The organism is Paractinoplanes toevensis, from assembly GCF_018332695.1.
Classification (GTDB): Bacteria; Actinomycetota; Actinomycetes; order Mycobacteriales; family Micromonosporaceae; genus Actinoplanes; species Actinoplanes toevensis.
This window is the reverse complement of record NZ_BOQN01000084.1, coordinates 1-54,408: the sequence shown is the minus strand read 5'-3', so window position 1 is coordinate 54,408 and position 54,408 is coordinate 1. Positions and strand designations below refer to the sequence as shown.

The 54,408-nt window shown below is 70.1% G+C and carries 57 protein-coding genes and 1 tRNA gene (1 of these 58 only partly in view); 25 read left to right on the top strand and 33 right to left on the bottom strand.

The annotated features are described in order from the left end of the window. Positions 1–1,093, bottom strand: the 5' portion of a protein-coding gene (locus Ato02nite_RS32005; RefSeq protein ID WP_246607672.1) for a bifunctional polysaccharide deacetylase/glycosyltransferase family 2 protein. 1,016 nt of this gene lie to the left of the window's left edge; the window shows 1,093 of its 2,109 coding nt (coding positions 1–1,093); its start codon is at positions 1,091–1,093; its stop codon lies off the left edge, out of view. A gap of 157 nt (positions 1,094–1,250) precedes the next feature. On the opposite strand from Ato02nite_RS32005, the gene Ato02nite_RS32000 reads away from it, so the two are divergent. Next, the gene (locus Ato02nite_RS32000) at positions 1,251–2,249 is read left to right on the top strand and encodes a glycoside hydrolase family 18 protein (protein ID WP_213010397.1); all 999 of its coding nucleotides are present in this window, start codon (positions 1,251–1,253) and stop codon (positions 2,247–2,249) included. On the opposite strand, the gene Ato02nite_RS31995 is transcribed toward Ato02nite_RS32000, so the two are convergent. Beyond that, positions 2,246–2,494, bottom strand: a complete 249-nt coding sequence (locus Ato02nite_RS31995) for a hypothetical protein (RefSeq protein ID WP_213010396.1) — start codon at positions 2,492–2,494, stop codon at positions 2,246–2,248. The two genes, Ato02nite_RS32000 and Ato02nite_RS31995, sit on opposite strands and share 4 nt — an antisense overlap. A gap of 268 nt (positions 2,495–2,762) precedes the next feature. Here Ato02nite_RS31995 and Ato02nite_RS31990 point away from each other — a divergent pair, with 268 nt between their 5' ends. Continuing rightward, entirely contained in the window at positions 2,763–3,953 is a 1,191-nt protein-coding gene (locus Ato02nite_RS31990; protein ID WP_246607671.1) for a putative acyl-CoA thioester hydrolase, read from the top strand. On the opposite strand, the gene Ato02nite_RS31985 is transcribed toward Ato02nite_RS31990, so the two are convergent. After that, complete coding sequence (locus tag Ato02nite_RS31985; protein WP_213010394.1) at positions 3,913–4,887, bottom strand: ABC transporter substrate-binding protein; 975 nt, start codon at positions 4,885–4,887, stop codon at positions 3,913–3,915. The genes Ato02nite_RS31990 and Ato02nite_RS31985 overlap by 41 nt on opposite strands. A 12-nt stretch (positions 4,888–4,899) precedes the next feature. Between Ato02nite_RS31985 and Ato02nite_RS31980 the strand changes: the two genes are divergently transcribed. Next, entirely contained in the window at positions 4,900–5,547 is a 648-nt protein-coding gene (locus Ato02nite_RS31980; RefSeq protein ID WP_246607669.1) for a UbiD family decarboxylase, read from the top strand. Then, entirely contained in the window at positions 5,544–5,837 is a 294-nt protein-coding gene (locus Ato02nite_RS51950; protein WP_246607667.1) for a UbiD family decarboxylase domain-containing protein, read from the top strand. Before Ato02nite_RS31980 ends, Ato02nite_RS51950 begins: the two co-directional genes overlap by 4 nt. On the opposite strand, the gene Ato02nite_RS31975 is transcribed toward Ato02nite_RS51950, so the two are convergent. The 7 genes from Ato02nite_RS31975 to Ato02nite_RS31945 form a co-directional block, all read right to left on the bottom strand. Further along, positions 5,792–6,874: a VWA domain-containing protein gene (locus Ato02nite_RS31975; protein ID WP_213010393.1), complete on the bottom strand. Its 1,083-nt coding sequence runs from the start codon at positions 6,872–6,874 to the stop codon at positions 5,792–5,794. The genes Ato02nite_RS51950 and Ato02nite_RS31975 overlap by 46 nt on opposite strands. Then, positions 6,874–7,833 carry a VWA domain-containing protein gene (locus Ato02nite_RS31970; protein WP_246607665.1) on the bottom strand — a complete coding sequence of 320 codons (960 nt, stop codon included), beginning with the start codon at positions 7,831–7,833 and terminating at the stop codon, positions 6,874–6,876. The genes Ato02nite_RS31975 and Ato02nite_RS31970 overlap by 1 nt, the downstream gene beginning before the upstream one ends. 14 nt (positions 7,834–7,847) lie before the next feature. Beyond that, positions 7,848–8,735: a DUF58 domain-containing protein gene (locus Ato02nite_RS31965; protein WP_213010391.1), complete on the bottom strand. Its 888-nt coding sequence runs from the start codon at positions 8,733–8,735 to the stop codon at positions 7,848–7,850. A gap of 1 nt (position 8,736) precedes the next feature. Next, entirely contained in the window at positions 8,737–9,735 is a 999-nt protein-coding gene (locus tag Ato02nite_RS31960; RefSeq protein WP_213010390.1) for an AAA family ATPase, read from the bottom strand. Between the two features lie 17 nt (positions 9,736–9,752). Beyond that, positions 9,753–10,628 (bottom strand): S1C family serine protease, encoded by an 876-nt coding sequence (locus Ato02nite_RS31955; protein ID WP_213010389.1) that lies wholly within the window; start codon positions 10,626–10,628, stop codon positions 9,753–9,755. 67 nt (positions 10,629–10,695) lie between these two features. Next, entirely contained in the window at positions 10,696–11,454 is a 759-nt protein-coding gene (locus Ato02nite_RS31950; RefSeq protein ID WP_213010388.1) for an ABC transporter permease, read from the bottom strand. Then, positions 11,451–12,374: an ATP-binding cassette domain-containing protein gene (locus tag Ato02nite_RS31945; protein WP_213010387.1), complete on the bottom strand. Its 924-nt coding sequence runs from the start codon at positions 12,372–12,374 to the stop codon at positions 11,451–11,453. Before Ato02nite_RS31945 ends, Ato02nite_RS31950 begins: the two co-directional genes overlap by 4 nt. Positions 12,375–12,455: 81 nt before the next feature. Here Ato02nite_RS31945 and Ato02nite_RS31940 point away from each other — a divergent pair, with 81 nt between their 5' ends. Next, positions 12,456–13,238 carry a TetR/AcrR family transcriptional regulator gene (locus Ato02nite_RS31940; protein WP_213010386.1) on the top strand — a complete coding sequence of 261 codons (783 nt, stop codon included), beginning with the start codon at positions 12,456–12,458 and terminating at the stop codon, positions 13,236–13,238. Here Ato02nite_RS31940 and Ato02nite_RS31935 read toward each other — a convergent pair. Then, positions 13,201–14,475: a DUF1479 domain-containing protein gene (locus tag Ato02nite_RS31935; RefSeq protein ID WP_246607663.1), complete on the bottom strand. Its 1,275-nt coding sequence runs from the start codon at positions 14,473–14,475 to the stop codon at positions 13,201–13,203. The genes Ato02nite_RS31940 and Ato02nite_RS31935 overlap by 38 nt on opposite strands. Positions 14,476–14,558: 83 nt before the next feature. Between Ato02nite_RS31935 and Ato02nite_RS31930 the strand changes: the two genes are divergently transcribed. The 5 genes from Ato02nite_RS31930 to Ato02nite_RS31910 all read left to right on the top strand — a co-directional run bounded on the left by Ato02nite_RS31930 (position 14,559) and on the right by Ato02nite_RS31910 (position 19,777). Next, positions 14,559–15,617 (top strand): ROK family transcriptional regulator, encoded by a 1,059-nt coding sequence (locus tag Ato02nite_RS31930; protein WP_246607661.1) that lies wholly within the window; start codon positions 14,559–14,561, stop codon positions 15,615–15,617. 68 nt (positions 15,618–15,685) lie between these two features. Continuing rightward, positions 15,686–17,413: a YncE family protein gene (locus tag Ato02nite_RS31925; RefSeq protein ID WP_213010385.1), complete on the top strand. Its 1,728-nt coding sequence runs from the start codon at positions 15,686–15,688 to the stop codon at positions 17,411–17,413. Beyond that, entirely contained in the window at positions 17,410–17,826 is a 417-nt protein-coding gene (locus tag Ato02nite_RS31920) for a sigma factor-like helix-turn-helix DNA-binding protein (protein WP_246607659.1), read from the top strand. Before Ato02nite_RS31925 ends, Ato02nite_RS31920 begins: the two co-directional genes overlap by 4 nt. Beyond that, positions 17,823–18,488, top strand: a complete 666-nt coding sequence (locus Ato02nite_RS31915) for an anti-sigma factor (protein ID WP_213010384.1) — start codon at positions 17,823–17,825, stop codon at positions 18,486–18,488. Before Ato02nite_RS31920 ends, Ato02nite_RS31915 begins: the two co-directional genes overlap by 4 nt. Before the next feature lie 83 nt (positions 18,489–18,571). After that, positions 18,572–19,777 carry a DMT family protein gene (locus tag Ato02nite_RS31910; RefSeq protein ID WP_213010383.1) on the top strand — a complete coding sequence of 402 codons (1,206 nt, stop codon included), beginning with the start codon at positions 18,572–18,574 and terminating at the stop codon, positions 19,775–19,777. Positions 19,778–19,878: 101 nt separating this feature from the next. On the opposite strand, the gene Ato02nite_RS31905 is transcribed toward Ato02nite_RS31910, so the two are convergent. The 8 genes from Ato02nite_RS31905 to Ato02nite_RS31870 form a co-directional block, all read right to left on the bottom strand. After that, positions 19,879–20,871, bottom strand: a complete 993-nt coding sequence (locus tag Ato02nite_RS31905) for a polysaccharide deacetylase family protein (RefSeq protein WP_213010382.1) — start codon at positions 20,869–20,871, stop codon at positions 19,879–19,881. 5 nt (positions 20,872–20,876) lie between these two features. Then, on the bottom strand, positions 20,877–21,866 hold the full coding sequence (xynA, locus tag Ato02nite_RS31900; RefSeq protein ID WP_213010381.1) for an endo-1,4-beta-xylanase XynA: 990 nt from the start codon (positions 21,864–21,866) through the stop codon (positions 20,877–20,879). Positions 21,867–22,151: 285 nt separating this feature from the next. After that, positions 22,152–23,396, bottom strand: a complete 1,245-nt coding sequence (locus tag Ato02nite_RS31895; RefSeq protein WP_213010380.1) for a pilus assembly protein TadG-related protein — start codon at positions 23,394–23,396, stop codon at positions 22,152–22,154. 42 nt (positions 23,397–23,438) lie between these two features. Then, positions 23,439–24,275 (bottom strand): SGNH/GDSL hydrolase family protein, encoded by an 837-nt coding sequence (locus tag Ato02nite_RS31890; RefSeq protein ID WP_213010379.1) that lies wholly within the window; start codon positions 24,273–24,275, stop codon positions 23,439–23,441. A gap of 42 nt (positions 24,276–24,317) precedes the next feature. Next, complete coding sequence (locus tag Ato02nite_RS31885; RefSeq protein ID WP_213010378.1) at positions 24,318–24,971, bottom strand: response regulator; 654 nt, start codon at positions 24,969–24,971, stop codon at positions 24,318–24,320. Next, complete coding sequence (locus Ato02nite_RS31880; protein WP_213010377.1) at positions 24,968–26,065, bottom strand: sensor histidine kinase; 1,098 nt, start codon at positions 26,063–26,065, stop codon at positions 24,968–24,970. The genes Ato02nite_RS31885 and Ato02nite_RS31880 overlap by 4 nt, the downstream gene beginning before the upstream one ends. Beyond that, positions 26,062–26,874, bottom strand: coding sequence for a CPBP family intramembrane glutamic endopeptidase (locus Ato02nite_RS31875; protein WP_213010376.1), 813 nt, complete (start codon positions 26,872–26,874; stop codon positions 26,062–26,064). Before Ato02nite_RS31875 ends, Ato02nite_RS31880 begins: the two co-directional genes overlap by 4 nt. Before the next feature lie 159 nt (positions 26,875–27,033). After that, positions 27,034–28,098 (bottom strand): glycoside hydrolase family 11 protein, encoded by a 1,065-nt coding sequence (locus tag Ato02nite_RS31870; protein ID WP_213010439.1) that lies wholly within the window; start codon positions 28,096–28,098, stop codon positions 27,034–27,036. A 427-nt stretch (positions 28,099–28,525) separates the two neighbouring features. Between Ato02nite_RS31870 and Ato02nite_RS31865 the strand changes: the two genes are divergently transcribed. Continuing rightward, positions 28,526–28,807 (top strand): hypothetical protein, encoded by a 282-nt coding sequence (locus tag Ato02nite_RS31865; RefSeq protein WP_213010375.1) that lies wholly within the window; start codon positions 28,526–28,528, stop codon positions 28,805–28,807. On the opposite strand, the gene Ato02nite_RS31860 is transcribed toward Ato02nite_RS31865, so the two are convergent. Beyond that, a complete protein-coding gene (locus Ato02nite_RS31860) occupies positions 28,804–29,358 on the bottom strand; it encodes a TetR/AcrR family transcriptional regulator (RefSeq protein ID WP_213010374.1) in 555 nt (184 codons plus the stop codon). The two genes, Ato02nite_RS31865 and Ato02nite_RS31860, sit on opposite strands and share 4 nt — an antisense overlap. Positions 29,359–29,443: 85 nt before the next feature. On the opposite strand from Ato02nite_RS31860, the gene Ato02nite_RS31855 reads away from it, so the two are divergent. Further along, the gene (locus Ato02nite_RS31855; protein WP_213010373.1) at positions 29,444–30,379 is read left to right on the top strand and encodes an SDR family oxidoreductase; all 936 of its coding nucleotides are present in this window, start codon (positions 29,444–29,446) and stop codon (positions 30,377–30,379) included. A gap of 1 nt (position 30,380) precedes the next feature. On the opposite strand, the gene Ato02nite_RS31850 is transcribed toward Ato02nite_RS31855, so the two are convergent. Beyond that, entirely contained in the window at positions 30,381–31,715 is a 1,335-nt protein-coding gene (locus Ato02nite_RS31850; protein WP_213010372.1) for a serine hydrolase domain-containing protein, read from the bottom strand. A 165-nt stretch (positions 31,716–31,880) separates the two neighbouring features. Between Ato02nite_RS31850 and Ato02nite_RS31845 the strand changes: the two genes are divergently transcribed. Further along, positions 31,881–32,711 (top strand): hypothetical protein, encoded by an 831-nt coding sequence (locus tag Ato02nite_RS31845; RefSeq protein ID WP_213010371.1) that lies wholly within the window; start codon positions 31,881–31,883, stop codon positions 32,709–32,711. On the opposite strand, the gene Ato02nite_RS31840 is transcribed toward Ato02nite_RS31845, so the two are convergent. Then, positions 32,708–33,013: a hypothetical protein gene (locus Ato02nite_RS31840; RefSeq protein ID WP_213010370.1), complete on the bottom strand. Its 306-nt coding sequence runs from the start codon at positions 33,011–33,013 to the stop codon at positions 32,708–32,710. The genes Ato02nite_RS31845 and Ato02nite_RS31840 overlap by 4 nt on opposite strands. Before the next feature lie 188 nt (positions 33,014–33,201). Between Ato02nite_RS31840 and Ato02nite_RS31835 the strand changes: the two genes are divergently transcribed. After that, the gene (locus Ato02nite_RS31835) at positions 33,202–33,918 is read left to right on the top strand and encodes a spermidine synthase (protein WP_213010369.1); all 717 of its coding nucleotides are present in this window, start codon (positions 33,202–33,204) and stop codon (positions 33,916–33,918) included. Positions 33,919–34,036: 118 nt separating this feature from the next. Continuing rightward, positions 34,037–35,545, top strand: coding sequence for a GGDEF domain-containing protein (locus Ato02nite_RS31830; protein ID WP_213010368.1), 1,509 nt, complete (start codon positions 34,037–34,039; stop codon positions 35,543–35,545). Positions 35,546–35,553: 8 nt separating this feature from the next. Here Ato02nite_RS31830 and Ato02nite_RS31825 read toward each other — a convergent pair whose 3' ends face one another. From Ato02nite_RS31825 to Ato02nite_RS31800, 6 genes are all read right to left on the bottom strand, one after another. Further along, positions 35,554–36,138 (bottom strand): GTP-binding protein, encoded by a 585-nt coding sequence (locus Ato02nite_RS31825; protein WP_213010367.1) that lies wholly within the window; start codon positions 36,136–36,138, stop codon positions 35,554–35,556. Next, positions 36,122–36,454 carry a DUF742 domain-containing protein gene (locus tag Ato02nite_RS31820; protein WP_213010366.1) on the bottom strand — a complete coding sequence of 111 codons (333 nt, stop codon included), beginning with the start codon at positions 36,452–36,454 and terminating at the stop codon, positions 36,122–36,124. The genes Ato02nite_RS31825 and Ato02nite_RS31820 overlap by 17 nt, the downstream gene beginning before the upstream one ends. Next, positions 36,451–36,879, bottom strand: a complete 429-nt coding sequence (locus Ato02nite_RS31815) for a roadblock/LC7 domain-containing protein (RefSeq protein WP_246607657.1) — start codon at positions 36,877–36,879, stop codon at positions 36,451–36,453. The genes Ato02nite_RS31820 and Ato02nite_RS31815 overlap by 4 nt, the downstream gene beginning before the upstream one ends. A gap of 44 nt (positions 36,880–36,923) precedes the next feature. After that, positions 36,924–39,140, bottom strand: a complete 2,217-nt coding sequence (locus tag Ato02nite_RS31810; protein ID WP_213010364.1) for a sensor histidine kinase — start codon at positions 39,138–39,140, stop codon at positions 36,924–36,926. 447 nt (positions 39,141–39,587) lie between these two features. After that, the gene (locus tag Ato02nite_RS31805; protein WP_213010438.1) at positions 39,588–40,283 is read right to left on the bottom strand and encodes a response regulator transcription factor; all 696 of its coding nucleotides are present in this window, start codon (positions 40,281–40,283) and stop codon (positions 39,588–39,590) included. After that, on the bottom strand, positions 40,274–41,743 hold the full coding sequence (locus Ato02nite_RS31800) for a sensor histidine kinase (protein WP_213010363.1): 1,470 nt from the start codon (positions 41,741–41,743) through the stop codon (positions 40,274–40,276). The genes Ato02nite_RS31805 and Ato02nite_RS31800 overlap by 10 nt, the downstream gene beginning before the upstream one ends. A gap of 109 nt (positions 41,744–41,852) precedes the next feature. On the opposite strand from Ato02nite_RS31800, the gene Ato02nite_RS31795 reads away from it, so the two are divergent. The 3 genes from Ato02nite_RS31795 to Ato02nite_RS31785 are packed head-to-tail and all read left to right on the top strand — an operon-like array spanning position 41,853 to position 45,042. Continuing rightward, complete coding sequence (locus Ato02nite_RS31795) at positions 41,853–42,578, top strand: hypothetical protein (protein ID WP_213010362.1); 726 nt, start codon at positions 41,853–41,855, stop codon at positions 42,576–42,578. After that, entirely contained in the window at positions 42,578–43,456 is an 879-nt protein-coding gene (locus Ato02nite_RS31790) for an ABC transporter ATP-binding protein (RefSeq protein WP_213010361.1), read from the top strand. The genes Ato02nite_RS31795 and Ato02nite_RS31790 overlap by 1 nt, the downstream gene beginning before the upstream one ends. Continuing rightward, positions 43,453–45,042, top strand: a complete 1,590-nt coding sequence (locus Ato02nite_RS31785; RefSeq protein WP_213010360.1) for an ABC transporter permease — start codon at positions 43,453–43,455, stop codon at positions 45,040–45,042. The genes Ato02nite_RS31790 and Ato02nite_RS31785 overlap by 4 nt, the downstream gene beginning before the upstream one ends. A 167-nt stretch (positions 45,043–45,209) precedes the next feature. On the opposite strand, the gene Ato02nite_RS31780 is transcribed toward Ato02nite_RS31785, so the two are convergent. After that, positions 45,210–46,118 (bottom strand): oxidoreductase, encoded by a 909-nt coding sequence (locus tag Ato02nite_RS31780; RefSeq protein ID WP_213010359.1) that lies wholly within the window; start codon positions 46,116–46,118, stop codon positions 45,210–45,212. 97 nt (positions 46,119–46,215) lie between these two features. Between Ato02nite_RS31780 and Ato02nite_RS31775 the strand changes: the two genes are divergently transcribed. Further along, positions 46,216–46,788, top strand: coding sequence for a TetR/AcrR family transcriptional regulator (locus tag Ato02nite_RS31775; protein ID WP_246607654.1), 573 nt, complete (start codon positions 46,216–46,218; stop codon positions 46,786–46,788). A gap of 64 nt (positions 46,789–46,852) precedes the next feature. Here Ato02nite_RS31775 and Ato02nite_RS31770 read toward each other — a convergent pair. Then, a tRNA-Lys gene (locus tag Ato02nite_RS31770) sits at positions 46,853–46,928 on the bottom strand. 158 nt (positions 46,929–47,086) lie between these two features. Here Ato02nite_RS31770 and Ato02nite_RS31765 point away from each other — a divergent pair. The 5 genes from Ato02nite_RS31765 to Ato02nite_RS31745 all read left to right on the top strand — a co-directional run bounded on the left by Ato02nite_RS31765 (position 47,087) and on the right by Ato02nite_RS31745 (position 52,266). After that, the gene (locus Ato02nite_RS31765) at positions 47,087–48,355 is read left to right on the top strand and encodes a L,D-transpeptidase (protein ID WP_213010357.1); all 1,269 of its coding nucleotides are present in this window, start codon (positions 47,087–47,089) and stop codon (positions 48,353–48,355) included. Between the two features lie 166 nt (positions 48,356–48,521). Then, the gene (locus Ato02nite_RS31760; RefSeq protein WP_213010356.1) at positions 48,522–49,748 is read left to right on the top strand and encodes a L,D-transpeptidase; all 1,227 of its coding nucleotides are present in this window, start codon (positions 48,522–48,524) and stop codon (positions 49,746–49,748) included. 15 nt (positions 49,749–49,763) lie between these two features. Beyond that, positions 49,764–50,150, top strand: a complete 387-nt coding sequence (locus tag Ato02nite_RS31755) for a hypothetical protein (protein ID WP_213010355.1) — start codon at positions 49,764–49,766, stop codon at positions 50,148–50,150. A gap of 174 nt (positions 50,151–50,324) precedes the next feature. Continuing rightward, a complete protein-coding gene (locus Ato02nite_RS31750) occupies positions 50,325–51,209 on the top strand; it encodes an MHYT domain-containing protein (RefSeq protein WP_213010354.1) in 885 nt (294 codons plus the stop codon). 37 nt (positions 51,210–51,246) lie between these two features. Continuing rightward, positions 51,247–52,266 carry a 3-oxoacyl-ACP synthase III family protein gene (locus Ato02nite_RS31745; RefSeq protein ID WP_213010353.1) on the top strand — a complete coding sequence of 340 codons (1,020 nt, stop codon included), beginning with the start codon at positions 51,247–51,249 and terminating at the stop codon, positions 52,264–52,266. Here the strand turns inward: Ato02nite_RS31745 and Ato02nite_RS31740 are convergent. From Ato02nite_RS31740 to Ato02nite_RS31730, 3 genes are read right to left on the bottom strand one after another with little or no spacing between them, the layout of a single operon-like run. Then, positions 52,229–52,582, bottom strand: a complete 354-nt coding sequence (locus Ato02nite_RS31740) for a PRC-barrel domain-containing protein (protein ID WP_213010352.1) — start codon at positions 52,580–52,582, stop codon at positions 52,229–52,231. The genes Ato02nite_RS31745 and Ato02nite_RS31740 overlap by 38 nt on opposite strands. Positions 52,583–52,611: 29 nt before the next feature. Then, a complete protein-coding gene (locus Ato02nite_RS31735; protein WP_246607652.1) occupies positions 52,612–53,046 on the bottom strand; it encodes a response regulator in 435 nt (144 codons plus the stop codon). Positions 53,047–53,100: 54 nt separating this feature from the next. Beyond that, complete coding sequence (locus Ato02nite_RS31730) at positions 53,101–53,508, bottom strand: DUF2750 domain-containing protein (RefSeq protein ID WP_213010350.1); 408 nt, start codon at positions 53,506–53,508, stop codon at positions 53,101–53,103. A 225-nt stretch (positions 53,509–53,733) separates the two neighbouring features. Here Ato02nite_RS31730 and Ato02nite_RS31725 point away from each other — a divergent pair. Further along, the coding region (locus Ato02nite_RS31725) for a hypothetical protein (RefSeq protein WP_213010349.1) at positions 53,734–54,408 on the top strand (675 nt) is incomplete at its 3' end.

Genomic DNA, 54,408 nt, shown 5'->3' with positions numbered 1-54,408 from the left:
TCGCCACCAGCGACCGCAGGGTGTCGGCGATGATCTCCTTCTCGTTGTACGCGGGCACCAGCACGGTCACCGGTTTCGTGTACGGCTCGCCCCACGCCCCCGTCTTCTTCCGCCGGGCGTGTTTGCGGCCGAGCACGATCACCAGGATGAGCCGGGCCACGGTGAGCACGCCGAGCAGCAGCAACAACCACGAGAAGAACACCGTGGTGTGGATGGCCACCTGCACAGCGCCGACCAGGCCGAGGCCGAGTGCCCGGTCCTTGCCGGAGGCGGTCGGGTTGACCGTCGTCATCCCGGTGAGCGCCGAGACCGTGGTGAAGGTGTAGCCCGCGTTCTTCAGCGTCGGGATGACGGTCTCCAGCGCGGTGGCGGTCTTCGATCGGTTGCCGCCGCCGTCGTGGAACAGCACGATCGCGCCGGCGTCGTCGTCCGGGGTGGTCGCCGTGAGGATGTCGTCGATGGTGGTCGCGGACTCCCAGTCCCGGCTGTCCAGGTCGTTCACAACGGTCAGGTAGCCGCGTTTGCCCATGTCGGTCATCACCGACCAGACGTTGTTGTCGATCGCCTTCACCGTCGACGAGTACGGCGGGCGGAAGATCACGCTGGTGACGCCGGCCGCCCCGGCCAAGGCGAACTGGGTCTCCTGCATCTCCACCTCGCGCCGCCACTCGTTCTTGGTGGACAGGTCGGGGTGGGTGAACGTGTGGATGCCGATCTCGTGCCCGGCGTCCTGTACGTCCTGCACCAGGTCCGGATAGCGGCTGACCTCGGAACCGATCATGAAGAACGTGGCCGGGACGTCGTACTTGGCCAGGACGTCCAGGATCTCCGGGGTGTACTTCGGGCTCGGCCCGTCGTCGAAGGTCAGCACGATCTGGTTGTCCGGCACGCTGACCGTGGTCGTGGTGCTGCCGTCGGTCTGGATGATCGGTCCGCCGCCGTCAAGTACGTCGCTCGGCACGTCGGACGTCTGCGCGGTCGCCTCGGCCGCGCCGTCCTGGGTGAACTCGCCCTCCACCAGGCCGTTGACCGCGAGGATCGCCGCGAACAGAACGAGTACGACGGTCAGGACGATCCAGCGCGGGCGCGGCACCGGTATGCGCCGCCGTACTGGCGCGGACGTCTCGACGGACACAGAGTTTCCAATCCCCCAGAGGGCAGACGCTGGCTCATCGCCCTGATCGGCCGGGCCGAGACGTTTCTGAGTCGTTCGCGGCGATTGCCGGGTAGGGGAGTGGGATAGTTCGAGGGTGCGCCTGACGTGCGGCCTGGCCGCGGCAGCCCTGCTCGTGACCGTCGCGGGCTGTTCCGGCGACTCGGATTCCGATTCCGGTAGCGGCACGTCAGCGACCGCGACGGCGAGCGCCACCGTCACGACCGCGCCGGTCGTCGCGCCCTATGTCGACATCGTGAGCGGCACCGCCGACATCACCGCGATTCACACGGCGACCGGACAGGCCGATTTCACGGCGGCCTTCGTGCTGGCGGACAGCGCCAAGACGTGCACGCCGACCTGGGGCGGCACGGCGGCGATCGACGACAGCACGATTGCCGCGGCGATCGCCAAGATCACGGCGATCAGCGGCGACGTCATCGTGTCCACCGGCGGCGAGACCGGCACCTATCTGGAGAACGTCTGCTCGGCCGACGAGCTGGCCGCCGCGTACGAGAAGGCGCTGGACGTCGCGGGGAGCAACTACCTCGATGTCGACATCGAACAGACGGTGACCGCCGCGACGATCATGACGGCGCTGTCCACCGTGCAGAAGGCGCGCGGCACCGCGATCACCCTGACCCTGCCGGTCGGCGGCGAGTCGGTCGGTCTGACCGACACCGCGATCGCGCTGCTGCAGAGCGCGGAGGACGCCGGCCTGGACGTCACGGTCAACGCGATGATCATGAACTTCACCGGGACCGGCAGCGACTGGGGCGCCGCGCTGACCACGGCGACCGAGTCGGTGAAGGCGGATGTGGCGGGTGTCTGGTCCGATCTCACCGACACCGAGGTGTACGCCATGCTCGGCGTCACCCCGATGATCGGGGCCAACGGCCTCGGCGGCCCGACCACGGTGGCGAACGCGAAGACGCTGCTCACCTACGCCAAGGAGAAGGGGCTGGGGTTCGTCCGGTTCTGGTCGGTGAACCGCGACAACGGCGACTGCACCGACGGCTCGGTGAGCAGCAAGTGCAGCGGCATCAGCCAGACCGACTACGCCTTCACCGATCTGTTCGCCGACTACACGGGCTAACTGGAGGACGAAGCCGAGGCCGACGCCGTCGCGCTGGTGGTGGCCAGGGTCGAGACGGTGGCCTTGGTGGTCAGGCCGGCATCGGAGGCCTGGACCACGCTGGTGCCGACCACCGCGATGTAGAAGGCCGCGAAGATCGCCACGAAGAAGCCGAAGATCGCTAAGAGGCGCTTCCGGCGACCCGTGGAGTCGACGAAAACCTGTGGGGCGGCCTCGGTGGCGGGCATGACGGCCGTACGAATCATGGTTATTTTTCCTTTCCGGGTGTTATGCGTCCTTGGCAACACTAGGAAGGAATTCTTTGAGTCCCCTTTGCCGTTCCTCCGCACTCTCTGTGATCGGACAGCCGGTAACTCTTAGTAATACACATCTGACGGCATCAGGATCTGGTCACGAAAAGACTGCGGAGAGTAGTTGTCGCATTTGGGAGAAAAGAGCGGGCTGCTATTGACTGATCTCGATCGTATGATTCGACAAAGTCCCTGAGGTAAGCGCATTCCTGAGGAGATGGCGATGATGCTGATGATGGCGGCCGCAGCGGCGATGGCGCTCGCGGTGCCGGGCGGTGGCGCACCGGGCACCACGACCCGCCCGGTCCTCTCCCACACCGAGGCCCGGCCGTTCACGCCGGAGAACTACTTCCGCTATTCCGGCCTCTACGCCGCGCCGGTCGCCGATCCGTGGCGCCCCAGACCGATCGCCACCGGCCGCCCCGACTACCTGGTCGGCGGCCACGGCTTCACGACCGTGCAGGAGGCGGTCAACGCCGCCTACCGGGACGGCGGCGCCGCCCGCCGCTGGATCGGCATCCTGCCCGGCACCTACACCGGCACGGTCCTCATCCCGGCCGGCTCGCCGCCGCTGACCATCTTCGGCCTCGGCCGCCCGGCCGACGTGCGCCTCGAGTTCACCGTCGACGCCACCATCACGCCGGCCGCCTGGGCCGCCCTGGTCAACGCCGACGGCCGGTACGCCGAGGGAGACCCGGCCTGGCCGATGTTCCAGTCCTGCGCCACCAAGACCAGCGCCACCGCCGGCCTGTGCGCCACCGTGGTCTGGGCGCAGAGCACCGATCTCCAGCTCCGCGGCCTGACCATCACGAACACCCTGCTCGACACCGTCGACCGCGGCACGCACCAGGCGCTCGCCCTGCGCACCGACGCCGACCGCACGCAGCTGGAGAACATGCGGCTGATCTCCCGGCAGGACACCTTCCTGGCCAACGCCGACGACGTCACGAGAATCGCCCGGGTGTCGGTGCGGGACAGCTACATCGAGGGCGACACCGACTTCGTGTTCGGCCGGGCCGCCACCGTCTTCAGCGACACCCACTTCCACCTGGTCTCGTCGCGCAAGGCCTCGGGCGGCGTCGTCTTCGCACCGAACACCGCCCCGAACTATCCGTATGGTTTCCTGGTCATCCACTCGCGGATCACCGCCGACGCGGCCTACCAGGCGGCACCGACCGGTTTCCTCGGGCGGGCCTGGGACCAGGGTGCGAGCGCCACCGGTTACCTGCCCGGCATCACTCCGAACGGCCAGCTGGTGATCCGGGACAGCCTGATCGGCGCGGGCTACAACACGGTCACCCCGTGGGCGCCGGCCGCCACCACGGCCCGCCCGTTCGCGGCCCGCATCGACGAGGGCCGCGACCTGAACGACGTCAACTACAACCGGCTGTGGGAGTACCGGAACAGAAGCTGAAGTCGGCCACCTGGTCCGCGGACAGCCCACCGGCCTGCAACTCGGCGAGGCCGTCGGTGACCCGCTTCTGGTCGAGGCGCCCGAGTGGCTCGGCGTACGGCTTCATCGCCTCGATCTCGCCGACGGCCGCGGGAATCGCGGCCGTCGGTTCGGCCCGGTTGAGGATCTCGGCGGCCTCCTGCGGATGGTCCAGGGTGTACCGCAGGCCCTTCGGGGCGGCGGTGGTGAACCGCTGGACCAGGTCGCGATCGCTACCGATCAGGCCGGCCTGGGTGACGATGACGTTGCCGTAGAGGTTCTTCAGGTAGTCGCTGTACGGCAGGACGGTGACCGACTTCTTCGACGTGGTCTCCAGCGCCTTGCGGCTGAGCAGGAACGTGCTGATCGCGTCGACCCTCCGCTGGGCCATCAGCCCGTTCAGAGCGGTGGGCTGGGTCCCCTGGATCGTGACCGAGGCGGGATCGAGGCCGGCCAGTTTCGCGTAGGCCGGGAAGAGCACCTCGCTGACCGAGCCGGTGGCGGTCGCGACCGTCCGGCCCTTCAGATCGGTGGGCTTGGTGATGCCGGTGTCCGCGGTCGTCATGATCGAGACGAGGGTCTGCTGGTGGATGGCCGCGACCGCCCGCCAGTCGGTGAACTTCCGCTGACCGGCCAGCAGCTCGGCGCCGGCGAAGTCCATGGCCGCGAACTGCGCCTCGTTCGCCTTGAGCATGGTGAGGTTGGGAACGTTGCCGGTGCCCTTCTGGATGTCGACCTCGATCCGGGCCTCGGCGAAGTAGCCCTTGTCCCGGGCCACCCAGATGAAGGCGTCCCGCCCGACCGCCCCGAACCCGGTCGCATAGGCAACCTTGTCCGGCGCCGCGTCCGGTTTGTCGGTGCAGCCGGCGGTGGTCGTCAACAGGGCGAGCGCGACCGCGGCAGCCTTGAACCTCATGGCTGTTACCGGATGGAGGTGCAGGACGAGGGCCGGGCGGTCACCGTCGCCGCGGTTCCCGGCAAGCACGGTGCCCAGCACATCGCCGCCTGGTTCGCCCGGCCCGGCCGGGCGCCCGTCACGGTGTCCTTCGGACACGACCCGCTGCTGCTCGCGCTGGGCGGGACGGAGGTTCCGCTGGGCGTTTCCGAGTTGGAGTACGCCGGTGCCGTCGCCGGCGAACGGGTGCCGGTCGTCCTCGCCCCGGACACCGGACTGCCCATCCCGGCCGGCAGCGAGCTGGCCGTCGAGGGCTGGCTGCGCCCCGGGCAGACCCGCGAGGAGGGCCCGTTCGGCGAGTGGACCGGCTACTACTCGGGTGCCCGCCGTCCCGATCTGTGCCTGGAGATCACCCGGCTCTACCACCGCGACGATCCGATCCTGCTCGGCGCCCCGCCCGGCCGCCCGCCGCACGACTACTCGTACATGCGGACCGTGCTCAAGTCGGCGATGATCCACGACGAACTGGTGGCGACCGGCGTACCCGGCGTCGCCAAGGCCTGGGCGCACGAGGCCGGCGGCGGCCGGCTCTTCGTCGGTGTCGCCATCGAGCATAAGTACGCCGGGCACGCCGCCAGGTCGGCCACCTCACCGCGCAGCTCCCGGCGGCGGCCTACATGAACCGGTACGTCGTCGTGGTCGACGACGACATCGACCCGGCCGACCTGGACCAGCTGATCTGGGCGATCTCGACCCGCACCGACCCGGCCGAGGACATCGAGCTGCAGCGCCGCACCCGGGGCAGCCGGCTCGACCCGATGCTGCCGGCAGGCGCGGCCCCGTTCAACAGTCGCGCGGTGATCGACGCCTGCCGCCCGTGGGAGCGGCTGGCGTCGTTCCCCCGGGTCGCCGAGAGCGACCCGGCCTACTTGGCCGAGGTGCGGGCCCGCTGGGCCGGCGTTCTCGGTTGAGACCACCACATCGACAGGAACACGCCGGTGAACACCAGCAGCGCGGCGGCCAGCACGAACCAGACGGTGATCTCCACCTTCTGCTGGTGCAGGCCGATCTCCCGGGGCAGGTCGTCGAGGACGTCGACGAGCTGGTCGGAGTCCTCGGCCCGGAAGTAGCGGCCGCCGGTGGTGTCCGCGACGTTCTGCAGAGCGTCCTCGTCGATCTGCTGGTTGCGGCCACCACCGCCGCGGCCGCCGCCGAAGCCGCCACCGCCCATGAACGAGTCGCCGCTGACCTGGTCGGCCGTGCACACCATCGGGGCCGGCGTGGTGGTGCCGAAGCCGATCGTGAAGACCCGCACCTTGCGGGCCGCCGCCTGTTCGGCCGCGGTCTCCGGGTCGACGCCGGTGGTGTTGGAACCGTCGGTGAGCACCACGATGGTGTCCGGCTGGTAGTCACCGAGCGTGCCCGGGTCGGCGTCACCGAGGTCGACCCCGGTCTTCGCGACGTTGGGGTTGTGCTCGGCGATCGCGTCGATCGAGGTGAGGATGGCCTGGCCGATCGCCGTACCCCGGGCGGTCTTCAGGGTGTCGATCGCGTCGAGCAGCGAGTCCTTGTCGGTGGTCGGCGCGACCAGCAGGCCGGCGATGCCGGAGAAGGCGACCAGCCCGATCTGGGTGCCGTCGCTCTGCTTCTTGATGAAGTTGCGGGCCGCCTCGGTGGCCACGGTCAGCCGGTTGGGGCTGATGTCGGTGCTGCACATCGAGCCGGAGACGTCGATGGCCAGCAGGATCGAGGTGTTATTGGACGGCACCGACACCGTCGCCTGCGGCCGGGCCAGACCACCGGCCAGCACGATCAGGCCGCCCAGGAACAGCCAGACCGGCACCCGCCGGCGCCACGAACTGCGCCCGGGGACGGCGGCCCGGATCAGGGCGACGCTGGAGACGACCACCGCCGAGCGTTTCCGCCGCCGGTTCATCCACCACCGCACCGCGAGAAGCAGCGGCACGGTCAGGAGCGCGAGCAGCGCCCACGGCCAGCTGAGCGACATCAGACGATCCTCCCGTGCCAGCGGGTGCCGAGCAGCGCGCCGAGCGCGAGCAGCAGCAGGGCGGCGCCGGCGAACGGCGCGGTCAACTCGAGCGGCTCTTTCTTGCTGGTCAGGCGCAGGTCGATGGACTTGGTGGTGTCGGCCAGTGCACCGGCGTCGCCGGCCTGATGGTACGACCCGCCGGTGACCTGGGCGATCGACGTCAGCGCGGCCTCGTCCATGGTGGCGGCGAGTTGGAAGCCGTCCACCTCGACGGTGCCGCCCTTGGCGGTACCCACGCCGACGGTCTGGATGCGCACCCCGGCCGCCGCGGCGAGTTCGGCCGCGGCCTCGGCGTCCGGCCCGCCGGTGTCCGCCCCATCGGAGAAGACCACGATGGTCGCCGACGGCCAGTAACCGAGGTTGGGGGCCGCGGCTCCGTCCTGCGGGAGCGTCACCGGTTTGCCGGTGATCGTGCCGAGGCCGACCAGAATGGCCTGGCCGAGCGAGGTGCCGCCGCTGGCGGCGGCCCGGTTGATCGCGGCCAGTGCGAGCGTGTGGTCATCGGTCGGTGCCTGGGTGAGCAGGGCCTGCTCGCCGAAGACCACGACGCCGACGTCGACCGAGTCGGGCTGCTCCTCGACGAAGCCGACCGCCGCCTGCTGGGCCGCGGCGAGCCGGGAGGGCTGCACGTCGGTGGCTTTCATGCTGTTGGAGATGTCGAAGGCGAGCAGCACGGTGCCGGACACCCGCGGCACGGCCACCTCGGCCTGCGGGCGGGCCAGGCCGATGAGCAGGATCGGCAGGGCGGCGAGCAGCAGGGCGTAGGGCAGGTGGCGGCGGATGGTGGCGCGCCGGGTGGTCCCGCCGGCCAGCGCTCCGAACCCGGCCGCGGTGAGGACGGCGGTGCGGCGGCGCTGCAACATCACGTACGCCGTGATCGCGCCCGCCGTGACCAGGACGGCCACTGCGATGATCATGGGGTAGAGAAAGGTCACCGGCGCACCCGCCCCGAGCGCCGGACCATGGTCACCAGCGAGGCGAGCAGGTCCTGGTCGGTGGTGATGCGGTGGGCGTCGACGCCGGCCTGTCGCATTCCCTCGGCCAGTTCCGTCTCGCGGGCGTCGACCTGGGCGGACAGTCGGCCGCGTAGCAGCGGGTCACTGGTGTCGACCAGGAGCTGTTCGCCGGTTTCGGCGTCCTCCACCAGGATCACGCCGAGGTCGGGCAGGTCGAGCTCGGCCGGGTCGACGACCCGGATCACCACGACCTCGTGGCGGTGGGTGAGCCGGGCGAGTGGTTTGTGCCAGCCGGGGTCGCCGATGAAGTCGGACATGACGAAGATCAGGCTGCGCCGCCGCGCGGTGGTGGCCGCCGCCAGGTGCAGCATTTTGGACAGATCTGTGGTCTTGCCCCGTTTCGCCGGGGCGGACGGCCGCAGCAGCTCGTGGGTGAGGCGCAGGATCTGGTCGCGGCCGGTGCGGGGCGGGATGACCAGGTGGTGGTCGTTGTCGAAGAGGATGGCGCCGACCCGGTTGCCGCCCTGGGAGACGACCCGGCCGAGGCTGACGGCGAGTTCGGTGGCGGTGGATTCCTTGCCGGCGGCCTGGCCGAATTTCATCGAGGCGGAGCGGTCGATGACCAGCCAGGCGGTCATCTCCCGGTCCTCGGTGTAGAGCCGGACGTACGGTTCGTCGGCGCGGGCGGTGACGTTCCAGTCGATGTGCCGGACGTCGTCCTCGGGGGTGTAGTGGCGCAGGTCGGTGAAGTCGAGGCCGGTGCCGTGCCAGACCGTGCGGTAGGCACCCTGCAGCCGGCCGTCGAGGCGGCGGCCGAGTCGCCATTCCAGGCGTCGTAGCAGGCGGTCCGGGGTGGTGGTCACCTCAGCGGCCCCGGCCGGCCGGCTCGGGGATGGCCAGGTTCGCCATGATCTTCGACAGGATGACGTCGGGGGTGATGTCGTCGGACAGCGCCTCGTAGGACAGCACGAGCCGGTGCCGCAGCACGTCGGGGGCGAGGTCGGTGATGTCGTCGGGCACGACGTATTCGCGGCCGCGGATGAAGGCGAGCGCGCGGGCGGCGAGGACGAGGCTGATCGAGGAGCGGGGCGAGGCACCGAAGGTGACGTAGCGGGCCAGGTCGGTCAGCCCGATCCGGGCGGGTTCGCGGGTGGCGTGGGCGACCTGCACGGCGTACTCGATCAGGGACGGGTCGACGTAGACCTGGTCGGCCTGCTGTTGCAGGCTGATCAGGGTGGCCGGGTCGATGATCCGCTGGATGACCGCGGCGGGGGCGAGGGCCCGCTCGACGACGACGAATTCCTCGGTGACGCTGGGGTAGCCGACCAGGACTTTCATCATGAACCGGTCGACCTGGGCCTCGGGCAGCGGGTAGACGCCCTCGTTCTCGATCGGGTTCTGCGTCGCCATCACCAGGAACGGGTTGGGCAGCTTGTGGGTCTCGCGGCCGATGGTGACCTGCCGCTCCTGCATCGTCTCGAGCAGTGCGGACTGGACCTTGGCGGGGGCCCGGTTGATCTCGTCGGCGAGCAGCAGGTTGGTGAAGACCGGACCCAACTGCACCTGGAACTCGCCGGTCGGCTGGTGGTAGACGCGGGTGCCGACGATGTCGGCCGGCACCAGGTCGGGAGTGAACTGGACCCGGTGGAAGTCGCCGCCGATCGCCGTCGCGAGGGATTTCACCGCGAGCGTCTTGGCCACGCCGGGCACACCCTCGACCAGGATGTGGCCGCGGGCGAGCAGGGCCACGATGAGTCGTTCCAGCAGCACGTCCTGGCCCACGATGGTCTTCTTGACCTCGTAGAGCACCTTCTCGATCGGGCCGGCGGACGCGGTCGGAACCGCGGCGTCGTTCCAGTTCACGTGCTTCTCCTCAGGGTTCACAGGGGCGGGGTCTGGCCGTCGCCCTGGCCGGTCGCGCCGAGCGCGGCGCCGATCGGGACGGCGAAGCCGATGCCGATGAAGGTGCCGGCGTCGGTCGGGTTGGCCAGCGCCACCACGATGCCGGCGACCTGGCCGCGGTCGTTGATCAGCGGGCCGCCGGAACTGCCCGGGTTGACCGCCGCGTCGAACTGGATGAGCCCGGCGATGTCGCCGTCCTCCTCGCGGGACATCACCCGGTCGAGGCCGGAGACGACGCCGCTGGTGGTGCTGAAGGTCAGCCCGAGCGGGTTGCCGATGGCCACCACGTCGTCGCCGACCTGGAGGCCACCGCCGAGGGTGGCCGGAACCAGGGTCTCCGGCAGTTGGGCCGGGGTGAGGGTGGCGATGTCCTGCTTGACGTCGGCACTGGCCACCTCGGCCGCCGAGGTGGTGCCGTCGGCATAAGTGATCTTGATGGCGACCGCGCCGTCGACGACGTGGGCGGCGGTGAGGATCGTGCCGTCGGCGTTGGCGATCACGCCGGTGCCGGTGGACGACTCCGCCATGCTCTTGGCGTTGGCCGAGGTGCCGGCCTTACCGGTCGAGGTGATCCGGACGACCGAGGGCAGCACGGTCTGGTAGGTCTCGGCCACCGTGAGCGGTGCGTCCGATGCGGAGGGTGACGCCTGCGGGCGGGCGGCCGGTTGTTCCGGCGAGGAGTCCTCGCCGCGGAAGACGACCAGGCCGGTGATCACCACGGCCCAGACGGCGAGCGCCCCGATCAGCAGCTTTCGCCGCGTGGCGGGGCCGGGCGCAGTCCATCGGCGCGGCGGCGGGTCCGGCTCGGGCGACGGCGGTGAGCCGTCGCCCTGCACCGTAATCACGGGCTGCATTTCTCGACTGTAGGAGCGATTTCTCAAAGTTGGTTGAGAGTCGCCTACGAATTCCTGACCCGCCAGATCAGGTCAAACGCCGATAACGTCGCACCGCGAGCGGTACGAATACCGTGAGTAACAGAACCGGCCACGCGATCGCCGGCCAGAGCGCACCGCCCTGTCCCGGATTGCCGAACAGCTCCCGGGTCGCCGCGGCGGTGGCCGACAGCGGGTTCCACTCGGCGACGATGCCGAGCCAGTCCGGCATCGTCTCGGGCGCGGCGAAGATGCTGGACAGGAACGCCAGCGGCCAGACCAGGATCTGCACCGCCATCAGCATCTCCGGTTTGCCGGCCACCAGGGCCAGCCAGATGCCGAACCAGAGCAACGAATACCGCAGCAGGAGCAGCAGACCCACCGCGAGCACCGCGTCGACCGGCCCGTCGTGCCAGCGCCAGCCGACCGCGAGGCCGCAGGCGATCAACACGGCCAGGCCGGCCGCGGCGTACAGCATGTCGGCCACGCTGCGCCCGGTCAGCACGGCGGCCGACGAGATCGGCATGGTGCGGAACCGGTCGGTGACACCGCGCCCGACGTCGGTGGTCACCGCCTGGAACGTGCTCTCCAGCCCGAACGCCATGGTCAGCACGAACATCCCGGGCAGCAGGAACTCCCGGTAGTCGCCGCCGCCCGGCACCGACATCGCTCCGCCGAACAGGTAGGCGAACATCAACAGGATCATCACCGGGAAGAACAGACCCAGCGCCAGCTGGGCCGGTTGGTTGCGCCAGTGCAGCAGTGTCCGCCGGGTGAGGGTCCAGCTGTCATTGACGTACGCCGTCATCGCACGCTCCTTTCGGTGAGCTCGAGGAACGCCTCGTCGAGGGTCGGCCGGCGTAGCGCGATGTCCTCCACGTCGCCCAGTTCGCGGGCGGCCCGGGTCAGCGCCGTCATCCGGTCGCCGACCGGCACGCTGATCTGCCGCCGGTCCCGGTCGAGCTGAGGTTCGCCGGTGCCGATCCCGGCCAGCAGTTCCGCGGTCCGCTCCAGGGAGCCGGCGTCGCGCACCACCACATCGAGGTGGTCGGCACCCTTCAACTCGTCGGGGGTGCCGGTCGCGATCACCCGGCCGCGGTCGACCACGGTGAGCGCGTCGGCCAGCTGGTCGGCTTCCTCCAGGTACTGCGTGGTCAGCAGGACCGTGGTGCCCTCGGTGACCAACGACCGGATCTCCCGCCACACCTCGTTGCGGGCCCGCGGGTCGAGCCCGGTGGTCGGCTCGTCGAGGAAGAGCACGGCCGGCCCGATCAGCAGCCCGACCGCGAGGTCGAGCCGCCGGCGCATGCCGCCCGAATACTTCGCCGCGGGTCGGTCGGCGGCCTCGGTGAGCCCGAACCGGTCGAGCAGTTCGCCGGCCCGGCCGCGGGCGACCGCCGCACCCAGGTGGTGCAGCCGGCCGAACATCTCCAGGTTCTGCCGGCCGCTGAGCTGCTCGTCGACGCCGGCCTGCTGGCCGACCAGCCCGATCCGGGTGCGCACCCGGTCGGCCTCCCGGACGACGTCGTGCCCGGCCACCCGGGCCTGCCCGGCGTCCGGCCGCAGGAGCGTGGTGAGGATCCGCACCGCGGTGGTCTTGCCGGCGCCGTTGGGGCCGAGCAGGCCGTGCACGGTGCCGGTCGGAACGGTGAGATCGAACTCCACGAGAGCGGTGGTTTCGCCGAATCGCCTGGTCAGGCCCTCGGCTTCGATTGCTGGGTCGCGCATCGTGCTCCTATCACTTTACAGCGTACGGAGTTCGTGGCGTCGCCAGTATAACCACACTCCGTACGCCGTACAGTGTTCGCGGTGACGACCGATTTCAGCGGGGGCGGCGATCCGCGGCGCAGCATCGAACTGCTCTGGGGTCTGCGGCCCGGCTCCCGCCCCGGGCCCAAGCCGCGCTTCACCGTGGCCGAGATCGCCGCGTCGGCCATCGCGATCGCCGACACCGAGGGCCTGGGCGCGCTGACCATGCGCAAGGTCGCCGACGGGCTGGGGGTCAGCGCGATGTCGCTCTACACCTACGTCCCGGGCAAGGGCGAGCTGATCGACCTGATGCTGGACACCGTGCTGGCCGAGGTGTCCCTCGCGTTCGACAGCGCGGCCGGCTGGCGCGAGCGCCTCGACCGGGTGGCCCGCGAGAACTGGCAGCTCTACCTGCGGCACCCCTGGCTGTTGCAGGTCGCGACCAGCCGCCCGCCGCTGGGTCCGCACGTGATCGCCAAGTACGACCACGAGCTGCGGGCGATCGACGGGATCGGCCTCACCGACATCCAGATGGACCTGGTGGTGCAGCTGGTCGGCGACTACGTGCACGGCGCCGCCCGCACCGCGGTGGCCGCCACCCTGGTCGCCCAGCGCACCGGCCTCACCGACGAGCAGTGGTGGGAGCAGGCCGCCCCGGTTCTCGAGCAGGTCCTCGACCCGGCCGCCACGCCCACCGCGACCCGGGTCGGCGCGGCCGCCGGCGAGGAGTACAACGCGGCGAGCGACCCGGCCCGCGCCTTCGACTTCGGACTGAGCTGCCTGCTCGACGGGGTGGCCGCGCGGATCAGTCGAAACCCAGACCCCGGCGACCGGTCTCGTTGAGGTCGGCCGGCCGGAAACGGCCGACCCAGTCCCGCTCGTAGTGCTCGGCCGGGAAGTCGCTGGGGCTCTCGCCCTTGACGAAGGCCTCGCGCACCGAAACCGCGTACTCCTCGTTGCGCGGGCACCACGGCGCGGCCGGGATGTACATGACGTTGCCCCAGCCCTTCTGGGCCTCCACCGGCGCGACGCTGTGGATCATGTCGCAGTGCCACCAGACCGAGTCGCCGGCCCGCACGTCGGGGATGCCGGACAGCGCCTCCATGAGCGGGGCGTGCCACTTGTGCCCGGCCGGGAAGACCTGGTTGACGGTGACCCCGCACATGTCGTCGTCGGGGACATCGCTCAGCAGCGGGCGCAGCATCAGGTAGGCCATCGCCTCGGGGATCGGCACGGTGTGCAGGACGCCCTGGTCGTGGTCCATGTCGGACAGTGCGGTCCAGCCCTGGAAGGTGCGGAACGCCGAGCACATGGTGGTGCCCGGGTATTGCGGGCCGGCGGTGCGGTGGGCGGCGTCCCACGGGTCGTACTGCTCGACGCTGCCGTCGAACAGGTGCCGGAACGCCTGCTGGTAGGCGCTCGTCATCCAGAGGTCGAGGGTGCCGGGGTCGAGATGGGTGCCGAGGCCGGCCGAGTCGGCGCCCTCGGGCCGGCGGCGGATGCGGTCGGGGTAGAGCGAGTCGCGGCCGGGGTCGAACCACTGCACGCCCTCGGACTCGTGCTTCCACTGCGCGTTGAGGAAGGCCTGCACCTTCGCCATCCGGTCGCTCTGCCGGGCCTGCATCTGGGCCGGTGACCAGTAGATCGGGTAGATCTCGGGCTTGGAGCCGACGCTGCCGAAGAAGTCGTCGCCGGGGCCGCGGTAGTTCTCGAAGAAGTGATTGCTCTCGACGTAGTCGACGATGTCGGAATCCCACGTCAGGGCCTGGTCGCGCTCGAAGTGGCCGCGCACCACCAGACAGCCGCGGCGGTGCAGCTTCCGGATCGACGAGGGCGGGACGGTGCCGGCCGCGATGTCGGCGTAGTCGATCTCCGGCCAGATGCTCTCGCCGGCCCGGCGATCGGCGTCGATCTCGTCGACCGCGGCCTGGACCCGGCGCTCGACGACGGCGAACACCTCGTCGACCGTGCGGCCGGAGGCGGCGATGCGCTCCCGCAGCGCGGCCTTGATCTCACGAGTCGCGGCGGCCAGGTCGGCGGGGGTCGACTCCCAATGCGGCAGGGCGGTCACGGCGGTCACGGCGTCTCCTTCTAGTCAGGTCTCCTTACTTGAAGCTACGGCCGCTCGGCTTTCCAGGCAAGTGCCTTTACTAGGATTGGCACGTGGATACCCGGCCCTCGCTCGACCTCGTCCGGTCGCTCACCGACGAGCACGTGCTCCGCGCGCTCATGCGGCACCGCCGGCTCACCCGCGCCGAGCTGGCCGCCGAGACCGGCATCTCCAAGCCGACCGCGGGCGAGAGCGTCCGCCGGCTGACCGAGCGTGGCCTGGTCGCCGACACCGGTGAGCGCACCCCGGGCGGCCGAGGCCGCGGCCGGGTCGGTTCCTACTACTCGCTCGCGGCCGGAGTCGGCACCGCGCTCGCGGTCAGCATCGCGCCGGAGGGCGTGGTGGCCGAGTGCCTCGACGCGTACGGCGACACCGTGCGCCGGGCCGAGCGACCGGCCCGGCCCGAGCACGTCGCGGAGGCGCTGCGCGAGGTCGCGGCCGAGGTCGGCGGGCAGCCGCGGCTGGCCGTGGTCAGCGCGGCCGACCCGGTCGACCGGGCCACCGGCCGGCTCGTCCACCTGCCCGACTCGCCGTTCCTGGTGGGAGAACTCGACCCGGCCACGATCCTGGGCGGGCCGGTGCTGGTCGACAACGACGTCAACTGGGCCGCCCGGGCCGAGCGGGTCAGTCAGGGCGACGACTTCGCCTACCTCTTCCTCGGTGCCGGCCTCGGCTGCGCGATCGTCGGCGACGGCGAGATCCGGCGCGGCCGTTCCGGCCTGGCCGGCGAGATCGCCCACCTGCTCACCGCCGGGCCGGACGGCCGCGCCACCCCGTTCATCGAGGTCTTCGCCCAGCTCGGGCTGCGCCGGCCCGGCAGCACCGCGATCGACGTCGAACGCCTGCTCGCGGCGGCGGAGTCCACTCGGGACGCGATCGGCCGGGCGGTGGCCGGGGTGGTCGCGGCGGCGGTCACGCTCGCCGACCCGGGCCGGGTGATCGTCGGCGGCTCCTGGGGGCCGGGCCTGCTGCCGGACATCCGCGCGGCGGTCGGCGAGCTGCCCCGGGGCGCGCCGGTCGAGCCGGCCACCGTCACCGACCAGCCGTCGATGGCCGGCGCCCGGGCCGAGGCGGTCTCGCGGCTGCGCGCATTGATCGCGCAAACGGGATAGATACGAATCATGGTTCCCGGGTTACTCTGATCCTCACCATCACTACACGATGCGATCGCGGGGACACTATGAGTGACCTGACGCTCCCGACGCATGTGCTGACCGGGATCGATAGCCCGAACCGGGAGACTCGTCTGACCGGTGTGGACGAGTTGAGCCGGATCGCCGGCGGCAACGATCTCGCCATGGCGGCTGCCGCCCGCAGCGCGCTCGAACGGCTCACCTCCGACGACAGCCGCGCCGTCTCGGCCGCCGCGGCCAGTGCCCTCGAGCGCACCGCCATCCGGGTGCGCCCCGAGCGGGTCGACTTCGGCCAGATCGCGCCGGGCACCCCGCGGGTGGTCGCCGACGTTCTCCTCGACGGTCCGCCGCTCGCCCTGGCCAGTGCCACCGTCACGGTCGCCGGCCCCGGCCTGCGCGCCATGCTCACCGGCCGTCAGCTGCGCATCCTCTGGCAACCGCGCTCCGAGTGGCTGGACGGCTCGGTCACCGTGCGCGGCCCGGCCGGCTGGGCCGAGGTGCGGGTCACCGGCCAGGTGCCGGCCGCCGGCCCGGTGTCCCGCTCGGCGGTCGAGGCCCAGCTGCGGACCGTGAACACCACGGTCAACAGCGCCGCCTACGGCCCGTCCCGGGTGACCGTGCTGCCGGCGCCGCCGCCACGGCGCCGGCTCGGCGGATTCGTGCTGATCGCCGTCGTGACCGCGCTGGTGGTGCTGGGCGGCGCCGGCGTCGCGTGGGCGCTGATCGGCCGCTCCGGCAACGAGCGGCCGGCCGCGGTCGCCGGGCCGTTGCCGACCTCGGCACCGGTCCAGGAGGCGACGACCACCGTTGAGACGGCCCCGGCCCCCGCCGTGACCATCTCGAAGGAGCCGCTCGCCGCCCGCCGGATCGCCAGCGTCGACAAGCCCACGGTGATCGCCACGATCGGGGTGGGCAACGAGCCCGAGGGGGTCGCGGTCGCACCCGACGGCCGCACGGTCTACGTCGCCAACCAGAATTCGAAGGTGCTGTCCATCGTCGACACCACCACCCGAAAGGTCACCCCGTTGACGCTGCGCAACACCCCCCGCTTCGTGGCCGTCTCCCGCGACGGCAAGCAGGTCTTCGTCTCGATGTACGACACCGTGCTGCGGGGGAGCGGGGTGGCCGTGATCGACGCGGTCGGCCGCAAGGTCGTGCGCTACCTGTCCACCGGCAACATGCCGTACGCGCTGTCGGTCGGCCCGGACGGCAACGTCTGGGTGCCGATCCACGGCGAGGGCCGGGTGGAGGTCTTCTCGGCCGGCGACCAGAAACCCGAGGCCGGCATCACCGTGCCGCGCAACCCGCACGCGGTCGGCTTCTCCGGCGACCTGATGCGGGCGTTCACCGCCAATCACGAGTCCAACCTGGTCTCGGTCATCGACATGCGCACCGACAAGCTGCTCGACACGGTGCCGGTGAGCCGGGCGCCGCACAGCATCGCGGTGTCACCGGACGGCCGCCGCGCCATGGTGGTCAGCTACCAGACCAACACCGTCGACCTGATCGACACGGTGACGCTGAAGCGGACCGGGCCGCTGCCGGTGGGCAAGGGCGCGCAGTGCGTGGCGTTCGCGGCCGACGGCGAGCACGCCTACACGGTCGACGAGGCGGCCGGCACCATCTCGGTCGTCGACGGGCAGACCGGCAAGGTCACCTCGACGGTGAAGGTCGGCCGCAGCCCCCGCACGATCGGTGTCTCGGCCGACGGCCGCTTCGCCTACGTCGCCAACGGCGAGGACAACACGATCTCCGTGCTGCGGGTGGGGGAGTGAGCCGGCGCGACGGTGCCGCCGACGAGCTGCTGGTCCGGCGGATCTTCGCGGAGCACGGTGCGGCACTGCTCGCGTACGCCTGCCGGCTGACCGGTGATCGGGCCCGCGGCGAGGCCGTGGTGCAGGATGTCCTGCTGCGTGCCTGGCGGCACCCCGAGATCCTCGGCGGCCTGGCCCGGGCCAGTCTGTTCGCCACCGTCCGGGACATCGTCGGCGGGGCCCCGGCCGCCGACTTCGCTCTGCTCGGCGCGGTCGAGACGCTGCCGCCCGAACAGCGTGACGTGCTCAACGCACTGTATTTCCAGGGCCGGGACGTCGCCGAGACGTCCGCGTCGCTGGGCGTCCCGGCCGGAGCCGTCAAGGAACGCAGCTACCAGGCTCTGCGGCGGCTGCGGGAGGTGATGGCCGGATGAGCGGGCACGAGACCGCCCAGTTGGGGGCGTACGTCCTCGGGGTTCTCGATCGTGCCGACCAGGGTGCGGTGCAGGACCACCTGGCCGGTTGCGCGGCCTGCCGCCGCGAGGTCGAAGACCTCCGCGAGATGGAGGTCGCGCTGGGTGAGATTCCCCCGGAGGCCTTTCTGGACGGACCGCCGCCGGGCGGCGATCCGCTGCTGCGCCGCACGCTTGATGAGGTACGCCGTGAGCGTCACCGCCAGACCCGGCGCAACCGTTCCCTCCTGGCCGCCGCGGCCGCTCTCGCGGTGATCGTGGCTCTCGGCGCCGGCGCCCTGATCGGCCGGGCCGCCGAGGCCCCGCCCCGCACCGTCGCCACCGGGCCCACCCGCGCCGCCACCGCGACCGACCCGGCGACCGGCGTGACCATGACGGCCGAGGTGCGGCCGGCGGCCGGTTGGGTGCGGGTGCGGGCCACGGTGGCCGGGGTGCCGGCGGGCGAGGAGTGCCGCCTGGTCGTGGTCGCCCCGGACGGTTCCCGGGCACCGGCCGGCAGCTGGCGGGCGGCGGATTCCGGTCCCACCACGGTGGACGGTGCGGCCCTGATGGCGCCGGCCGACGTGGCCGCCGTGCAGGCCGAGACCTATGCGGGGCAGATCCTTGTGACAGTCCCCGTGTGACCCCTCGCTATATCGATGGGCAGCACATATCATCAGGCTGTGACGACTCAATACACGCAGCGTCATCATGGCAGGTGGGGGCAATGACCACCATGGGGTGGATCGCGCTGGCCCTCACGATCTTCGGCGCGTTCGCCTTCGCCGCTGCCTCGATCTTCCAGGCCATCGGGGCCCGCCGCAGCACCGGCATGGCCAACACGCTCCGCCACCCGCTCTACCTTCTGGGCACCTTCCTCGACCTGCTGGCCTGGGGCTGCTCGATGGTCGCGCTCAGCGAACTGGCCGTCTACCTGGTCGAATCGGTGCTGGCCGGCTCGCTCGCGGTCACCGTCGTCGCCGCCCGGGTCATCCTCAAGTCGCGCCTGCGCGGCATCGACGTGGTGGCCGTCGCCGTCTCGGTGGTCGCGCTGACCGTGCTGGCCATGTCGGCCGGCCCACAGGAGACGGTGGAGACCTCGACGATGCTGCGGCTGGCCTTCTGCGGCGCCGCGGTCACGATCGCGCTGCTCGGCTGGGCCGCCACCAAGTTCGCCCCGCCAGGCGTGGTCGCCGGGCTGGCCGGCCTCTGCCTCGGCGGTGCCGCCCTGGTCGGCCGGGCGCTGACCTTCCCCGAGGGCGCTTTCGACAGCCTCGGGTCGGGCGTGCTCACCGTCCTCACCTCACCGCTGATCGGCGCCCTGCTGGTCTTCGGCGTCGCCGGCATGGTGCTCTACGCCGACGCACTGCAGCGCGGCTCGGTCGGCCCGGTCACCGCCGTGCTGTGGATCGCCGAGGTGATCGCGCCCTCGGCGGTGGCCGTGACGTTCCTCGGCGACACCGTGCGTCCCGGCTGGGAAATGCTCTCGATGGGGGCCGGCCTGGTCGTGGTCATCATGGCCGTCGTGCTGGCGACCGCCCCCGCGACCACGGCCACCGTGATGGCCGCCGACACCAGTCGCCCCGCGCTCGAGCCCGCACCGGCCCGGCCCGCGCTGCCGGCGGCTCCGGCTCCGGCCGCTCCCGCCCCAGCGGCGGTCCGCCCGCGCTCCGAGCGGATCATCTGGTGGGGCGCGCCGCCGATCTGGGTGCCGCCCGAGCGCCGGCGCCCGGCCCTGTCCGGCCAATCCGCGCCCGCGCTGTCCTGGGCGCCGCCCGAGCGGCAGCCGGTCTGGGCGCAGCCACAACCGTCCGACGCCGACTCCACCGAGATCCCCCGCCCGGCCGCCCCCGACTTCCCGGCGTACCCGGACGTTCCCCGCTTCCCCGAGCCGGATCGCCTCCGCCCCTGGCACGACCTGCCCACCACCTGACGGTCGCGCCTCCAGTCAGAGCTTTCAGGTCGCCAAGTAACGAAGGGGGGCCGCCGGCACGGGACAGGCGTGCCGGCGGCCCCCCTCGGGCTCGACGCTGGTCAGGCGGTCGAGCAGGAAACGGTGGGCCAGGTCCAGTTGTTGTTGTGCTGGATGGTCACGCCCCAGTTGTTGCCGCTGCCGTTCGGCTTGGCCACCAGAACCTGGGCGCTCGGGAAGCTGGCGGTGATGTTCCAGGTGGACAGGACCTTCTCCGGGGAGGGGAGGGTCATCGTCACGGTCCACGTGCTGGAGCCGGAGACCGCGACGTTGAGGTTGTAGCGGTCGCTCCACGAGGAACCGGCCGACAGCGTTGCCGTGCAGTTGCCGCCACCGCCGCCGGTGGGCGGCGTGGTGGTGGGCCCGGTGGTCGGGGTGCCGCCGCCGCTGCCGTCGGGGGCCACCGCGCGGCCGGTGGAGGTGGAGATCTGGCCGGCGCACAGGTTCTTGCTGGCCAGGGTTTGCGCGATGCGCGGGATGGCGGCCAGGGTGTTGGCCGGCCAGTCGTGCATCAGGATGATCTGGCCGTTGGTGAGCCGGCCGTTGGCGGCCACGATCGCGTCGACGCTCGCGTTGTTCCAGTCCTGCGAGTCGACATCCCAGATGATTTCGCGCAGGCCGTACTTCGCCTCGACCGTCTTCAGCGTCGCGTTGGTCTCGCCGTAGGGCGGCCGGAACAGCTTGGGCGTGCCGCCGCCGGCATTGGCGATGGCGGTCTGGGTACGCGAGATCTCCGAGTCGATCTGAGCCTGGCTCTGCTGGATCAGGTGCGGGTGGGTGTAGCTGTGGTTACCCACCCACATACCCGCGTTGACCTGCGCCGCGACCTGTGACGGGTACTGCGCGGCGTACTGGCCCTCGTTGAACATCGTCGCCCGCAGGCCGTTCTGCCGGAGGGCGTTGAGCAGCGACGAGGTCTGGCCGGACGGGCCGTCGTCGAAGGTGAGCCCGACGTACCCGTTGCAGGTGGCGGCCTGCGCCGGCAGGGTGACGCCGACGATGCCCCCGGCGGTCAGCGCGGCCACGGCCAGCGCGGTGATCAGTTTCTTCCGCATCGCGATCACGCTCCCGCACAGGACACGGTGGGCCAGGTCCACGTGCCGTTGGTCTGGATGGTCACGCCGAAGTTGTTGCCGCTGCCGTTCGGCTTGGCGACCATGGTCTGCGCGCTGGGATAGCTGGCGCTGACGTTCCAGGTGGAGAGCACCTTCTCCGGCGACGGGATGTTCATGGTGACCGTCCAGTTGGTGGAGCCGGTGACCGCGACGTTGAGGTTGTAGCGGTCGCTCCACTGTTGCCCGGCCGACAGCGTCGCCGTGCAGCCGCTGCTGCCGCCACCGCCGGTGGGCGGCGGGGTGGTGGATCCGCCGCCGGTCGAGCTGTCCACCGTGATGTTGGAGTTTCCGCTGCTCTGGTAGCCCTCGGTGGCCAGGATCTGGTAGTCGTGGGTGCCCAGGTTCATGCCCTTGCTCGCCCACGCGTCGAAGTGGTTGCCGGCCGTGATGGTGCCGCCGGTCTTCTTCGACTGCCGGACACTCCAGTACTGGTAGAAGGTCGCGGTGCCGTCGATCGACGGCTGGTTGACCCGCTGGGTGCGGTAGATGTCGTAGGTTCCGCCGTCGCTGTTGACCGTGCCCATGAAGGTGCCGGTCGGCCGGTAGGTGCCCCAGTTGTCGACGATGTAGTACTCGATCAGCGGGCTCCGGGTCCAGCCGTAGAGCGTCAGGTAGGCGTTGCCGGACGGGTTGAAGCTGCCGGAGTAGGTGACCGCCCGGCGGGTGCCGGGCTTCCAGCCCTTGCCGGCCACGAAGTTGCCGGTGTTGCTCCAGCTCGTCGAGTAGTTGCCGCCGGAGCCCAGGTTCATCGAGACGGTGCCCTGGCTGTCGGTCCAGAACGAGTAGAAGTAGCCGTTGTTGGTGCCGGTCTGGTTGGTGGTGACGGCGGCGCTCGCGATGCCGGGGAGCAGCACCGTGGACGCGACCAGGGCCAGGGCGCTGATCACGCCGAGGAGCAGCCGGCGGCGTTTTCGGGGGACGGAGATGTCAGTCATGCGCGCTTCCTCCGCGGGGACGGGCAGCGTCGGACGACCCGGCGGTGGACCGGGTTCGTCGTGCGCGTTTGGACGGGGAGAGGGCCTCGGGGCTGACCCTTATCGAGCTGAGTCGATGGCGACAGTATTGGACCGACTTCGTCACAGTGTCAACAAGTTACGGAAAGATAGCGGTAACTGTGGATGCCACAAACGGACCTGAGCACCGGAAACAGGAATTCGGCGCTCACGGCGTACGCAATCAGGTTGGATCTTTGGTGTGGACTTTCCGAAAGTTACGGAGCCCTAGCCGGTTCGGGCAATCACCGTGGCGCCGAAGTCCTGGCCGGTGCCGAAGCCGGTCGGGCGGGACGCCGGCGCCAGGATCTTGGTGAAATAGCCGGTGATGCAGGCCGAGGTGATGCACAGGACGTCGTTCAGGCCGGCCGCCAGGCTGCCGCTGAGGATGCTGTTGATGCCGCTGAACAGGCCGCCCAGCAGGGTGTAGTAGCCAGTCGGGACAAACGGGGCGAAACCAACGATGTGGTACTGCGGGGCGATGGAGAGGATCGGCAACAACGACGGCACCAGCGTGTCGTAGATCGGCACCATGATCGGTCGGCCGGTGCTGACGTAGCCCTGCAACTTCGGGATGCAAACGGCGTTGGTGATGGCGAGCAGCGAGGCCCGGGGCAGATCGTCGACCTTGAGGTTCAGCTCGCAATTGCTGTCCGGCGGGGTGAGATCGGCCTTCGTCAGCCAGCCATACCCCCGGGGAACGGTGTTGTTCGCCGGCGTCGTGCAGAACGGCAGGACCGAGCCGAGCAGGACGGTCGATCCCGACTTGACGATGGCGCTGTCGATGCCGGGGGCCGGACTCGGCAGGCCGATAGTGGTGTAGAGGCCGAGGGTGCTGAGCAGCGAGCCGATCGGGCCGTAGAAGACCGTGCCGTTGCCGGTCATCCGTTTCCAGTCGCACAGCGAGATGCCGAGCGCGAACACCTTGGTGGTGATCGGCGGCCCCCAGTTGACCCGGGCGCACGTGCCGACCTTCTTGCCCTGGTAGTTCAGGCCGACCAGGGTGCCCGCGAAGGTCGGCGGGAGCAGGGTCGATCCGCTCCCGGTCAGCGTCGTGGTGCGCACCTCGACGTACTTGCCGATCGACTGCCCGGCCGGCGGGGTGAACATCGGCGGGCAGGTGATCGCGGTGTTCCAGGTCGGACAGCCGTTGTTGTTGAGGCAGATCTGGGCGTCGGCCAACTGGTCGCCGCCGGCGTTCAGCTTGGCGTACTTGACCGCGTTCGGGGTCTGCGCCGCGTTCGTGCAGGTGTCGCCCTTGATGCAGCTGAGCGCGACCTTCATCGAGGCGGCGTCGGCACCGGTCTGGAGCTGTTCGCGTTCGACGTACAGCTGGCCGATGTCGATGACCACGGCACCCATGCCCATGATCACGCCGCTCGCGAGCAGCGCCGCGAGCATCGTGGCCACGGCTCCCCGGTCGGAGTTCCGGCGCTTACGCCCCCAGAGTCCGATTCCCCTGATCGAGAACATCAAGCCGACCATACGCTGGGATATGTACGCTTTTCGGCGTTTTCACCATCGCGCGCGGTAGGTCACGTCGGCCAGCTCGTTCTGCCCCTTGGCGTTCGGGTGGAAGTAGTCGACCGAGCTGACCAGGTCGAGGCCGAACCGGACGCCGTGCACCCGGCCGTTGTCCCAGCGGCAGCGGTCGCCGTAGTCGCGGCAGGCATCCCGCAGCTCGTCGTCGTAGTCGTCGATGCGGTCCCGGACCCGCTCGCGGCGTTCCTCGTCGGTCTTCTCGGTGGACGTGGGGTTCGCGAACATCGACGGGCAGATCTTCGTCCGGTTCCACACCCGCACCGCCTGCTGGTTGCCCTTCCCCAGATCCCACAGCCGGTAGAGGTCCGGGATGCTGGTCACCAGCACGCGGGACTTCGGCAGTCCCTTCTTGAGGCGGTTCAGCGCGCGGCCGATCTCGGTGCGGAACGTCGCCACCGAGGTCATGCCGTCGATGGTTCTCGCGCACGCGTCGTTCGCGCCGATCAGCACCGTCACGTACGCCGCCTTCGCCTTGACCGCCTGCGCCGCCTGGTCGTCCAGCGCGTCGGCCTCGGCCCCCGGCTCGGCGAAGTTGTCGGCGTCGCCCCGGATCGCCGAGTTCTTGGCCAGGATGCGGCGGTAGTGGCTGTCCACCGCGTCGGCGGTGCCGGTCGACCACGAGTTGCGCCGGCACACCGCGTAGATGCCGCAGCTGCCCACGCCCGCGGTGATCGAGTCGCCCAGGGCGGCCATGGACCCCGGGTAATCGGGGTCGGGGTCCTCCGGCGAACCGGTCCCGGTCCCGCCCTCGCAGGCGAGGGCCAGCAGGCCGAGCAGGACGAAGACGACCAGATGCCATCGGCGGATCATCGTGCCCCCGTAGCGACGGAAAGTTACCTTCTCGTCACTCTCTCAGGTAACCAGGCCGCGCCGGTAGGCGTACACCACTGCCTGCACCCGATCGCGCAGATCCAGTTTGGTGAGGATCCGGGACACGTAGGTCTTCACCGTCTCCTGGCTGATCACCAGGGTCGCGGCGATCTCGCTGTTGGACAGCCCGTTCGCGATCAGGCGCAGGACCTCCAGCTCGCGCGGGGTCAGCGCGCCGCCGGGCGGGGCGCTGTCGGCCGGCCGGATCCGGGCCGCGTACCGGCCGACGAGCTGGCGGGTCACCTCCGGGGCCAGCAGCGCGGCGCCCGCGGCGACGGTCCGGATGCCGTGCAGCAGCTGGGCCGGCGGGGCGTCCTTGAGCAGGAAACCGCTGGCCCCGGCGCGCAGCGCCTCGTACACGTACTCGTCCAGGTTGAAGGTCGTCACCACCAGAACCTTCACCGGATCGGCCACGCCCGCGCCGGCGAGCAGGCGGGTGGCCGCGATGCCGTCGAGCACCGGCATCCGGACGTCCATCACCACCACGTCCGGGCGCAGCCGGCCGGCCAGGTCGACCGCGGCCCGGCCGTCCCCGCACTCGCCCACCACCTCGAGGTCGTCCTGGGCGTCGATGATCGTCGCGAACCCCATCCGGATCAGCGCCTGGTCGTCGCAGACCAGCACACGGATCGTCATGCGGGGATCCGAGCGGTGACCACGAAGCCTTTTTTCTGGTGCCGAGCACTGAACTCGCCGCCCAGCATGTCCACCCGTTCGCGCAACCCGGTCAGTCCGCGGCCGCTCCCGCCCACGGAGCCGCTGGATGATCCCGGTCCGTCGGTGATGATCTCCACCATGATCTCCCGCTCGCGGTGATGCACGTGGACCGCGGTGCGGCTGCCGTGCGCGTACTTGAGGGCGTTCGTCAGGGCTTCCTGCACCACCCGGTAGGCGGTCGCCTCGGCGCTGCCGGCCGACTCGGCCGGCGTGCCCTCCTCGACGAACTCCACCGGCTGGCCGGCCCGCTGAGTCTGCTCGATCAGGTCGCGCAGCTCGCCGCGCGGCTCGGTGGTGTGGTCGGGGTTGAGCAGATCGAGCAGGTGCCGCAGATCGGAGATCGCCCGCCGGCCGGTGTCGGCGACCGCGGTGAGGGTCTGGTCGAGGCGGTCCGGCGCGGCGGTCAGGTAGCGCGCCGCCTCGGCCTGCACGACCATCGCCGTCACGTGGTGGGTCACCACGTCGTGCAGCTCGCGGGCGATCCGGGTGCGCTCGGCGGTGCGGGTGCGCTCGGCCTCGGCGACCCGGGACTGCCGCACCCACGCCCCGAGGCCCCAGGCCGTGGCCAGCAGCAGATAGAAGGTGATGAAGCCGACCGGCCCCTCGGCCGCCCCCTGCCGATCAAGAGCAAGGGCCAGCGGAATGTACGCCGTGGAGAGCAGCACCGGCGTCAGCCGGCGGTGGTGTTCCAGGTAGACGGCGGTACTCATCAGCGCGAGCGGCAGGGCGGAGCCCGCCACGGTGTGGTAGCCGCGCAGCTGGTCCACCGCGAAGGCGGCCACCACGACGATCAGTGAGGTGGCCGGCCAGCGGCGGCGCCCCGCCAGCGGGAGGCACTCCAGGGCGATGACCGCGACGGCGAGCAGGTCGAACGGCCGAGCCGGCAGGTCGCCGAGCTGGGTGCCCTTGTCGCGCAGGGCCGGCACCGCGCTCGCGACGATCAGGACCAGTGCGAGGGGAAGATCCCGGACCGTGACGTCGAGGCGCTTCACTCGCTCTCTCGCCGGGATCACTGGGCGAGAGTAGCGGTCTTGGTGCGGCGGGGGACGATGTGGCCGCGGCGGCGGGCCAGTCGCATGAACAGCACGGTCAGGATGATCCCGGCCAGCAGCGTGTAGAGGCTCGCCTCCGGGCCGAACTCGCCGCCGCTGAGCGCGGTCGGCCCGGACAGCACGCCGTGCAGCAGGCCGTCCGGCGCGTTCGTGCCGGAGACGTCGGTGCCGAAGAGGCCGCCCTCGGCGAAGTTCCAGCCGAAGTGCAGGCCGATCGGCAGCCACAGGTTGCGGGTGGCGGCGTACGCGGCGCCGAGCATCGCACCGGCCTCGACCGCGATGGCGATCGCACCCCACAGGGTCGCGTGCGGATTGAACAGGTGCATCAGGCCGAACACGGCCGAGGTCAGGGCCAGCGACCACCAGGTGCCGAGACGCTCCTCGACGATCCGGAACAGGACGCCCCGGAAGATCAGCTCCTCGGTGACGGCCGCGGCGGCCATGAAGCCGAACAGCGCCACCGCGCCGGGGAACGAGCCCCACCCGTCGACCCGGTAGCCACCGAGCAGGGCGATGTTCGCGATGACCGCGACGAACATCGCGAGACCGATCAGGAGCCCTCGGCCGAGGGCTCCGTTGTTCACCGCCACCTCGACCGGGGCGCGATGCTCGGTGCGGCGGACCACCCAGCCGTACGCCAGCAGCGCCAGTGCCGCCGTGGCGAGACCCAACAGCAGGGTGAGGGGAGCGTTCCAGTTCGCCAGGTTCACCAGCTGGCTACCGGCCAGGGCGACCACCACTACGACGACGAGCTGCTTCAACAGCCGCATGACGACTCCTTGGGAAGACCTCGCGGCGGGGTGCCGCGAACACGTCGAACGCTATGGATTCGACGGCCGGGAATCGTCACCGTGCGGTGGACACCTGTGGGTAGCTCGCACGGGGGACAGGGGCGCCCGGATCCCCGTGGACCCGGGCGCCCGTGTGGTTCAGCTGCAGGCCGCGCCGTTGAGCGTGAAGCCGGTCGGTGCGGAGTTGTTGCCGGTGTGGTTGGCCTGGAAGCCGATCGTCGTCGAGCCGTCAGGCGGGATGGCACCGTTGTAGCTCGCGTTGGTCGCGGTCACCTGGCCGCTGCTCGGCGAGTACGTCGCGTTCCAGCCGGAGGTGATGGTCTGGCCGGACGCCAGCGCGAACTTCAGCGACCAGCCGCTGATCGCGGTCGTACCCGTGTTGGTGATCGTGATGTTGTCGGTCAGCCCGGTGTTCCAGGCGCTGACCGAGTTCGACACCCGGCAAGCGGCCGAGCCGCCGCCCGGTGTCGTCGGCGACGTGGTCGGCGTCGTCGTCGGCGCGGTGGTCGGCCCAGTGGTCGGCCCGGTGGTCGGCCCGGACGTCCCCTCGCTGACCGTGATGTTGGAGCTGCCGCTGCTCTGGTAGCCCTCGGTGGCCATCACCTGGTAATCGTGCGCGCCCAGGGTCAGCCCGAGGCCGGCCCACGCGTTGAAGTGGTTGGCGGTGGTGATGGTGCCGCCGACCCGGTGCTGCTGCCGGACGCTCCAGTACTGGTAGAACGTCGCGTTGCCGATGATCGACGGCTGGTTGACCCGCTGCGTGCGGTAGATGTCGTAGACGCTGCTGTCGGTGGTGACCGAGCCGAGCCGGGTGGTGCCGGTGCTGGGGTTGTAGCTGCCGAAGTCCTCGACGATGTAGTACTCGATCAGCGGGTTGGTGGTCCACCCGTAGAGCGCGAGGTAACCGTTGCCGCTCGGGCTGAACGAGCCGGAGTAGTTCACGGTGTGGCTGGAGCCGGGTTTCCAGCCCTTGCCGACGACGGTGTTGTTGATCCCGCTCCACTGGACGCGGTAGGAACCGCCGGCGCCCAGGGTCATGGTGACGTTGCCGTTGTCCTTCCAGTACGTGAAGAAGTACCCGTTGTGCGTACCGGTGGTGTTCGAGGTGATCGTCCGGTCGGCCTCGGCGTGGGCCACGCCGGCCAGGGCCACCGAGGTCACCGTCAGCAGGACGGCGGCGGCACTGCTGATCAGGAGCTTCATTCGGCTGCGTACGCGGTGCTGGGGGACGGGGGAGTCGCTCACGCGCGTGCTTCCTTCCTCGTGGTGGGCAGCGATGGTGGACGACCGGCGGTGGAACCAGCCGTCGAGCTGCCAACGGTGATGAAGTTCATCGATGGACGAAGTATTGGACGGCCCCTCGGGGGTGTCAACAACTTCCGGTCTTCCGGCGAAAGGTCCGGCCGATGTTGTTCCTGCTCATCCGATCGTCGGGCCAGATCTTTGCGGGAGTGTGGCCGCAGATATCGATCAACTCTCGGGCACGGATCGAAACTTCCGGAAGTCGCCGCGAGCGAGGCCGCCGATGGTGGTTGGACACGGGCGACGCCGTGCACCGCTACGATCGGGACATGCAGAACCTTTTCGGATGTGGTGACGTGTGTCTTCTTCGCGTCGGCGGGGATGTGGAATGACCGGCGGCGCCCAGGTGATGTTTGTCGTCGAGTACTCGTGTGACCGGTTCTGTCGCATCGAGGTCGACCTGAGCGGAGAGCGTGGCCAGGTCACGCTGCAGCAGATGCGCGAGAAAGCGGACGCTCTCCATCAGCGGGAACACGAGCCGGAGAACGGTGGGGAGACCGCCGCGCCGGTCGTCGAGCCGGAGATCTCGGGCCGTCCCGCGGCCACCGTGTTTCTCTCCGCCCCGGGACGGGGCACCACCCCGGGACGGGGCACCGAGCGGCGGCGTTAGGCGTCGGGCGGGAGCGCGGCCAGGAACGCCTCGGCCGCATCCTGCACCCGCTCCCGGTCTCCGGTGGCCAGCAGGTCGAGCAGTAACCCGCGGATCGTGGCGATCACCAGCGTGGCCCGGCGCCGCGCCGATGCCGGGTCGGCGTCCGGACCCTGGGCGTCGACCAGGGCGTTCATCCAGTCGGTGACGACCCGGTCGAGGAACTCGGCGAACAACCTCGGCTCCTGCAGGGCCCGCCCGTAGACCGCGAAGAACAGCCGGAACTCCGCCCACTGCCGTGGGTCGGAGGTCCGCACCCAGGCCGTACGCGCCGCGGCGGCCAGGCTTGGCTGCGCGCCGACCTGCGCGTTCGTGCGCTCCCGCAGCCGGCCGAGGATGGTCTCGAGCATCTGCTCCTTGGTGCCGAAGTGGTGCACCAACGTCGTGGTCGACACGCCTAACGCGGCGGCCACCGGCCGCCACGACAGGTCGGCGAACCCGTGCTCGATGGCGTATTCGACGGCCTGGTCGAGCAGCTCGGCCCGCCTTTGATGGTTGACCGGTCGGCCCACGGAGTGATCCTCATCGCTTGGTTTTCTAGAACGATCGTACTACGTTCGTTCCTAGCACGATCGTTCTATAAACCGGGAGTTCGTCATGCATGTCTTCGTCACCGGCGCGTCTGGCTGGGTCGGCCGCGGTCTGGTCCCCGAGTTGCTCGCCGCGAGCCACACGATCACCGGGCTCGCCCGCTCCGACGCGGCCGCCAAATCCCTGCACGATGCGGGCGCCGAGATCGTCGCCGGCTCCCTCGACGACCTCGACGTCATCCGTGCGGCCGCCGCCTCCGCCGACGGCGTCGTGCACCTCGCGTTCAAGCACGACATCGCGTTCGCGGGTGACTTCGCCGGCGCCACCGCGGCCGACCGCGCGGTCATCGAGGCGTTCGGCGAGGTGCTGTCCGGCAGCGGAAAGCCCCTCGTCGTCGCCTCCGGCATCCTCGGCGTGCTCGGGCTGCCGTCCGGTGCGGTCGCCACCGAGCGCGACGGTCTGGCCGCCGACGCGCGGACCGGGCAGGGGCCGATCAGCGAGGGTGGCGACCGGATCGCCAACGGTCACTTCGCCCTCGCGCTCGCCCAACACGGCGTGCGCTCGTCCCTGGTCCGGCTCCCGCCGGCCACCCACGGGCCGGGCGACAACGGCTTCCTGCCGGCGGTGATCGGCTTCGCCCGCGGCCGGGGTGCGATGGCGTACGTCGAGGAGGGCGCCAACCGCTGGCCGGCCGTGCACCGCGACGACGCCGCCCGGCTGTTCCGGCTGGCCCTGGAATCCGCACCGGCCGGGTCGGTGCTGCACGCGGTCGGTGACCACGGGGTGCCGATCCGCGCGGTGGCCGAGACCATCGCCCGGCATCTCGGCGTGCCGGCCGTCTCGGTGGCCGCCGAGCAAGCCGGCGACTACGTCGGCTGGCTCGGCGGCTTCTGGTCGATCGACGGCCCCGCGACCGCGGCGATCACCCGGGACCTGGTCGGCTGGCAGCCGACCGGTCCGGGCCTGCTCGCCGACCTCGACCAGGACCACTACTACATTTGAGTCAGTGCCAGGCGTTGTCGAAGGCGTCGACCACGACCGCGCACCCGCTCGGGTAATCGCCCCGGCTGTTGACCAGCAGCGCCACGTCGACCTCGATGTGGAACGACATGACACATCCGCGCATGCCACGGCCGCCGGACTGGGCCCACACGGCGCCGTGGCCGTGGTAGGTGCCGAACTTGCCGTTGTAGGCCTTGAGGCCGACCTGCTCGTCGACCATCAGCGACCGCGCGGCCGCCGACACCAGCTTGGTGGTGTAACGCACGTGCGAGATGAACGAGGCGATCCCGTTGGCCGACAGGTTGTACCCGAAGCCACCGCAGCTTCCGACATAGTCGGCCGGACCCCAGCCGGCCTGGTTGACGGCCGGGTAGGCGTACAGCTTGGTCGGGTTGGGGTCGGAATTGCTGCAGCTCACCGGGGCATTGGCCAGGGCGAGGACCGGCTTGAGGTAACCGAGGAAGGCGATGCCGGTCAGGTAGTCGATCTGGGCCGGGGTGACGTTCGCCGGCGGTGCGTCGTAGAGCTTGCTCAAATCGATGCCGTACGCGATCTTCGGCACCATGACCCGGAAGATGCTGAAGTTCATGTTCGCGTACTTGTAGCTCTTCGAGCCGAGATTCTGGCCCACCGCGATCCGGATGTTGTCCCACGAACCGGTGGACTTGCCGCCGGTGGTGCCGGTGGCGGTCTGGAAGTTCTGCAGGAGACCGCTGCGGTGGGTCATCAGGTCACGGAACGTGATGCTGTCCACCCCGGTGCCGCGCTTCCACGCCTCCGGCAGCCACGGTCCGATCGGGCTGTCGACCGAGATGTTCTTCTGCTCCAGCAGGCGCAAGGTGGCCGCGGCCGTCACCGGCTTGCTGATGCTGGCCACGGTCATCACCTTGCCGGCCGACTGCGGGGTGACCGGGTTGTCCGGTGCCACCCGGGCGAAACCGACGCCGGCCTGCCGGTCGAGCTTCCCACTCTTCCCGATGGAGTACGCGTACCCGACGGTCTTGCCGTCCAGGGTGGCGCGCAGGTTGCGTTCGAACAGGTTCATGTCGAACGTCTTGCCCGAGGTGCCCAGGGCGCCGGCCGTACCGGAGCGCGGGGTGTCCTCGGCCTCGATGTCGAAGGGCGCGGGTTCGGCGGGCCGGGTGGGCCGGGCCAGCCCGGCCAGCACTCCGTCGGCGGCCAGGGTGGCGAGCGGAACCTTCTGCCCCACCAGGTCGACGAGGCGCTGCAACTCGGGCGGCAGCGGGTTGACCGCGGCGGCCGCCGGTGCGGCGAGGCCGGCGCCGCCGAGGAGCAGCGTGGTCACGACGGCTGTCGTCCGGATGAAACTGCGCATGTGGTTCCCTTCTGGATCGCGCGGCGGTGACGCCACGCGACTGACTGATTACGCAGAATGAACCATGTTGCAGTGCGGAGCGCGCCACTTTTGTCCAATTCGGTCAAAAGTCGGGCATATTGCCCATCGCCAAGATCAACCCGGGACCGTGAGAGGATTCGGTTCATGGCAACTCAGCGCGTAACCGGTGATGTCGATGCGCGGGTTTCCGTTGCACGGGACCGCACGACCGACCCGGCCGACCTGCACGCTCTGGCCTCCGACCCGTCGGCCCTGGTGCGTGCGGCGGTCGCGGCACACCCGAATGCTCCGGCCGAGGCTCTGCGGCCCCTGGCCCGAGACCGTGACCGCGATGTGCGGGAGGCGGTGGCGAAGAACCCCGCGAGCTCGCGGGCGAACCTGCTGCGCCTTCTCGGCGACGCGGACCGGTGGGTGCGCTGGGCGGTCGCGACCAACCCGTCGGTGGACGGCCGGGTGCGTCAGGTGATGCTGGAGGCGCACGACAAGGAACTGCGCGGCCTGCTCGCCGAGATGCCGGCCCTCGAGGCCGACCTGGCCGCGGTCCTCGTCAAGGACCCCTCGCCCGAGGTGCGGGAACGGCTCGCCACGCACACCCGTGAGCCCGAGATCATCGCGGCTCTGCTGGGCGATCGCACCGTCCGGGTGCGCAAGGGCCTCGCCGTGAACCAGCGGACCACTGCCGAACAGCGCAGCATCCTGGCCCGGGACTCCTCGCCCGATGTCCGCGCCGCGCTGGTGCGGGCGTTGCCGCTGGAGGAAGCCGACCTGCGCTCCATGCTGGAGGACCGGTCGGTGGAGGTGCGGCGTTCGATGGCGACGTCCCCCGTCACGCCGCCGCACATCCGGCAGGCGCTGGAGAACGACGCCGACGAGACGGTGGCGGAGGACGCCCGCCGTTACCGGGAGTCACCGATCGCGGCTCCGCGCCCCGCCCGCCGCCGTACGCTCGCCAAGCGCTTCCCCGGTAAGGCTTAGGAGCTCTGCCGCCCGGACTGCCGCGGCACCTGAGTCAGGGGCGCCAGCTGCACGGTCCAGGTGCGGGCCGCCCCGACGACGGCGATGGCCCGGCACAGCAGGTCGCAGCCGATCTGCGGGCTGCCCTCGGCGAAGCCGCGGTTGATGAAGGTGATCGCTTTCTCGTGGTCGCCCGCTTCGAGCGCGGCGTCGAGCCCGGCGGCCAGGACCGCGGCGAGGGCGGCGTGGAAACTGTCCGCGCCCTTTTCCCGCAGCGTCTTGACCGGCTCGCGCAGGGTCGGCGTGGCAGACAGGTAAGTCATTCGTACTCCAGGGGTGTCGGACGGACGCCACGGAACAAATGTCGTCGCGCCAATGGCCGAGCTTCACAGGGAGCCGGCGGGAGAGGTGTGAACGCTTCCGATCCTACCGGGTAGCCGGGGCCGTAAACCCGTCCGCGAGGCTATGGTCGCCTTTGTCGCGTTACCGCAACGCGCCGAAAGGACACCTCATGCACCCGCGCCTCGCCGAACTGGCCTGGGCATCCACCCGCATCGGCGAGATCAGCCTGCGCCGGCGCCTCGAACCCACCACCAAAATCGAGGTGTACGAGGTCAAGCTGGGCGACGAGTACCTCATGTCCAGCCTGTTCACGGTGGCCGAGGAGGAACTGTCCCGGCTTGCCCTCGCGGCCCTGCCGGACACGCCCCTGGACGTCGTCGTCGGCGGGCTCGGTCTCGGCTACACCGCCCGCGCCGCCCTTGCCGACGAGCGGGTCCGGTCGCTGATCGTGGTCGAGGCGCTGGCGCCGGTGATCGACTGGCATCGGCGTGACCTGCTCCCGCAGGCCCGTGAGCTCACCACCGACCCGCGTACCACGCTGCTGGAGGGTGACTTCTTCGCGCTGCTGCGCGATGGCACCGGGTTCGACCCGGTCACTCCGGACCGGCGCTTCGACGCGATCCTGGTCGACATCGACCACTCGCCGGTCAACGTGCTCGACCCCACCCACGCCGATCTCTACACCAGCGCCGGCCTGCGTCGGCTCGGCGACCGTCTGCGTCCGGGCGGGGTGTTCGGCCTGTGGTCCGACGACGCGCCCGACGAGACCTTCCTGACGGTGCTGCGGGAGTGTTTCGCCACGGCGACCGCGCAGGTGGTGACGTTCGCCAACCCGCTGACCGGGGGAACCTCGGCCAACACCGTCTACGTTGCTGCAAACTTTTAAGAACGCTAAGTGTCGGGATCTTAGCGGAAAGTGGTCGAACCTTAAATAGTCCTTCGAGGCAGATCAACGTGAACGTACGGTTGACCCCGACCTGTCCGGTTTGGTCCAAAGTGATGCCGTGCACTCCACCTATCCGGTAGGTTCTTTCAACCGTTCGGCCCCCTCGGCGTCCGCGGCCGTCTGGTTCGGGGCGTTGGGTTTCCTGGCGATCGTCGGCTTCCTCCTCCTGCCCTATGCCGGGCTCGGCGGAGACGGGCAGAACTTCTACTACACCGGAATCAGTGCCGCCACCACCTGGGCGGTCGTTGCCGGAGCGCAGCGCGTACGCCGGCCGCGGCGGTTGCCGTGGCTGCTGCTCGCCGCCGGACAGTTCTTCTACACCCTGGGCGACGTCGCCTACTGGGTCTCCCACGCGATCTACGACAGCGACGCCTTCCCGGCCCCGGCCGACCTGTTCTATCTGCTGCAATACCCGCTGGTCGGGGCGGCGCTGGTGCTGCTGGTCCGCCGGCGGACGCCGTCCTGGGACACGGCCACCCTGCTCGACGCGGCGATCCTGGCCCTCGGCCTCGGCATGCTCTGGTGGGTCTATCTGATCGGCCCGCTCGCCACCGACGTCGACGGGTCCGAGTCACTGGCCGGCACGCTGGTCTCCATCGCCTATCCGGTGATGGACCTGATCGTGCTGGCCACCGCCATCCGGCTGGCCGTCGGGGCGGGCTCCCGATCGACCGCGTTCCGCCTGCTGATGGCCAGCCTCCTGGCCATGCTCGCGGCCGACATGCTGTACGGGCTGCAGACCGCCAACGACACCTATCGGGACGGCGGCCTGCCGGACGTGCTGTGGCTCTGCGAGTACGTGCTGCTCGGTGCGGCCGCCCTGCACCCGAGCATGCGGACCCTGGACCAGCGGGCCAAGGTGGCGCTGCCCAACGTGACGGCCGGCCGGGTGCTCCTGCTGTCGCTCGCCGCCCTGCTCCCGCTCGTGGTGCTCTACGCGCGGTACGTCTCGGAACAGCACGCGGGCGCACCGATCGTCCTGCTGTGCGGCATCAGCCTGTTCGCCCTGGTGATCACCAGGATGTGGATGGTGCTCGGCATCCAGCAACGGCTCGCCATCGTCGACGACCTGACCGGGCTGAAAGCCCGCGGGGTGCTGCTGTCCCACCTCGACCTGGAGGTCGAACGCGGCCGGCAGCAGCGGCACAACGTGGGCTTCATCCTGCTCGACGTGGACCAGTTCAAGCTCATCGAGCAGATCCACGGGCAGCCCGGCGGCCACGAGGTGCTCGTCGATCTGGCCCACCGGCTGGTCCGCCTGTGCGGGAGCGCCGCCGTCCTGGGCCGGGTCGGCGACAATATGTTCGCCGCCGTCCTGCCCGGTTACGGCAGCGACCACCTGATGCACGCCGCGGCCCGCGTCCGCGAGGTGGTCGAGACGGAGAAGTTCTCCATCGGTGACCAGGAGGACGTTCGCGTCACCGTGTCGATCGGGGTCGCCGGCCTGCACGACGACGGCACCAGCTCCACCGAGCTCTTCGAGCACGCCGAACTGGCGCTGCGACGGGCCAAGTCGGCCGGTCGCAACCGGGTCTACAGTGCCGCCGGGCCGGTCGAACTGCGGTGATCGCGGTCTCAGCTCGCCTGGCGGGCCAGCCGTTGGGTCAGAACCCGCTCGGTGAGCGCGACCAGCACGGCCTTCACCGACTCGCGGTGCCGCGCATCGCAGTCGATCAGCGGGATGCCGGACGAGAGGCCGAGGGCCTCGCGCACCTCGGCCAGGTCGAACCGGCGGGCACCGTCGAACGCGTTCACCCCGATGATGAACGGGATGTCGTGCACCTCGAAGTAGTCGATCGCGGGGAAGCAGTCCTCCACCCGGCGGGTGTCGACCAGCACGATGGCGCCGAGCGCGCCGTCCACCAGGTCGTCCCACAGGAAGGCGAACCTGTCCTGGCCGGGGGTGCCGAACAGGTAGAGCAGCAGTGCGTCGTCGAGCGTGATGCGGCCGAAGTCGAGCGCCACGGTCGTCGTCGTCTTCGCGGCGACCGCCGAGGTGTCGTCGACCCCGACGGACTTCTCGGTCATCTCGGCCTCGGTCACCAGGGGCTCGATCTCCGAGACGGCGCCGACGAAGGTGGTCTTGCCGACCCCGAACCCGCCACTGATGACGATCTTGACGGCGACCGGCGCCGGCAGGGTGCTAGAGCGCCCGAACACGATCCCTGATCCTCTCGATCAATGCGGTGGAGATCTCGCCGGACGCGTTCCCCACCAGCAGGTACCCCTCGGCCACCAGGTCGGCGACGATGACGCGGACCACCCCGAGGGGTGCGCCGAGCGCCGCCGACAGGTCCGCGATCGACCTGGGCAGCTGACACAGCTCGACGATGCGCCGCGCCTCGAACCGCAGCGGCGCGGACAACGCGGCCGGGACGGCGTACAGCTGAGTCTCGATCCGCAGGCCGTCCTGGACCGGCTGGGTCCGTCCACCGGTCAGCATGAACGGGCGCACCATCGGATCCTCGTCCGTCATTGCGGCAGGTACTGCCTTGACTCGGCGATCAGGGCGGGGGTCAGCAGACCGCCGAACCGATCGGCGAGCGTGGATATCTCGTAGCCGATCAGGCCCGGATCGCTGTCGCCGCCGGCCACCACGCCCAGGCAGCTGCCGCCCGCGATCACCGCGATCACCAGGAAGCCGCGCTGCATCTCGATCATGACCAGTTTGAGCCCGTCGAAGTCGTAGCGCCGCGAAGCACTGCGGGCCAGGCTGGCCATGCTCGACACGATCGCGGCGAGCTGATCCGCCTCCGCCCGGTTCAGCCCGTCCGAGCCGGCGATCAGCAGCCCGTCCGACGAGACCGCCACCGCGTCCCGGACCCCGTCCGTCTGATGGACGAAATTGCCGAGCAGCCAGTTGAGCTGGTGCCGATCGGCGGGCAGCGCTTCCGCACTCACGAGTTCTCCTCTTCGATGGTGATTTCGGTAGGCGGGGGGAATGGTCATGGTCGACCCACCCGGTGGGCGTTGCCGCGACGGATGCCGTCGCGCAGCGCCGACAGCCGGGAGCCCGGGTCGCCGGGCGAGTCCGGAGCCGGACCTTCGGTCCGTGCGGCCGGCGGCTTCGCCGGCACGGCCGGACGCTGGTCACGCGGCACGCGTTTGCGCAGGCCATTGGGCGTACGGTCGTCGACCGGCCCGGCCACCGCGGCCATCCGGGGTGCCGGGATTCTTGGCTGCGCTTCCACCACCACGTAGTCGACCTCCAGAGCCCGCGGCCGGATTCGCACGGCCGGCTCCGCCTCCGGCTCCGGCTCGCTCACCGGGGCGTCCGGGGTGGAGTGGACCGCCGGGACGCCGGCCAGGATGGCGGCCGGCAGGTAGATCCGGGCGGTCACCCCGGTCACCGCCGACGGGATCAGCTGCACCTTCACGCCCAGCTCCGCGGCGAGCCGGCCGACCACGTAGTGCCCCAGGAACCGGGCCGGGGCGGTCAGGAAGTCGCCGTCGCCGCGCAGGCGCTCGTTGGCCCGCTCGAGTTCCTCGTCGTCCATCCCGACGCCCTGATCGCAGACGGCGATCAGGTAGCCGTCGGCGATCTCCCGCCCGTGGACCTCCACCTCCAGGTCCGGCGGGGAGAAGGTCAGGCCGTTCTCGATCAGCTCGGCCAGCATGTGCGCCAGGCCGCTGGCGATCCAGCCCTGCACCATGACGTCCTCGGTGCGGCGCAGAACAACCCGGCGGTACTCCTCGACCTCCGACACCGCGGCCCGGATCACGTCCGTGACAGGCAGCTGCCCGGACCACTGTCGCGGGCTGGCGGCCCCCACGAGCACCAGCAGGCTCTCCGCGTTGCGGCGCATACGGGTGGCGAGATGGTCGAGTTCGAACAGGTTGGCCAGACCGGCCGGGTCCGCCTCCTCCCGCTCCAGGCGGGTGATGAAGCCGAGTTGCCGGCGCAGCAGGTTCTGATTGCGGCGGCTGAGGTTCGCCAGCGACTCGGAGCTGGTGCGCCGCAGTTGTGCCTGCTCGGTGGCGAGGTTGTAGGCGGTCTCCTGCACCCGTTCGAACGCGTCGGCCACTCGGCGTACCTCGCTGGTGGCGCCCGGCGTCGCCCGCACCACCGCCGGCGGCCCGGCGTCGTCCCCGGCCGCGGCCCGGCGCACCGCCTCCGGCAGCCGATCGAGGGCCAGACGGTTCGCTTCGTCCGCGAGACGCATCAGGGGAAGCGCAAGCGACCGGATGCCGATGGTCGCCAGCAGGATCGAACCGGCCAGACAGAGCAGGACCACCAGGCCCAGCAACGTGATCCGCAGCGTCGCCTCCTGGCGCAAGCTCCGCGCCTCGGCCTGGGTGCTCGTGCCGACCTGTTCGGCGAGCCGGCTCAGGTCGTCGAGCAAGGTGCCCACCGCGGCCCACCAGTCCTGCGGGCTGGTCGCCAGCCTCCTCCCGTCGCCCGCGCCGACCGCCAGCCGTTCCAGGGCGTGCACCCGGGCCGCGTTCTCGGTGCTCAGCAGCCTCGTCATGGCGGCCTTGGTGTCCGGAGTGGCGAACTCGTCGAGCTCGGTCAGGAACAGGTCACGGGCGGCGATGATGCCGAGGAACTCCGAGTACTCACCGTCGGAGAACCGGCCGGCCGTGAACACGGCATGCAGGAACACGCGTTCCCCCGCGGTGGCTTCGCGGATCTCGACCAGCTGCTCGACCGACTCGGCGCCGCGCCGCAACTGGTCGTCGCTGACGATCTCCAGGTGCCGCGTGTTGTCGGAAAGCTCCTCGATCAGAGCGGTGTAGAAGTCGAACGTGTCGTCCTTGTCGCTCTGCCCGGTGTCGGCACCGGCCCGCACCTTGCCGAGACCCTCCAGTTTGTCGACCGAGGCGGCGGCCTGCTGTTCGAGCTCGCCGCCACCGGTCAGCAGTGCCCGGACGGCGACGCGCTTAGCGTCCACCCGCTGGCGGGCCGGGCCGATCTCGGCCCGGAAGCCGGTGCTCCCGGCCAGCATCGCGACCGTGGCGCCGCGCTCGTCCTGCAACTCCCGCACGAGGCTCTGCAACGCGCGAATGACGGCGACCCGGTCCTCGGTGGCGGCACTCGCGCGGTAGCTGGAGACCTCGCCGGCGGAGAAGACGGTCAGCAGCACCACCATGGCGACCAGAGGTGGCGCCACGATGCGGACGATGCGACCACGGATCGTGTGCCCGCCGGTGTTGTGCTTCATCCTTCGATCCCTCCGCGGGCCCCCCGAGCCGCGGCGCGGTGACGCCCGGATTCCATCAGCGCGCTCACTCGGCGATATCGATGGCGAGAATGGGGCTTGCAACCGCCCTAGAATTGACGTCAGCCAAAGTCCGGTCAATTACCCGATCGAGCGACTGCGCAGCCGTGAATCATCGGCCGATCGCCCGGATCTGCTGTTGCGCACGATCAACGAGCCCGATCACGTCGCGGAATACCTCGACCGAGGTACGACGAACAGTCACCGGCAGCCACCGCACATCGGCCGGCAAAAATCATCGGCGAGCAATTCCCGTCGATCGTCAGGCACGAGTGCGGTGGCGATTCCCGATAGGTGCGGAGCGCGGTCCCGCCGGGCGGACGCGGACCCGGCGGTGACCGCGGTGCGGGCCGGCATCCGGCCGGTGGACGTCGCTTCCGCCCGCCCTGATCAACTCGGTGGCTGCGCCGAAGGCACGCCGTTCTCCTTGCCGGCCGGAGTGGAATCGCTGCGCAGGTAGGCGAGCACGGCCAGGACTCGGCGGTTGGTGTCTTCGGTCGGGGGCAGACCGAGCTTGGCGAGGATGTTGCCGACATGCTTGCCGACGGCCGGCTCGGAAACGCTGAGGATGCGGGCGATCGCCGCGTTGGAGTGACCCTCGGCGATCAGCGCGAGCACCTCACGCTCGCGCGCCGACAGCTGGACGACCGGATCCCGGTGACGGCGGAGCAGCTGCCGCACCACCTGGGGGTCGACCACCGTTCCCCCGTCGACCACGTGCCGAAGAGAAGCGACGAAATCCTCCACGTCGACCACTCTGTCTTTCAGTAGATAGCCGACTTTTCGCCCACCCCGGGAGTCGAGCAGGTCGGTCGCATACCCCTGCTGCACGAACTGGCTCAGCGCCACCACGGCCAGCCCCGGATCGGCGCGGCGCATCTCCACGGCCGCACGTAGGCCTTCGTCGGTGAAAGTCGGCGGCATCCGAATGTCGGTCACCACCAGATCGGGCCGATGCTCGGCAACGGCGTCGCGGAGAGCCTGTGCGTCACCGACCGCCGCGACCACGGTGAACCCGAAGCGGTCCAGCAGCCCGGTGAGCCCTTCCCGCAGCAGCACGCCGTCCTCGGCGAGGACTACGCGGATCGGTCGTTCGGTCGGCACGGGATCTCCACGCGAATCAGGGTCGGCCCACCGGGCGGACTGGACAGGAACATGCGGCCATCGGCCACGGCCACCCGATCGGCGAGGCCGGTGAGCCCGGTGCCCCGCGCCGGGTCGGCCCCGCCCCGCCCGTCGTCGAGAACCTCGACGACGAGCACGTCGCCCAGCGCAGCGGCGGGGCCGTGGCTTGGTTCCGCGTGCGGGCCGTGGCCGGGTTTGGAGGCCGGGCCGTGGCCGAATTCGGCGGCGGCGGGGCCGGGGCCCGGTTTCGCGGGGCGGACGTCCCCCGACTTCGCGGCGGCGGCCGAGACGGTGAGGGTGGCCGCGACGGCCTCGCTGTGCTTGAAGACGTTGGTGAGCGCCTCGGCGGCCACGAAGTAGGCGACCAACTCGACGCCCGGCGGCGGCCGCCCGGACAGATCGACACGGACGGTGACCGGGATCGGCGCCTGGTCGGCCAGTTCACGCAGAGCTCCCGGCAGGCCCACCTCGGTCAGGGTCTGCGGCCGTATGCCGTGGATGAGTTCACGCAACTCCGCCATCAGCATCTTGGCCTGCTCGTGCGCCGCGGTCACGGCCTGTCGTGCGGGCGAGTCGTCCGGCAGGTCGACCCGGGCGAGACCCAGCTGCAGGGTCAGGCTGACCAGCCGCTGCTGGGCGCCGTCGTGCAGGTCTCGCTCAATGCGGTGGCGCTCGGCCTCGAAGGCGTCGACAAGCCGGGCCCGGGAGCGCGACACCTCGATCAACTCGGCTCGTAGCCGGGTGTCGTCGGGACCGGCCAGCAACAGCCGCGCGACCGCGGCGTGTGACCCCGCGAGAAGCGCCAGCAGATAAGGGACGGCGAACATCAGCGCCGCACCGAACAGCGCATAGGGCAACGCCTCGCCGACCGTGCTGACCTCGCCCAGACCCAGTGAGATCGGGGCGTGGTCGTGGACCAGGAAAGGGCTGGCGACGGAGACCCCGATCAGCACCATCAGGATCAGGACCGCGCCGTACCACACCGGCACCGCGCCGGTCAGTAGCACGGTGTAGCAGAGCTCGCGCCAGGTGGCCGCCTCGGTATAACGCGTGCGTAGCCAGCGCAGCACGTCGCCGGCCGGCACCGGGCGGTGTCCTGATCGGACCGGCCGGGTGTCGACGATCGGAAGTCGCCGCCGCTCCACGGCCGCGACCGGCATCGCCACCAGCGGGCCGAACACCGCGAAGAGCATGGCGCCGCCCAGCAGCAACAGGGCGAGCTGCACGAACGACGGGTCATCCCACGCCGCGACCCGACGGATGAGGATCGCCCACGGCAGACCGAGCAGAAGGATCGGCACCGAGGCCGCGATCGTCACCGGCCCGGTGGTAAGTAGGTAGCCCACGGCTCGCCACGGCCACCTCGACACCAGGAAACGGCGGCGGGCGACCGCCTCGATCGCGGTGTTCGGCATTGGCACCTGGCTCACGCTAGTTCGCGGGCCGCTCCGCCGCGGTATGCCTAGCCATACCTTTTTCCGGTGCCCAGCCGTAGTGCTCCGCACCTCCCTCCCCTGATGGTCTGAGCCCATGCACCTCAGACCTCTGATTTCCCTAGCTCTGATCGTGTCGCTCACCGGTTGCACCGACGTGGCCGCCGTCAACGACACCCGTGACGATCAGCAGGAGTTCGCCCTGTCCGCCCAGCGACTGGTCATCGACAACAACGGCGGCAGCCTCCGCCTGATCGCCGGCAGCGGCCCGGCCGTCGCGGTGCGGCGATCGCTGACCGGCAAGGCGACCGTCGAGGGCAACGCGTCCTGGTCATTGACCGGCGACACGCTGAGACTCGGCATCAATTGCAGCGGCTTCGTGCCCGATTGCGGCGGCCTGCACATCGTGAGCGTGCCGCCCGGCGTCGCCGTCGAGTTGACCAGCGACGGCCCGGTGCGGGCCGTCCAACTCGCCGGTGCTCTGACCGCGACGGTGTCCGACGCGTGGCTGAAGGTCGAAGACCCGACGGGCCCACTGCACCTCGAGGCCGATCTGGACATCGACGTCAGCGGTGCTCGCTCCACCGATGTCGCCGCTTCGTCCCGCGAGCACGCGGTGCACCTGACGTTCACGGCACCGCCCACCCGGGTCGAGGCCCGGGCCGCCGGCTCGGTGAAGGTGCTGCTGCCCGCGGGCCCGGAGACCTACCGCGTCTCGTCCGCACCCGGCCGATCCGCCCTGAAAACCGATCCCGCCAGCAAACGGCTGGTCGAGGCGACGGCCGGCGAAGGCCACACCGCCTCCGTCCGAAAGGCGGCCTGATGTTCGAGCTGATCGACGTCACCAAGGTCTATCGGGGTGGCAAACGAGCCGTCGACGGCATCACCATGCGACTCGACACCGGCGTGGTGGGCCTGCTCGGCCCCAACGGCGCCGGCAAGTCGTCGCTGATGCGGGTGGCCGCCACGGTCACCAGGCCGACCACCGGCCAGGTCCGGTTCGATGGCACGGACGTGGTCGCGCATCCCGATGTGCTTCGCCGTCGGCTGGGCTATCTTCCGCAGGATTTCGGTGTCTACCCGCATCTCACCGCGCGGGAGTTCCTGTCCTATCTCGCGGCGGCCAAAGGCTTGCCGGCCCGCCCCGCTCGGGCCCGCATCGACGAGTTGCTGGAGCTGGTCAATCTGACCGAGGCGGTGAAGCGGCCGCTCGGCGGCTATTCCGGCGGGATGCTGCGGCGGGTCGGCATCGCGCAGACATTGCTCGCCGATCCCCGGGTCCTGATCATCGACGAACCCACCGCTGGGCTCGATCCCGAGGAGCGGGTTCGGTTCCGCAATCTGCTCAGCGAGCTGTCCGCCGACCGGTTGGTGCTGCTGTCGACCCACATCGTCTCCGACATCGAGTCGGTGGCCGACGATATCGCGATCGTGGCAGCCGGTCGTGTGCTGCGCCGCGGCGCTCCCGACCGGCTGCTGGGCGACGTGACCGGACAGGTGTGGGAAATGGTGGTCGCACCGGGCGCACTCGCCGCCGTGCAGGCTCGGCACGTCGTCAGCCGCATGGTTCGCACCACTGACGGGGTGCGCCTCCGCCTGCTGTCGGCCGATCAGCCCGGGCCCGACGCCATGTCCGTGCCACCCGACCTGGAGGACGCCTACCTCGCGGTGGTCTCCGGGGTCCGGGAGCCGGTCCGATGAGGTCGCGGGCACTGGCCGCGCTGGCCGTGGCCGACTTCCGGGAGCGGGTGCGGCGACCGTCATACGTGGTGGTTCTGCTGGCCGCGGTGGGTCTGGGTTATCTCGCCGCCCCGGCCAGCGGCGCGCACTGGACCATCGTGAACGCGGGCGCCTATCGCGGTGTCTACAACAGCGCCTACATCGGCACGGTGACCGCCCTGGCCGGAGCGTTGTGGCTGGCCACCGGCGGCTTCTACATCGTCCGGACAGCCATCGAACGCGACCGGCAGACCGGTGTCGGGCAGTTGCTCGCCGCCACACCGATGCGCACCGGCGAATACCTGCTGGGCAAGTTCCTCAGCAATCTGCTGGTGCTCGCCTCGATGGCCGGCGCGCTGGCCATCACGGCCGTTGCCATGCAGCTCGCCCGCGGGGAATCGCGGACCGTAGACCCGATCGCCCTGCTGTCCCCGTTCGTCCTGTGCACCCTTCCGGTGCTGGCGGTGACCGCGGTCGCCGCGATCTATTTCGAGACGGCTCCGGTGTTGCGCGGCGGCCTCGGCAACGTCATCTGGCTGTTCGCGTCGCTGACCGGCGCCATCGTCGGTCAGTCGGCCAACGCCCCGCTGGGCGGCTTGGGCATGGGCGCGTTCGCCGCGTCATTGCGTGACCAGTTCGCGGCGCAGGGCGCCGAACTGACCGAGATCGCGCTCGGCCTCATGTACCTGGACGAGCCGCCCCGCAGTCTCTTGTGGACCGGCGTCCACTACACCACCGCCTTCGCGGGTGAGCGCACCGTGCTGCTGTTGGTGGCCGCCGCGGCCGCCATCGTGCCCGCCCTGTGGTTCGACCGTTTCGACCGCAACCGCACGACCCGCCGGGCGCAGCCCGCCGGACTGCCGGGCTCCGGCGAAATCAGGACGGCATCCCCCAACGCTTCGTTGCCGTCAGGTGCAGCGCCGACGTTCGAGCGGCCCACTTTCGCCAGGTTGCCGAAGGCCGCAGCTCAACCAGTGACTTCGCGGCGCGGGGTGGGCGGTGTGCGCCTGGTGCGTGGCGAGCTGCGCATTCTCACTCGCGGGGTGTCCCGATGGTGGTGGGCGGTCGCGGCGGCACTGGTGGTGGCCGGGGTGGCTGCCCCCGTCGCAGCGCGGCCACTGCTCATAGCGGCGTGGATCTGGCCGGTGCTGGTCTGGTCACGGCTCGGCGCCCAGGCCCGAGAACACGACGTCGAGACGCTGCTCGACGCCTGCCCGTCGCCGGTGTCCCGCACGCTGGCCCAGTGGCTGGCCGGCGTGGTCCTGACGGCGACGGTCGGGATCGGGCCGGGTGTCACGATGGCCGTCGACGGCCACTTCGCGGACTGGCTGGCCGGTGTGGCGTTCATCCCGGCCTTGGCACTGGCGCTGGGAGTGGTCAGCCGGACACAGCGCTTCTTCCAGGCCGTCTACCCACTGCTCTGGTACCTGGTGATCAACGACATCGCCGGCCTCGACTACATGGGCGTGCTACCCGGCGGCCCCGCACCGCACACGGTCGCCGCCGCGGCGATGCTCTTGCTGCTGTCGGCACTCACCACCGTGGCGGTACGCCATCGCCACAGGTGACGCGTCCCACCGACTTCGGTCAGGCGGTTATGAGGCCTGCCCCGCGCACCAGCGTCACCGGCGCCGTCTCGGAGACCCGCCGCGGCCTGCGTCGATCAGTCGTGACCAGCCCGGCTAGGACCACGAACCCGATCAGGCGAGCAAGTCCGCGTGCCGCCCGACCGCGGTCAGACAGCGAAGGGGGTGCCGGTGAGGCGTTCGCTGTCGTGCCACAGCGCGGCGCCGGTGGCCGGGTCGTCAGCGCCGCGGGGCAGGCGGGCCGGCTTTGGCGTGCCGGAGTCCTGGCGGCGGCCGGCCGGCCCGATGAAGGCGCCGTTCTCGACCATGGGGTTGGTCGCGGCATAGAGCGACGGCCAGGCGGCGCCTTCCGGAGAGCCCATCGCCAGCCGCCCGAGCAGTGGCATGAGCAGCCGGGCGGCTGTGCCCTGCGAGTGCTGCTGCAGGTTGGTCAGGGCGGCGCCGGGGTGCACGGCGACGGCGGTCATCGGAGTGCCGGCCAGCCGGCGGGCGAGTTCGACGGTGAACACGATGTTGGCTCGCTTCGATTTCGCGTAAGCGCCCATCGGCCGGTATCTCTGCTCGCTCATCAGGTCGGTCAGTTCGCCGCTGCCCCAGCGGGCGGCGATCGCGCTGACCGTCACGACCCGGCCGGCCGAGGCGGCGCGCAGTGCGGGCATGAGCTGGGCGGTGAGGGCGAAGTGGCCGAGATGGTTGGTGCCGAAGGTCATCTCGAATCCGTCGGCGGTGGTCTGTCGCTCGGCGATGTTCATCACGCCGGCGTTGTTGATGAGCAGGTCCAGCGGGCCGCCGTCGACCACCCGGCCCGCCGCGGCGCCGATGGATTTGAGGTCGCCGAGATCGAGCACGAGCGTGTCGACCTCGGCCGAGGGGGTCTCGGCGCGGATCGCTTCGGCGGCGGCCGTGAGCTTGCCGGGATGGCGTCCGGCGAGCACGACGCGGGCGCCGTGACCGGCCAGAACGCGTGCGGTCTGCCAGCCGATTCCGCTGTTGCCGCCGGTGATCAGGGCGACGCGGCCGGCCTGACTGCTGATTGTCGCGGGGGTCCAGGTGGCCATCGGAACTCCTTAGTAATGAACATTCATTCAGTAAGCACGAAGGTAGCTGGGCCCACGTCGACTTGTCAAATGAATGTTCATTAAGAAGACTGGAGGCATGCGAACGCGGGATCCCGAGACCAAGCGCCGGCTGCTGCTCGAAGCGGCGCTGGAGGAGTTCGCCGCCTACGGGGTGGCCGGCGCCCGGGTCGACCGGCTGGCCAAGCGGGCGGGCATCAGCGCCGGGCTGGTCTACTCGTTCTACGAGAACAAGGACGGCCTGTTCGAGGCGGTCTTCGACCTGATCGTGGAGCAGACCGTCTCGGCCGTCCCGATCGACGCCGACGACCTGGGGGAGTACGCGGGTCGTCTCTGCGACGCCGGCCTGGCCCACCCCCATGTGCTGCGCTTCGTGGCCTGGTATCAGCTCGAGCGCGGCGACGCGGCCGCCCGGCGGGCTTCGACCACCGCCGCGATGGCCGACAAGGTTGCGGCCATCGCGCAGGCCCAGAGCCGGGGCGTCGTCACCGACCGCATCCCCCCGGGCGAGATCCTCGCGCTCGTGCTGACCCTGGCCAACATGTGGCAGCTGCGCGAACCGGAATTCCTCGACCTGGTCGAGCCGGGCCGCCGCCGCGCCGCCGTGGTCGAAGCGGTCCGCCGCCTGACCGCACCGGGGGACCCGACCTAGGAAGGCGTGCAGCCCGCAAACAGAAAGGTCGTATAGCCCGGAAGCTATACGACCTGGTGAAGCGTGGTGCGCCGCGTAGGACTTGAACCTACAACCCGCGGATTAAGAGTCCGCTGCTCTGCCAGTTGAGCTAGCGGCGCTCGTTGGCAACGACGAAAACGTTAGCACGCACCCCCATGATCCTTAAAATCGCCCCCTCCGATGAGCTTCACAGCTTGAATCAGCCTCAGGGATGACCCGCTCCCTTGCATCCATGGGGCAGGATGTGCCCGCAAACTTCAGAACGGGGTGCTCAGGGATGGTCGGCATGCGGCGCTCACTGGTGACGGTTGTGGTGGCGGCGGTGCTCGCGCCGCTGGCGCTGGCCGGCTGCGGCGACAACAAGAAGTCGGGGGCCGCGTCCGCCGCCTGGGTGGGCAACGGCGCGAGCGCCTCCGCCGCACCGAGCGCGAGCCCGGGCACCAGCCAGGGGCCGATCACCGAGTCGGCGGCGGTGCCGATCGAGCTGACCGTGACCCCGGCCACCGGTAAGAAGGACGTGCCGACCAGCGCCGAGATCGGCTTCACGGTCTCCGGCGGCAAGGTCACCACGGTCGTCCTGAAGGATGCCGCCGGCAAGGCCGTCCCGGGCGCGCTGCGCGAGGACGGTTCGACCTGGGTGCCGGCCAAAACCCTGAAGACCAAGACGACGTACGCGGCGAGCGTCACCGCCACCACCGACAGCGGCCTCACCAAGACCGCCACCACCACCTTCACCACGATGGGCGCCCCGGGTAAGAAGACCGGCACCGGCCTCTACCTGTTCGACGACCACACCTACGGCGTGGCCATGCCGGTCGTCGTGGAGTTCAGCCCGGGCATCAAGAAGGCCGACCGGGCCGCGGTGCAGAAGCGGATGTTCGTCACGACCACGCCGGCCCAGCCGGGTGTGTGGTCGTGGACGTCGAGCGGCACCCAGGCTTATTACCGCGCCAAGGAGTATTGGCAGACCGGCACGACGCTGAAGGTGCGGATCGCGGTGGGCGGCGCGCCGACCGGCGGCGGGCGCTACGGCGACCGGGACCGCGCGGCCACCGCCAAGATCGGCCGGGACCTCCAGATGAAGGTCGACAACGCCACCAAGAAGATGACGGTGACGCAGAACGGCAAGGTCGTGAGGACCGCGCTGGTGAGCCTGGGGCGCAAGAGCAAGCCCTCGGTGAGCGGCGCGATGGTGGTGATGGACAAGCTGTCCGAGACGGTTTTCGACACCACCGACACGGACGGCGCGGCCGGCTACAAGACTAAGATCCAGTACGCGCAGCGGATCACCTGGTCGGGGCAGTACGTTCACTCGGCCCCGTGGTCGGTGGGCTCGCAGGGCCGCACCAACGTGTCGCACGGCTGTGTCAACGTCTCGCCGGCCAACGCGAAATGGCTGTTCGACAAGACCCTGATCGGCGACCCGGTTACGGTGACCGGCACCGGGACCAAGCTGGCGTACGGCGATGGCTGGACCGCCTGGAATGTCACCTGGTCGGAATTCGTCAAGGGCAGCGCCCTGCCGGTTCCCGACAGCCTCAGGTGAGAACAGGGGTAAACGTGAAACCCCTTACACCAGAAGTGCTGAATCGGGCGATTTGCGGAATTCTTCTGTGTGACGGTTAACCCCGGCGGCACGAATCCGGGATTGGTCACTTGGCTTTCATAGAGCAGTATTGGGCGCCGGGGACGAACGACGCCGTGAGGGGACCATGAACATCAGTCGAGTTCGCCGGCCGTGGCGGGTTGCCGCGGCCGCGTTGATCGCAGGCACTGTCCTGCTCAGCTCCGGCTGTGGTCACGGCGACAAGTCGCCGACCTGGCAGGGCGCCGGCGGTTCGCAGCCCGGCGGTGGCAGCGCTTCGGCGACCCCGTCGCCCTCGCCCACGCTGAGCACCGTGGCCGTGGTGACACCGGCTGCGGACGCCAAGGACGTGGTGGCGATCTCGCCGATCAAATACACCAGCGAGGACCCGGAGAACACCACGGTCACCGTGACCGACGCGAAGGGCGACGAGGTCAAGGGCACTCTCGACAAGGACGAGAAGACCTGGACCCCGGAAAAGGCCTTGGCGTACGGCACGAAGTACACGATCACCGTGAACGGCACCGCGAGCGAGGGCAAGAACGGCTCGACCACGAGCACGTTCACCACGATGGCCAAGCCGTCGAAGGTCATCCGGGTGACCAGCTTCCTCGGTGACGGGCAGAAGGTCGGCGTGGGCATGCCGCTGATCATCAAGTTCAGCAAGTCGATCCCGGAGAAGTACCGCGGCGAGGTCGAGCGCCGGATGGTCGTCACCGCGACGCCCGCGCAGACCGGCACCTGGGGCTGGATCAGCCCGACCGAGGTGCACTACCGCCCGAAGGTGTACTGGAAGGCCAACTCGAAGGTCTTCTACAAGGTGTCGCTGGCCGGTGTGCCGCTGGGCAGCGGCTACTACGGCAAGAGCGACCTCACCGTCGACCTGAACATCGGCCGCTCGTTCGTCATGACGGTCTCCAACAAGTCCAAGCAGATGACGGTCAAGGAGAACGGCAAGGTCGTCAAGACCATCCCGGTCAGCCTGGGCAAGGCGAGCACGCCGTCGTCGAGCGGCACGATGATCGTGATGGACAAGCAGAAGCACACGATCTTCGACACCACCGACACCGACCCGGTGAACGGTTACAAGACCCCCATCGACTTCGCCCAGCGCATCACGTGGAGCGGCCAGTTCATCCACGCTGCTCCGTGGTCCGAGGGCAAGCAGGGGCACGTCAACGTGTCGCACGGCTGCGTCAACGTCTCCGAGGCGATGGGTGCCTGGCTCTTCTCGCGCACCCTGATGGGCGACCCGATCACGGTCTCCGGCACCGAGGAGAAGCTCAAGGACGGCAACGGCTGGACCGACTGGAACATCAGCTACGAGCAGTTCAAGAAGAAGAGCTACCGCTAGCCCTAACCTGGGCAGATGCGCCCGTTCTTCGTCGTAGGTGTTCTGCTGCTCGCGGCGACGACGACCGGTTGCGGTCACGACGATGATCCCGTCGTGACCGCTTCGGCGTCCGCGGGGAGTGCCTCCGCCGATCCGCCCGGCTCGGTGTCGTGTGCCCAGTTGGCGGTCGCGATCGACGCGGGCGGTCTGATGAACGCCGGCGTGGTCGACGGCATCGTGAACGCGAGCCGGACCGCCGATACGCCCCTCGCCGATGCGGCCGAGCGTCTCGATACCGCATATCGGGCAGCCGTCGCCGCTACCGGCAAAACCGACGAACCAGACAAGATCGCGGCGGTAAGTGCAGCAGCGTCCGACATGTCCGGCGTCTGTGCCGACAGCGGACTGCAGACCGTGGGTTGATCGTCTTCGATGTAGCAGCTGACCTGGGATTTCGTGGCTTCCGAGGTCTTAGTGCGTTGTTTCGGTATCTGTAGCCGGAAGGTGACGCAACTTCCGTCACAATCCTTCACAGCGCGGTGATCAAGCAGGCAGGATGCATCCCCGGACCTGGTCGGTGAGGGAAGGAACTCGGCAATGGCGCAGATCCATCACTTCGACCACGGGTGGATCACCCCGACGGTCAGCTACGTGCTTTCCGTACTCGGGTCTCTGCTGGGGCTCACCCTCGCGGTGCGGTTCCGGTCGGCCCGCAGCAACAACGAACGCGTCTGGTGGCTGATCCTCGCCGCCCTCGCCATCGGCGGCACCGCGATCTGGAGCATGCACTTCGTCGCGATGATCGGCTTCAGCGTGGTCGGCACTCCGATCCGCTACGACGTCACGCTCACCGCCGCCAGCGCGATCATCGCGATCGTCGCGGTCGGCCTGGGCCTCGCGATCGCCCTGTTCGGCCGGCGCGCCCAGAACGTACGCATCCTCACCGGCGGCGTGATCGCCGGCCTCGGCGTGGCCGCGATGCACTACACCGGCATGGCCGCGATGCGCCTCAACGGCGACATCAGCTACGCGAGCAGCCGGGTCGGCCTGTCCATCGCCATCGCCGTGGTGGCCGCTTCGGTCGCCCTCTGGCTCGCCGTGACGGTCCGCAAGCCGGCGATCATCTTCGTCTCCGCCCTGGTGATGGGCATCGCCGTGAACGGCATGCACTTCACCGGCATGACCGCGATGTCGGTCGTGGAGCACGATCCGCAGGCCGAGCTCCAGGGTTCCACGGCCACCGGGCTCATCGTCCCGATCGGCCTGGCCGTCATCTTCGGGATCATCGGTCTCGCGTACGCCCTGGCGGCCGCACCCACCGAGGAGGACCGCGCGGCCGCGGCCTACCTCGCCTCTCGCCGTGAGGCCGGCACCACCGGCGTCATTCCCCGCCAGACCGCGCCCACGCCGGCCGAGCCGCAGCGCGGCTCGTCCGCGCTGGGCGGCGGGTCCTGGACCTACCGGGACCGTTCCAGCCGCTGACCTCAACTTTTCCGCTCGGGTGCCGATCTGGTGCGGTATGGCTGTAGGCATCCTGGGCACCGGCTCCTATCTCCCGCACGAGGTAGTGACCAACTCCGACCTGAACGCCTGGGTCCCCGACGCCGACCCGGACTGGATCATCCAGCAGACGATGATCCGGTCGCGGCGGTTCGCGGCGCCCGACGAGGCGGCCTCCGACCTCGCCGCGCACGCCGCGCGGGCGGCGATAGCGCACGCCGGTCTCACCGCGGGTGACATCGACTTCCTGATCCTGGCGACCTCGACGCCGGACTCGCCGCAGCCGCCCACGTCCCATCTGGTGCAGTCGGCCATCGGCGCGGACCGAGCGGTCTGTTTCGACCTCAACGTGGCTGGTTCCGGCTTCGTCTTCGCGCTGGGCATCGCGCACAGCCTCGTCGTGGTGAACCCGTCCGCACGGGTACTGGTCGTCGCGGCGGACGTCTATTCGCGGATCATCGACTTCGGCGACCGGGACACCGCGGTGCTGTTCGGTGACGGTGCCGGCGCCGCGGTGATCGGCACGGTCGGCCACGGGTACGGGATTCTCGACCTCGAACTGGTCTCCCGGGGCGCCGGGAACGGGCTCATCCAGGTCCCGGCGGGTGGCAGCCGGCTACCGGCCTCGGAGAAGACACTGGCCAACGCGGACCACTTCCTGCGGGTGGACGGTCCGGGCGTCCGCGACTTCGTCGCGTCCGAGGTGCCATGGGCGCTCGAGGCGCTGCTGCGGCGCACCGGGGTGTACGCGGCGGCGATCGATCACTTCGTGCCGCATCAGGCCGACGGGTTCACGGTGACCGAACTGGTGCGCGTGTCCGGCCTGAGCAACGCACACACCCACGTGACGCTTGACCGGTACGGCAACCTGGGCAGCGCGTCGGTGCCGGTCACGCTGGACGAGGCGGCGCGCACGGGTGCGCTGCGCGACGGCGACCTGGTGCTCCTCGCCGGGTTCGGCGGTGGCATGTCGGTCGGCGCGTGCCTGCTGCGCTGGCACCCTATCGAGGCTGTACCAGCCAGTCCCATGCCTTCTTGAGGCTCTGCCCGAGCGTCGCGTCCTCCTCGGCGAGGCGGGCCGCCGGGTCGGCGCTCGGTTCGGGGAGGTCGCTCGCCGGAACTGAGATGATCACGCCATGCTCGTACAGCCCGTCGATCAGGTTCGCGGCGGCGAACCGGTGTCCGCCGGCGGTCTTGACGATCAGGCCGTGGAACACGTCGGACTGGTCATCGGAAAGCACGTGCTCGACCTCGCCGGCGCGGCTGCCGGAGACGTCGAACACGGGTGTGCCGTCGGCGAGCACCAGGTAGGAAACCGGAGCGCCGAGGTCCTCGGGAGCTTCGTTGTCGGTCATGCCCTTCCGGTACCCGGCGTGGGCGGCTTTCAGTCGTGCTCGCCCGGCAGGGTCGCCACCTCGCGGTAGAACCGGTCGATCTGACGCACGGTCGCCTCGAAGTCGTCGAGACCGAACGGCTTCGTCACGTACGCGTTGGCGCGCTGCTGATAGCTCGACACGATGTCCGGCGCCGCACCCGAGGTGGTCAGGATGACCACCGGGATGGCCTTGAGATTGTCGTCCGTCTTGATCGCGGCGAGGGTCTCGCGCCCGTCCATGCGAGGCATGTTGAGGTCGAGCAGGATCAGGTCGGGGCGGGGAGCCTCGGCGAACCGACCCTCCCGGCGCAGGTAGTCGAGCGCCTCGCGGCCGTCGACCACCCGCTCGACGTTGGTCTCCCGCTCGGTCTGCTCCAGCGCCTCGGAGATCATCAGGGCGTCGGCGTCATCGTCGTCCACGACGAGAATCTGCAGGCTCCGCACGGCCGTCCCCCTTATTTGCTGTGCCGCAAGCATAGGGGCAGGTTTCGATTCCAACTACGACTGGGTGGTAGGAATAAGCGTCTTCTCGGTATCGGTTTTCCCCTGCTCGGCCTCCAGTTCGGCGAACCAGCGCAGGACCTGACCGGGCGTCAGGTCGTAACCGGTGGCGCGGGCGCCGGCCCAGTTCACGCCGACGAGCAGACCGTCGTGTTCGAGGCTCACCATCCAGTTGGACAGCCAGTCGTCGATGGTGATCGGGACGACCTCGAACCCCTGGTACGCCGGGACGTGCTTGACGATCAGCTGGGCGCGGGTGGGTTTCGACCAGAACGGCACGGCGCGGTGTACGCCGTCGGGGTCGGCGGGTGCCGGGTAACCGTCGGCGTCCCGGATCGCGTAGACCCGGCCTTCCTGGGTTACCTCGCGGCGAAACGCCGCCCGGTGGGCTCCGCTGAGCGACATGGGCTCTCCTTTCCGGCGTACGCCATTTCATGGTCGCCGCCTCAACCGCCGGCCGGTCAGCTTTTCGGCCGAGTCCGGGGTAAACATTTTGTACAGGAAAGAGTAGATAAGTCCGAAACGCGCCGTAAAAGCAGGTCACGCGTTGCAAATTGCCCTTAGTGTCCGTTCTGCCCGCTGCGACTCTCTCGGTCGCGGGGATGTCCGAACGGCCTCTGGAGGAATGGGATGAACAAGAGTCGGCGAATCGGAACGATGGTCGCCCTGGCGACCGCGTCCGTCGGGATGGCCGCGGTGACCGCCGCGGCCCCTGCTTCCGCGGCCGCGCGCGGACCACAGCCGGTCTCCAGCTGGCTGCGCGCGGTCCGGGCCAACACCGACAGCTGGGTCAGCATCAACTGGCGTACGGACCGGCGGATCTGCGACGTGGCCGTCCGCGTCTCCGCCCGTGACGTCGACGTCGACTACCGGGGACGCCGCAACTTCGCGACGCTGCTCCGCGGCGACAACCTCCGCCCCGGCCGCACCGACGCCACGCTGATCACCGTCAACCCGGACTTCGACCGGCCCGGTGTGGCGCGGCTGCGCGCGGTCATCTCCTTCGACAACTGCAGCCGCCGGGCGCGCACCGAGTTCCGCTCGTTCACGCTGGCGCTGCCGGTCCTCCGCAACAACTGGCCGGGCCAGTTCCCCAACGGCCAGGGTGGCCCCGGCGGTCCCGACGGTCCGGGCTGGCCCAACGGCCAGGGCGGCCCCAGCGGTCCTCACGGTCCGGGCGGTCCGGGCGGTCCCGGCGGTCCCCACGGTCCGGGCGGCCCCGGCGGCCCCGGCGGTCCGGGTTGGCCCAGCCAGGGCGGCCCCAACGCCCAGAACCCGGCCCCTCAGAACCCGGGTGCCCAGAAC

Bases quoted from the DNA above. Each gene is read 5' to 3' on its own strand.
- Ato02nite_RS31875 (WP_213010376.1), bottom strand. From the start codon at position 26,874: ATGCGGCTGTTGAAGCAGCTCGTCGTCGTAGTGGTGGTCGCCCTGGCC.
- Ato02nite_RS31755 (WP_213010355.1), top strand. From the start codon at position 49,764: ATGCGCCCGTTCTTCGTCGTAGGTGTTCTGCTGCTCGCGGCGACGACG.
- Ato02nite_RS31890 (WP_213010379.1), bottom strand. From the start codon at position 24,275: ATGATCCGCCGATGGCATCTGGTCGTCTTCGTCCTGCTCGGCCTGCTG.
- Ato02nite_RS31905 (WP_213010382.1), bottom strand. From the start codon at position 20,871: ATGCGGAAGAAACTGATCACCGCGCTGGCCGTGGCCGCGCTGACCGCC.
- Ato02nite_RS31990 (WP_246607671.1), top strand. From the start codon at position 2,763: ATGATGCTGATGATGGCGGCCGCAGCGGCGATGGCGCTCGCGGTGCCG.
- Ato02nite_RS31885 (WP_213010378.1), bottom strand. From the start codon at position 24,971: ATGACGATCCGTGTGCTGGTCTGCGACGACCAGGCGCTGATCCGGATG.
- Ato02nite_RS31785 (WP_213010360.1), top strand. From the start codon at position 43,453: ATGAGGTCGCGGGCACTGGCCGCGCTGGCCGTGGCCGACTTCCGGGAG.
- Ato02nite_RS31855 (WP_213010373.1), top strand. From the start codon at position 29,444: ATGCATGTCTTCGTCACCGGCGCGTCTGGCTGGGTCGGCCGCGGTCTG.
- Ato02nite_RS31870 (WP_213010439.1), bottom strand. From the start codon at position 28,098: ATGAAGCTCCTGATCAGCAGTGCCGCCGCCGTCCTGCTGACGGTGACC.
- Ato02nite_RS31950 (WP_213010388.1), bottom strand. From the start codon at position 11,454: ATGACGGCGTACGTCAATGACAGCTGGACCCTCACCCGGCGGACACTG.
- Ato02nite_RS31925 (WP_213010385.1), top strand. From the start codon at position 15,686: ATGAGTGACCTGACGCTCCCGACGCATGTGCTGACCGGGATCGATAGC.
- Ato02nite_RS31795 (WP_213010362.1), top strand. From the start codon at position 41,853: ATGCACCTCAGACCTCTGATTTCCCTAGCTCTGATCGTGTCGCTCACC.
- Ato02nite_RS31820 (WP_213010366.1), bottom strand. From the start codon at position 36,454: ATGACGGACGAGGATCCGATGGTGCGCCCGTTCATGCTGACCGGTGGA.
- Ato02nite_RS31985 (WP_213010394.1), bottom strand. From the start codon at position 4,887: ATGAGGTTCAAGGCTGCCGCGGTCGCGCTCGCCCTGTTGACGACCACC.
- Ato02nite_RS31970 (WP_246607665.1), bottom strand. From the start codon at position 7,833: ATGATCATCGCAGTGGCCGTCCTGGTCACGGCGGGCGCGATCACGGCG.
- Ato02nite_RS31845 (WP_213010371.1), top strand. From the start codon at position 31,881: ATGGCAACTCAGCGCGTAACCGGTGATGTCGATGCGCGGGTTTCCGTT.
- Ato02nite_RS31840 (WP_213010370.1), bottom strand. From the start codon at position 33,013: ATGACTTACCTGTCTGCCACGCCGACCCTGCGCGAGCCGGTCAAGACG.
- Ato02nite_RS31910 (WP_213010383.1), top strand. From the start codon at position 18,572: ATGACCACCATGGGGTGGATCGCGCTGGCCCTCACGATCTTCGGCGCG.
- Ato02nite_RS31790 (WP_213010361.1), top strand. From the start codon at position 42,578: ATGTTCGAGCTGATCGACGTCACCAAGGTCTATCGGGGTGGCAAACGA.
- Ato02nite_RS31995 (WP_213010396.1), bottom strand. From the start codon at position 2,494: ATGATTCGTACGGCCGTCATGCCCGCCACCGAGGCCGCCCCACAGGTT.
- Ato02nite_RS31780 (WP_213010359.1), bottom strand. From the start codon at position 46,118: ATGGCCACCTGGACCCCCGCGACAATCAGCAGTCAGGCCGGCCGCGTC.
- Ato02nite_RS31895 (WP_213010380.1), bottom strand. From the start codon at position 23,396: ATGTTCTCGATCAGGGGAATCGGACTCTGGGGGCGTAAGCGCCGGAAC.
- Ato02nite_RS31740 (WP_213010352.1), bottom strand. From the start codon at position 52,582: ATGACCGACAACGAAGCTCCCGAGGACCTCGGCGCTCCGGTTTCCTAC.
- Ato02nite_RS51950 (WP_246607667.1), top strand. From the start codon at position 5,544: ATGAACCGGTACGTCGTCGTGGTCGACGACGACATCGACCCGGCCGAC.
- Ato02nite_RS31765 (WP_213010357.1), top strand. From the start codon at position 47,087: ATGGTCGGCATGCGGCGCTCACTGGTGACGGTTGTGGTGGCGGCGGTG.
- Ato02nite_RS31945 (WP_213010387.1), bottom strand. From the start codon at position 12,374: ATGCGCGACCCAGCAATCGAAGCCGAGGGCCTGACCAGGCGATTCGGC.
- Ato02nite_RS31980 (WP_246607669.1), top strand. From the start codon at position 4,900: ATGGAGGTGCAGGACGAGGGCCGGGCGGTCACCGTCGCCGCGGTTCCC.
- Ato02nite_RS31775 (WP_246607654.1), top strand. From the start codon at position 46,216: ATGCGAACGCGGGATCCCGAGACCAAGCGCCGGCTGCTGCTCGAAGCG.
- Ato02nite_RS31835 (WP_213010369.1), top strand. From the start codon at position 33,202: ATGCACCCGCGCCTCGCCGAACTGGCCTGGGCATCCACCCGCATCGGC.
- Ato02nite_RS31955 (WP_213010389.1), bottom strand. From the start codon at position 10,628: ATGCAGCCCGTGATTACGGTGCAGGGCGACGGCTCACCGCCGTCGCCC.
- Ato02nite_RS31810 (WP_213010364.1), bottom strand. From the start codon at position 39,140: ATGAAGCACAACACCGGCGGGCACACGATCCGTGGTCGCATCGTCCGC.
- Ato02nite_RS31915 (WP_213010384.1), top strand. From the start codon at position 17,823: ATGAGCGGGCACGAGACCGCCCAGTTGGGGGCGTACGTCCTCGGGGTT.
- Ato02nite_RS31850 (WP_213010372.1), bottom strand. From the start codon at position 31,715: ATGCGCAGTTTCATCCGGACGACAGCCGTCGTGACCACGCTGCTCCTC.
- Ato02nite_RS31745 (WP_213010353.1), top strand. From the start codon at position 51,247: ATGGCTGTAGGCATCCTGGGCACCGGCTCCTATCTCCCGCACGAGGTA.
- xynA (WP_213010381.1), bottom strand. From the start codon at position 21,866: ATGACTGACATCTCCGTCCCCCGAAAACGCCGCCGGCTGCTCCTCGGC.
- Ato02nite_RS31750 (WP_213010354.1), top strand. From the start codon at position 50,325: ATGGCGCAGATCCATCACTTCGACCACGGGTGGATCACCCCGACGGTC.
- Ato02nite_RS31975 (WP_213010393.1), bottom strand. From the start codon at position 6,874: ATGTCGCTCAGCTGGCCGTGGGCGCTGCTCGCGCTCCTGACCGTGCCG.
- Ato02nite_RS31730 (WP_213010350.1), bottom strand. From the start codon at position 53,508: ATGTCGCTCAGCGGAGCCCACCGGGCGGCGTTTCGCCGCGAGGTAACC.
- Ato02nite_RS31760 (WP_213010356.1), top strand. From the start codon at position 48,522: ATGAACATCAGTCGAGTTCGCCGGCCGTGGCGGGTTGCCGCGGCCGCG.
- Ato02nite_RS31865 (WP_213010375.1), top strand. From the start codon at position 28,526: ATGACCGGCGGCGCCCAGGTGATGTTTGTCGTCGAGTACTCGTGTGAC.